Genomic DNA, 55,829 nt, shown 5'->3' on the forward strand with positions numbered 1-55,829 from the left:
GCGGCTTCGGTGGCGGTGCCGGCGCCTGCCGCGAAGCCGGCCGACGCGGCGGTGAGACCGGCGAGCACGGTGCGGCGGCGGGTGCCGGTGGTCGCCGTGGGCGGGGCAGGGTGCATGAACGCTCCGGTGCGGGGAGGAGGGGCGGTGCCCGTCACAGATGCTCGGGCACATCCAGGTAGTGCAGTTGAAGCTGCGTGAGCTGCTCGGTCAGTTCCTCGACGAGGTCCGCGTACGCCGGGTCGTCGTAGCGGTTGTGCAGTTCGTCCGGGTCACGGGTGAGGTCGAACAGCTCCCACTCGGGTGTCCTGCGCTCCTCCTTCGCGCCGACCTGGCCCGAGCCGTGGCCGGGGTAGTGGATCAGCTTGTGGGTGTGGGTGCGGATGCCGTAGCTGGCCTGGACGTTGTGGCAGACGTCGAGGTGCTCGAAGTAGCGGTAGTAGACGGCCTGCCGCCAGTCGTCCGGGTGCTCGCCGCGCAGCAGCGGGAGCAGGCTGCGGCCCTGCATGCGCGGATGGGCCTCCGCGCCCGCGAGGTCGAGGATCGTCTGCGCGTAGTCGACGTTCACGACCAGCTCGTCGCAGGTCGATCCCTCGGGCACCACACCCGGCCAGCGCACCACGAGCGGGATCCGCAGCGACGGGTCGTACATGAACCGCTTGTCGAACCAGCCGTGTTCACCGAGGTAGAAGCCGTGGTCGGAGGTGTAGACGACGGCGGTGTCGGCGGCGTCGCCGGTCACGTCGAGGTGGTGCAGGACGCGGCCCACGTTCTCGTCTAGCGCGGCGATGACCCGCAGGTACTCCTTGATGTAGCGCTGGTAGCGCCACTCCCGCTCCTCGCGCTCCGAAAGACCTTCGGGGACCGGCGCCTTGAGGTCACTGTCCTGAAGATCGCTCATGCGCATCTCGGCCTCGACGGCGGCCCTGGAGCGGTGGCTGTAGTCGTCGTGGAGTGTCGCGGGCGCCGGGATGTCCTGGTGCTCGTACAGGTGGCGGTGGCGCTGTGCCGGTTCGAACGGGCGGTGCGGCGCCTTGTGCTGGATGAGCAGGGCGAACGGCTTGTCGGGGTCGCGCCCGTCGAGCCAGTTCAGCGCCAGGTCCGTGATGATGTCGGTGACGTAGCCGGTGTACTGGTTCTCGCCGTCGCGGGTGACGAACGTCGGGTCGTGGTAGACGCCGTGCTCCGGCAGGATCTCCCAGTGGTCGAAGCCGACCGGGTCGCTCTGCGGGCCGTGGCCGAGGTGCCACTTGCCGATGATGGCCGTCTGGTAGCCGGCGGCCTGGAGCAGCGCCGGGAAGGACGGCTGCGCGGAGTCGAACTTCTGGCCGTCCTGCTCCAGCGTCGTCATGCCGTTGATGTGGCTGTACGTGCCGGTGAGCAGGCTCGCGCGGGCCGGGGAGCAGATCGAGTTGGTGCAGAAGGCGTTGTCGAACCGCATGCCCTCGGCGGCGAGCCGGTCCACGGCCGGGGTGGTGTTGATGACGCTGCCGTACGCGCCGATGGCCGGGACCGCGTGGTCGTCGGTCATGAAGAGGACGAGGTTGGGGCGGCGGCTTCCGGGAGGCGTGGTCCCGGCCCTTGCCCGCCGCGTCACTTGAGGCCCGCCGTGGCGATGCCCTGCGTGAAGAAGCGCTGGAGCAGCACGAAGACGAGCAGCACCGGCAGAACGACCAGGAAGGCGCCCGCCATCAGCACGCCGTTGGAGCCGTCCGCCTGCGTCGGGTCGGTGGCGAACGTGGCGAGGGCAACCGGCAGCGTGTACTTGGACGGGTCGTTGGTGACGACGAGCGGCCACAGGAAGTTGTTCCACGACCCCAGGAACGTAAAGATCGTCAGGGTCGCCAGGGCGGGCTTGACCAGCGGAAGCACGATGCGCCAGAAGATGTACCACTCGCGGGCGCCGTCCATCCGGGCCGCTTCGAGGAGTTCGTCGGGCACGGCCTGGATGAACTGGCGCATCAGGAAGACACCGAAGGCGCCGGCCGCGAACGGCAGGATCAGCGCGGCATAGCTGTCGACCAGATCCATCCCGCTCATCATGACGAACTTCGGCAGCAGCATGAGGTTGTCCGGCACCATCAGCGCGCCGAGCACCATCGCGAACACCGGCCGCTTGCCCATGAAGTTCAGCTTGGCGAGCGCGTAGCCGAGCATCGAGCAGAACAGCAGGTTGCAGGCGGTGACGAAGACGGCGACAAAAGCCGAGTTGAAGAACGCCTGGCCGACGTCCATCAGGTCCGCCAGCTTGCCGAAGTTGGCGAGCGTCCACTCGGTGGGGATCCACACGGGCGGGCTCGCGCCCAGCTCGCGCGGGGTCTTGAAGGAGGACAGCGCCATCCACAGGAACGGCGCGACCATCACGAGCAGGCCGACGCTCAGGAGCACGTACACGGAGGTGCGCGACAGGCGCGACCTGCCGCCGCGGCTCCGGACGTCGGTCGTGGTGGCGCTCATGAGGTCTTGTCCTTCAGCAGGCGGAGCTGGAGCGAGGTGACCGCGAGGACGATCACGAACAGGACGTACGCCATGGCGCTGGCGTAGCCCATGTGGAAGAAGTCGAAGCCCTCGCGGTACATGTCGAGGGACAGCGTCATGGTGGCCTCGTTGGGGCCGCCCTGTGTCATCACGAACGGCTCCTCGAAGACGTTGAGGAAGCCGATGGTGGTCATCACGGCGACGTACAGCATCGTCGGCCGCAGCAGCGGCACCGTGATCTTGCGGAGCTCCTGGAAGGGGCCCGCGCCGTCGATGCGGGCGGCCTCCCGCACCTCGGTCGGGATGGCCTGGAGGCCCGCGAGGAACAGCACCATGGCCGTGCCCATGTTGCGCCAGACCGCCATCACGATCAGGGACGGCATCGCGAGCGTCTCGGACGCGAGGAAGTCCGGGGTGGAGAAGCCGAGTTGGTGGCCGATGCCGGCGATCAGGCCCTCGCTGGGGTCGAGGACGAAGCGCCAGATGACGGCGACCGCGACGATGGCCGTGACCACCGGGGCGTAGAAGCCGACGCGGAAGAAGGTGCGGAAGCGGTCGATGCCCGAGTTGAGGAGGACGGCCGTGACGAGGCCCGAGCCGATGGTGAGCGGCACGCCGAGGACCACGAAGTACAGGGTGTTGAGCAGGGCGCGGACGAACTTGTCGTCCTGGAACAGCTGCGTGTAGTTGTCCAGGCCGACGAACTGTGCGGACAGCGGGTCGGTGACGTTGCGCAGGCCGAAGTCGGTGAAGCTCATCACGAGCGTGGCGACGATCGGGAACGCCATGAAGGTGAGGAACACGGCCAGGAACGGCGTGGAGAACAGCCAGCCGGCGAGATTGTGGCGCGCGAGCCGGTCCTTGCGCAGACCCTTGCCGCCCGGGCGGGGCGGGACGTCGTCGGTACGTCCCGCCCCTTCCGGGTCCTTGCGCACGCGGCCTTCGGCGCCGGTGGCCGCGGTGGTGGAGCTCATGACGTCAGCCCACCAGTCCCTCGGTGGACTTCTGGAGCTGCTTCGCGATGGCGCTCGCGTCGGCGCCGCGGGCGATCTTCTCCAGGGAGGTCTCGATCTGCACGGCGAACTCGTTCCACTTCTCCACCGGCGGGACGGCCTTGGCCGAGCCGAGCGCCTTCTCGAAGACGGGCAGCGAGGCGTCGCCGTTCTTCATCGCGGGCTGGTCCCAGGCGGCCTTCGCGGCGGGCAGCGTCTTGTCCACCTCGTACCAGTGGGCCTGCACCTTGGGCGTGGCCAGGTACTTGGTGAACTCCTCTGCGGCCGCCTTGTGCGCGCTGTCCTTGAAGGTGACCAGGGAGGAGCCGCCGACCCAGGAGGTGGACGACGTGTCGCCGGGCACGGGCGCGACGGCCCACTTGCCCTTCAGCTCCGGGTGCTGGTCGTTGATGTTCTGCACCATCCAGGGGCCGGACTGGAACATCGGCCGCTTGCCGTTGGAGAAGTCCTTGGCCGCGTCCTCGCCGGGCGTGAAGTTCTTCTTGGCGAGCCCCTTGTCGAAGTAACTCCCCCACGCCTTGAAGGCCTTGACGGCCTCCGGCGAGTCGAGCGCGGGCTTGCCGTCCTTCCCTATGAGCTCACCGCCCGTCGAGTACAGGTACTGGAGCCAGCCCTGCCAGGCGCCGGTGCTGCCGGGCTGCAACTGGGTGCCGTACTCCGCACCGTGCTTCTTGTACGCGGTGGCGAGCGCCTGTTGGTCGGCCCAGGTGGTCGGGGCCTTGGTGACACCGGCCTTCTTGGCGAGGTCGGTGCGGTAGTAGAGCGCGCGCACGTCGGAGTACCAGGGGACGCCGTAGGCCGTGCCGTCCTTGACGTTGCTGTCCCAGGTCGCGGGGAAGAAGTCGGAGCGCTTGAAGGCCTTGGTGTCGACGGGTTCGAGGGCGTCGAGGGCGATGAACTCACCCATCATCGTCGAGCCCATCTGCGCCATGTCCGGGAGCTTCTTGCCCGCCAGGGAGGACACCAGCTTCTGGTGCACGACGTCCCAGCCGACCGGCGTGATCTTCACCTTGATGTTGGGGTGTTCCTTGGTGAACTCCTCGGCCACGGGCTTGAGTCGCGCGCCCTCCTCCCCCATGGCCCACACGGTCAGCGTCTGCTTGGCGTCGGCCGCGACCTCCTCGCCACCTCCGCTTCCGCACCCGGTCAGGGCGATGGCCGACACGAGGGTCAGGGCCAGACCGGTGGACAGGGTGGTGCGTGACATGGCTCCTCCTAGACGCGCAATACGCGCTTGTGCTCGGGCTGGGGCGAGCAAGCGGCAACAGCCGTTGTATGCGCTGCCTGTATGCGCTTACACAACGATGCAGGCACGACCCTGACGCACGGTTTGGGTCAGCTCAAGAGCCACAGAGGTAACGCTTGGGTAAACCTGCTGAACTGAAGGTGCGGGACGGGGAGTCGGAGGGGTGGGTCGCGGATCACCGAAAACCGGGTGCCCGGCACGCACCGCCGACGCCACACTGCCCTCATGGATCACGTGAAGGCCGCAGAGCAACTGGTACGCAGCCGCTTCCCCGACGCCCGCGCCGCTTTCCTCGCGGGCAGCGTGCTGACCGAACGCCGCACGCCGCGCTCCGACTTGGACATCGTGGTCCTGCTGTCAGGACCGCCCGCGCCCTACCGGGAGAGCCTCCACTACGAGGGGTGGCCCGCGGAACTGTTCGTACAGACCGAGGCGGACTGGTACCGCTTCGTCGAGCGCGAGACCGCGGCGCGCCGCTCCCCGCTCCTCGCCATGTGCGCCGAAGGTCTGCTCTTGTCCGACGCGGACGGGATCGGCGCGGAGCTGCGGGCGGAGGCCGGGCGGCGGTGGGCCGCAGGTCCCCCTCCCGCCTCCGAGGCCGAGCTGGAGGAACTGCGGTACGCCGTCACCGACACCCTCGACGACCTGGACGGCTGCACCGAGCCCCTGGAACACACCTATCTGGTCGGACACTTGCTGCGCCGCGCCACGGAACTGGCGCTGCTCGCGGGCGGCCACTGGCTCGGCACCGGCAAGTGGCTGTCGCGGCGGCTCGCGGACGCGGACGCGGAGTTGCACCACCGTCTGGCGAGCAGCGCGACGGCGGCCTTGTCCGGCCCCGATGACGACGATGCCGTGCGGCGCTTCACCGATGTGGCGCGCGAGATCCTGGAGTCGGCGGGTGGGGCGTTCTGGGCCGGGTTCCGCCGCGGCTGAGGCCCGGGGCCTGAGGTCCGGGGCTTGAGGTGACCCCGCCCCGGACCTGCGGAGCCCCAGCCTTGCTCCACCCCGCTCCCCCACCTATGGTGAATGCGCTTTCATCCGTCGGAGGGCCGGTCACGCCCCCGCAGCAGACTCGGGGGCCGCCCAGATGACCACCACCCCCACGGTGTACGACGTCGCCGAACGCTCCGGTGTCTCGATCGCCACCGTGTCGCGGGTCTACCGCAACCCCGACTCCGTGCGCGCGCAGACCCGCGAGAAGGTGCTCGCCGCAGCCCGCGAGCTCGGCTACGTCCCGAGTGGCAACGCCCGAGGCCTGGCGAGCCGTTCGACCGGCGTGCTCGGCCTGTGCTTTCCCGACTACTCGGATCCGGACGCCGAGTCGGAGGCGGAGGCCGGGGTCGGCGACGAGCCGGACGACAACGCCGCGATGCTCTACTCCGACCAGATCATCCGCGGCATGGAGCGGGCCGCGCGCCGGCACGGCTACGCGCTGCTGATCGCGGCGTCGCTGAAGAGCGGCCCCGAAACCCTGGTCGCGAAGGTGGCGGGGCGTGTCGACGGTTTCGCGGTGCTCGCCCGCACCGTTCCGACGGAGGAGCTGGAGGTCATATCGCGCCGGCAGCCCGTCGTGATGCTGGCAGGCCCGCGCGAACCCGGCGAGCAGGACCGCCCGGTGCGGCTCGACCACATCCAGGTCGCCAACGCCGACGGCCAGCGCGAGTTGACCCGCCACCTCATCGAGGACCACGGCCTGCGCCGCCTGGCCTACGTGGGCTCGGCGGAGGACTCCCCGGACGTGGAGGCCCGTTTCCGCGGCTACACCGAGGCCTGCCGCGCCGCCGGCATCGACGTGGCCGACGCACCCGATGTACGTGTCGGCATGATGACGCAGGCGGAGGGCGCACGCGCCGCGGACACCCTGCTCGACCGCTCCGGCGAGCACCCCGAGGCCCTGCTCTTCGCCAACGACCAGATGGCGGTCGGCGCCCTGCACACGCTGGAGCGGCGCGGTCTGCGCGTGCCGCAGGACGTGACGGTCACCGGCTTCGACGGCATCCCGCTCAGCCGCATGGTGCGCCCCGCGCTCACCACGGTCCGTCAGCCGATGCGCCGCATGGGCGAGGAGGCGGTGGAGCTGCTGGTGCGGCGCCTCGGCGGGCAGGGGGACAAGGAACCCGAGTCGCTGACGCTGCCGGTCTCGGTGGTGCGCAGGGCGAGTTGCGGCTGCTGAGGCCCGGCCCCTTTCGCTGGACGGCTGGATAGGCTGAGCCCCCGTCCACGCCTCCTGGGGGAGCAAATGGCCAGTAGATTCACCGAGTTGGTCGTCGACTGCCACGATCCGGAGCGGCTCGCCGCCTTCTGGTGCGAGGTCCTCGACTTCAAGGTGCTCGAACGGAGCGAGGACAAGGTCGAGATCGGTTCCTGGGAGCCGACCGTCGAGGAGGTCCGGGCCCGCCAGATGCCGCCCACCCTGGTGTTCATCCGCGTACCCGAGGGCAAGAGCGTGAAGAACCGGCTCCACCTGGACGTCAGCCCGATCGACCGCGGCACCGACGACGAGGCGACCAGGCTGCTCGCCCTCGGCGCCACCAGGGTCGACGTGGGCCAGGGCCCCGGCCGCACCTGGGTGGTCATGGCCGACCCCGAGGGCAACGAGTTCGACGTTCTGCGCACGCTGGCACCGTCCGACTAGCCACAGCGCCCACTACACACCGCGCACCCCGCCCTCACCGCCATCCCCATATCGGTCATACTCGATGAAACATGCACAACGTCTCAGATCGAGGAGTCCGTCATCACCATCACAGGACCCGCGCCCCGAGCAGCCGTTGACCGAGCCTCCGGCCCCTCCCGGGTGTGGCACGGCGTGTTGGCCGTCGTCGTCGCGGCGGCGCTCGTCGCGCAGTTGGTGCTCGTGTTCAGCGGTGGATCCTCCGCCGGGGCCGGGGACACGACTGGGGACGAGGCCGGCACGTGGACCCGGCTGGTGCGCATGCTCAGCTACTTCACCATCCAGAGCAACATCCTCGTCCTGGCCAGCGCCGTCATCCTGGTGCTGCGCCCGGGCCGGGACGGGGCCGGGTGGCGCGTGCTGCGGCTCGACGCGCTGCTCGGCATCACGATCACCGGCCTGGTGTTCGCGATCGTCCTCGCGCCGCAGATCCACGTCGAGGGTGTCTCCCTGTGGATCACGGTGGGACTGCACTACGTCGCGCCGCCGATGACGCTCGTCGGCTGGCTGCTGTTCGGGCCGCGCGGGCGGATCGACGGCGTGACCGTGGGGTTGGCCTTCGTGTGGCCCGCGCTGTGGATCGCGTACACGCTCGTGCACGGCGCGGTCACGGACTGGTACCCGTATCCGTTCCTCGACGTGCACGCCCGCGGCTACGGCCTCGCGCTGCGGAACATCGTCGGGGTGCTCGTGGTCGCGGGCCTGCTGGCCGGCTTGTTCGCGTGGATCGACCGGCGTCTCGGCCGCCGGGTCAAGCGGCCGCTGCCACTTCCCGATCACTTCTGACGCGGCAGCGCACCACTGTGCGCTCCGAGTCGGCGCCGTTGGCGTTCAGGGCCAAGACCTTGACGACGTGTTCGCCGTGGGCCATCGGGGTGCGGGGCGTCCAGGACCAGGCCCCGTCCTCCGCGACCTGCGCCCTGCCCAGGAAGCGGGCGTTCTCCCAGAGTTGGACCTGCGCGGCGCCGGCCGCGACCCCCGCGAAGCGCACCGGTTCGTGGCCCGCCTCGGGCGTCGTGACGCGCGGGGCGTCCACCCAGGTGCCGGGCGCGGCCGTGGCCCTGAGGTGGTCGTCGAGGGCGGGGCGGCTCGTGTCGGGGTCCTCGTAGCCGTTGCGCGCGAAGCCGATGCGGGGCGCGATGCCGTCGATCAGGAGGTTGACCAGGGCCATGACGACCGGGACGTTGCGCCGTGCCACGCGGTCGTGGGCGGGGGCGTGCGGGGAGTCGGTCAGGATGAAGTTGAAGTTGTCGTAGTCGGCGAACAGGGTCAGGTGCGGCTCGATCTCCGTCCTGTACTGGGGGTCGCCGACCGCGGAGACCAGGTAGATGTTGGCGTCGCGGTGCGCGCTCTCCCGCACCAGCGACGGCAGCGCCTCGTCGAGGGCGCGCACCTCGGCGTTGGTCACGTCCCGGCTCAGCATGTAGGCGGCGGTACGCGGGTGGAGTCTCTCGACGTAGGAGCCGATCCTGAACTGCGGCACGACCGACACGATGTTGCGGTAGCCGTACTTGAGGCCGAAGTGCAGGGCCGCGCTGCCGCCCTTCGACGTGCCAAGCAGGACGCAGTCCTCGCGGGTCAGGTCGAGTGCGTCGACGAAGCGGTCGATGGTCGCGGCGACGGCGTCCTCGATGCCGAAGTCCCCCTCCTTGCACAGGTAGTAACTGTTGTGGCCGTCGAAGCTGTCGCGGATCCACAGGACGTTGGCGCGCAGAGTGTCCAGGACGCCGGTGGACCAGCCGTACTCGTCGGGCGCGTCGAAGTTGGCGAAGACGACGACCAGGCGACGGTTGCCGCCCCGGGCGTGGAAGAAGCGGTAGTCGACGGGGACCGGTCCGGCCGTGTCGGTGCCGGTGAACATGCGGCGGCCGTGGGCCGTGGAGGTGCGGGACATGCGGGAGTCGTTCCTCTGCTCGTTGGTGGGGTCAGGCCGCGCGACGGAAGCGGCTGCGGGAGGGCAGGGCGGGGAGTTTCGGCACGCCGAGCATCCGGTCGACGACACGGGCCGAGGCCGAGCCGTCCTCCAGGTCGCAGTACCGCTCCGTGAAGTGGCGGTACTTGAGGGCGTACGTGCGGCTCAGGGAGTCGATGTCCCTTACGGCGTCGATGAGTTGGCGTGAGGTGTGCAGGAGCGGGCCCGGCGCGGACGCCTCGAAGTCGAAGTAGAAGCCGCGCAGCGTGTCGCGGTAGTGGTCGAGGTCGTACGTGAAGAAGAGCATCGGCCGGCCAGTGTTGGCGAAGTCGAACATCAGGGACGAGTAGTCGGTGACCAGGACGTCCGTGACGAGCATGAGGTCGGCCATGTCGTTGTACGTGGAGACGTCGAAGACGAATCCGTCGCCCGCGCCCGGCACCGGGTCCACGACATTGGGGTGGCGGCGCACCAACAGGACGTGGTCGTCGCCGAGTCGGGCCCGCGCGTCGTCGAGGTCGATGCGGAAGTCGAGCGTGTACTTGCCCGCCGCGTGGTACTGGTCGTCGCGCCAGGTCGGCGCGTACAGGACGACCTTCTTGCCCTCGGGCAGGCCGATCCGCTCGCGGACGAGCGCGGCGCGTCGGGCCTGCTCCTGTTCCGTGTGGTGGTGCACGTCGTTGCGGGGGTACCCGGTCTCCAGCATTTCGCCCTCGAAGCCGAAGGCGCGGCGCAGGATCGGGGTGCTGAAGGAGTTCGGCGAGACGAGCATGTCCCACTGGCCGACCTCGGTGGCCAGGCGGTCCAGGTAGCCCTGGTCGGAGAAGTGCACCGACTCGATGTCGTGGCCGATCTTCTTCAGCGGGGTGCCGTGCCAGGTCTGGACGACGGTCTGTCCTTCGCGGCGCCGGAACCAGGCCGGAAAGTGGTTGTTGTAGACGAGGTACCGGGAGCGGGCCAGGGCCTCGTACCACTCGGGCGACCACATGCGGACGGCGCGGGCATGCTCCGGAACCTCGACCTGGTCGTCGCGGACGACCCAGAGCAGCTCCAACTCCGTTCCCCGGCATACCAGTTCGTCGAAGACGGCGCGCGGGCTGTCGGCGATCTGCGTACCGCGAAAGCTGTCGAAGAGGACCGCGGGGCGCACCGGGCGCTTGCGGCAGTGCGGGTAGTGGCGGGTGCGCAACTGGCGCTGTGCGTACGGTCCGCGCGCGGCGGCCGGGATGCCGGAGTGCGAGCGCAGCGTGAACCGGTCGTGCTGCTGGGCCTGCACCTCGAAGCGGCGCCCGGCCAGGGTCCGTTCGCTGGGCAGTCCGGCGACGAGGTCGCGGCGGGCCTTGAGCACGAGGTCGCGGGCGCGGCCCGGCACGCGGAACGCGAAGTCCCAGCGGCCCGCCGCGAGCGGCACCGCTCCATTCAGCCCTTCGACGCGCGAAGGGTCGAGCGCGAACCGGAAGCGACCGGCCAGACACTCCACGGGGAAGTCCCGCTCCTCGCCCTTGGCACGGGAGCGCACGACGAGGCGCAGGTCAGCCCGCTCCTCGGCCGACAGGTGCTCCTGGCCGGGGAAGGCGCCCTCGACGGTCAGGCGGCCGTCGTCGACCCAGGCGCAGCGGTCGGCGACCGGGAGTTCGTCGCGGACGAAGAACACCAGGTAGCCGGGGGCGTTGCGCAGGACGACGACCTCGCGGTCCGCCGCCACCCGGTCGGGCAGCGGGTGGGCGCCGTCGGCGGTGTCGGGGGCGACGACCGGGTACAGCGGGCGCTTGCGGCCGGGTATGTGCAGCGAGGTCTTCCAGCCGTTGCTGCCCATGCGCCACGCCTCGGGGGTGTCCGCGCCGCCCGCAGGAGCGAGTGCGTGCAGCGGGATCCGGGTGCGGAACGTGCACCAGCCCTCGCCGCCGTCCTTGAAGTCGACCGGCGCGTCGTGCTCGGCGGCCCCCGTGAGCGCGCGGACCCGCAGCGTGGCGGCCGGCGGTGTCTCGGGCGCGAGGAGCACACCGCGCAGCTCCAGGTGCTCGCCGCTGACGCGGTGGCCGGTGATGCGGGCGCGGACGATCTCCACGCGGAGCTTGAGCGCGCCGTTGACGAAGAGTGGGACGACGCGGACGTTCTTGTCGACGTAGAAGTCCCGCGGGTGGGAGGCGCTGCCCGCGTCACCGGCGATGAGCGACTTGTACCGGAACAGACCACGGCTGAACGCGCCGACCGCGACGTCCCAAGTGCCCTCCACCCACCGGCCCTTGTGCTTGAGGCGCTCGGGGTCGATGGTGGCCTCGAATCCTGACCAGTCGTAGGAGTAGCGCTGCTGGCCCGAGTGCTCGGTGGCCTCCGGCGCGTAGGTGGTGCGCGCGGGCAGCGCGAGGAACCGGCCCTGCTTCTTCTGCCGCAGCGCGACCGCCTTGAGCGAGTGGCGGCGCCGGCTGACATCGAGGTTGCGGATGTAGGCGCGGCCGGCGATCCGCAGCTTGCCGCCCTCCCATTCCGCGCTGACCAGCGAGCCCCGCAGGGTGAACTCGGGGCCCAGGCGGTAGGCGCTCTTGGGCACGCCGGTGCCGCGGTCGCCCAGGTGCGGGTAGGCGAGGTGGCGGCGGAGCCGGCGGCGGACGGGCAGCGAGCCGCGGTTGCCTCGCTCGAATTCGAGAACGGCCAGCAGCTCGTCCAGCTTGCCCGCGCACACCAGGCTCCACTTCACGCGGTCGACGGCGCCCAGCTCCGCGACGATGCCCTCGGCCGCTTCGTCGACGAACGCGGCCGCGTGCCGCATGAAGTAGGCGCGGGTCTCGTCGTCGGCGTCCGCCAGCACGTTGAGGTGGATCATGAGGTCGGACTCGAGGCAGGACCGGTCGTAGCGCCGCTTGTGCTCGACGTACTCCTCGGTCTCCCGCGCCCGCTCGGCGAGATAGCGGCTCACCGAGCCGACGGCGGTGATGCGGTCGCGGACGTTGCCCAGGGCGTGGTTGGTCTGCGTGATCGACGGGACGGCGCCCCGGTCCCTGCGCCGCCAGTGGTAGACGGGCGTACCGACGACGTCGACGTGCTCGGCGCTGTAGTGGGCGACGAGGTTGACCCACACGTCCTCGTACAGGATGCCCTCGGGGTACGTGATGCCGGTGCGGTCCCAGAAGGAGCGGCGGAACACCTTGTTCCACACGGTGCGGTCGAAGATCAGGCCGTGCTGCCGGGTGATGTGGGTGCGGCGCCGGTCCCGGGCCAGGTGCTTGTGGTGCAGGGTGGAGGGCCAGGACGTGCGGGAGTTCATCATGCGGACGTTGCCGGAGACGAAGTCGGAGCCGCTCTTCGTGAGCGTGCCGATCAGCAGTTCGTACGCGTAGTCCGGGATGACGTCGTCGCCGTCCACGAAGGCGAGGAACTCGGCGTCCGGGTGGATGGCCCGCAGACCGGTGTTCCGAGCGTGGCCGGGGCCGTGCGCCTCCTGCCGGACGAGGCGGAAGCGCGGGTCGGCGGCGCAGTGCCGGGCGGCGAGCTCGCCGGAGCCGTCGGTCGAGCCGTCGTCGACGAGGACGACCTCGAAGTCAGTGAAGGTCTGGAGCGAGATCGAGCGCAGACACTCCTCGAGATAGGCGTCCACGTTCTGGAACGGTACGACGACGCTGAGTCGCGGCGCGGCCACGGGCATGATCCCTCCGGGTTCGACGGATGCCGGTCGCGGGCAGGAGCCGAAACTCCACGACCAGCCATTTCCATCAAAGCGGGGCAATCCGTGACCGCTGTGGGAGACGTCGGGGCGGAACCCGGGAGTCCTCCGGGAATCGGGATCCCGGGATCGGGGCCGGGGATCCGGATTCGCGGATCAGCGCCTCAGCGTGCCGGAATCTCGGCCCACACACAGTGCCCGCCCGCGAGCCTCCGGCTGCCCCACGCCCCGCCGGCGAGCCGGTCCACCAGCAGCAGACCGCGGCCCCGCTCGACCGAGTTGGCCCCGACAGGGGTACGCCGCAGGACCGCGGCGGGCAGGCCGGGGCCACGGTCGAGGACCTCGACGCACAGGGTGCGGCTCACGGTGAGGCGCAACTGGTAGGGGCCGCGGGCGTGTTGGCAGGCGTTGGCGACGAGTTCGCTGGCGACGACGACCGCCGCGTCGACGGCGCGCGGGTCGACGGCGTAGGCGCCGAGCGCCTGCCGCACGCGCTCGCGGGCCTGCGCGGCCGCGAGTTCGACGGACTGGTTCCAGGTCAGCAACGGGCGGGAGCGTTCCGCGTATTCGGGCAGCGGCTGCCGACCGTCCGCTGCGCTCTGCTCGCTCGAACCATTCGCGCGGTAGACGTACATGACGGTTCCTCCGGATCGGGACGTGGGGGTGGCACCCTTCCCATGACATTCGGCGCAGCCGTGAAAGCAGCTTGGAATACGGCGTGCGACCGCCGGGCGTTCAGTGGGAGTTCTCGGGGACCCGCCCCCGGCGCCGCGCGGAACCGGGCACAACGGTGCGGGTCAGGCCTCGCGCTCGGGGTCGAACACGTAGCCGTAGCCGCGTTTCGTGTGGATCGCGGGCGGGCCCAGCGGGTCGAGCTTGCGGCGCAGATACCGGATGTAGGTGTCGACGGCGTCCCTGCCCTGGTGGTGCGGGCCCCACACCGCACCGAGGATCTGCTGCCGCGACAGCACCTGCCGGGGATGGGCCATGAGGAATTCGAGCAGCCCGTACTCGGTCGGGGTCATCTCCACGGGGGTTCCGGCACGGGTGACGGTGCGGGTTTCGGCGACCAGCACGATGTCTCCGACCCGTACGCCACCCGTGGGGCCTGGCTCCTCCGGCAGCGGCTCCGCCTCCGGCGCGGCGGCCTCGCGCTCCCAGACGCAGCGCCGGATCAGCGCCCTGATGCGCATCTGGATCTCGGTGGCGTCCGCGGGCAGGACGATGTACTCGTCCGCGCCCGCCGCGAACGCGGCCACGCGCCGGTTGGACTCGGTGTGCCGGGTGAGGAGCACGACGGGCACGGTGTCACCGCCGCCGCGCAGCTCCCGCACCGCGTCGATCGCGCTGCCGTCCGGCAGGTCGGTCACGCTGATCACCAGGTCGGGGGCGGCGTCCGCGGCCCGCTCGACGAGCTCGACGGCGGTCGTGGCCGTCACGGCGTCCAGGCTCAGGATTTCCTTGCACAGCGCGGCCGCCCGTTCGGCCGGGACGCTCTCCCCGCACCCCAGGAGGGCCTTCTGGAACTTTCCGTTATAGGCGGAATGCACGGATTGAGTCTATGCAGAACGCCGCGGACAAGCGGCCGGACCGGCGCGCGTCCGACCCCCGGACCACCCCCGCGCACCCCCTGTCATCACCGCCCCGCCGCGTGAAAGGATGCGCGGGCACAACTCCGACACAGCACCGCCGCAGGAGGCCCGCATGCGTAGGAGGACGGGCGGGCTGTTCACGACCGGTGACGGAACCGTGGTGATGCTCGCCGAACAGCGCCCCGGCGCCGACGGCCAGTGGCGGATCTCCGCCCGCACCCAGGCCGGCCGGCAGATCGCCGAGGTCCGGTTCCGGCTGTGCGAGGGCTGCGCGGTGGGGCGGATCCAGGCGATCTGGGTCGACGAGTCGTGGCGCCGCGAGGGGATAGGCCACGAGTTGCTGCGCGGCGCGATCGCCGTCGGTGACGGCTACCGCTGGACCACCACGCTGCAGTCGTCCATGGGCCGCCGCTTCTTCGTCGCCACCGGCGCCACGGAGGGTGTGGAGCTGCTGCACGGCCGGCCGCTGTGCTCGCACATGATGGGGCGGTGGGGCCGCGCCTGGGCGAGACGGGCGGCGGCCTGAACCGGTCGCCGTTCCTCGTGTCTCTGCTGCATGGACCGGTGCCCCTTGGGTACGCGGGGGCGCCACCCGTCATCCACCAGAGGCTTGATCATGGATTCGAACGCAACCCCGCAGAACGGCTCCTCCCCCGCGCAGCAGGCGCTCAGCGCCCTCAGCCTGAACACAGAGGACCAGGGCGCGCTCAACGCGCTCGCCGCGTGCGAGGTCCTCGTGCCCGTGCCCGACGAGGTGGGACCGGAACAGGACTCGGCCTCCCCCGCGCTGTCCCTGCCGGTCATCGAGCAGCCCGGCGGCGAGCAGTTGGTCCCGCTGTTCACGTCCGAGCTGCGCATGTCGGAACTGCTTCCGTTCATCTCGCGCTGCACGCCGGTGCCGCTGGGCGCACTCGCCGCGCGCTGGCCGACGGAGCTGTCGATGACGATCGACGCTGGTTCACCGGACGCCCTGACGCTCAACGGCGAGGGCGTACGGGAGTTGCTCGGCCACCGGACCTGAACCGGCCCCACCGGACCTGAGCCGGTCCCTCCCGTCCCACACCCCCACCGAGGTCAACTGACGACCACAGAGGAGGCTCCGTGCCCTTCCGTGACCGTACGCACGCCGGTGAAGAGCTCGCTCTACGGATGCTGGAGTGGGCCGACTCCAGCGATCTCGTCGACCCGGTCGTGCTCGCGCTGCCACGCGGCGGCGTCCCCGTGGCGGCGCCCGTCGCGCACGCACTGCACGCGCCCCTCGACGTCCTGGTCGCCCGCAAGATCGGCGTGCCGGGCCGCCGCGAGACCGCGATCGGCGCCGTCGTCGGCGAGGAACCGCCCCTGTTCGACCGGGTAGCCCTCGAACTCCTGGGCCTGAGCGAGGAAGGGCTCGGTTCCGATGTCGCGGCGGCGCGGGACGAACTGCGGCGCCGCGCCCACGCGTACCGCACCGACCACCCCGCGCCGCCGGTCGAGAACCGGACGGTGATCGTGGTCGACGACGGGCTCGCCACCGGCCTCACCGCCACCGCGGCCCTCATGTCGCTGCGCCGCCGGGGCGCGGACCGCCTCGTTCTCGCGGCGCCCGTCGGCAGCCCGCAGACCGTGGCCGACATGCGGGGGCACACGGGCGACGTGATCTGCCTCGAACAGCCGGCGGACTTCCGCGCCGTGAGCGAGGGCTACGAACGGTTCCCGCAGGTCTCGGACGCGGAGGTGATGGACGTACTGAACGCGTTCCACGCCCAGGAGGACCACCACGAGACGAGCGGCCGCGGCTGAACCGTATGCCGCGCCCCGTCACCACCCGGTGAGCACCAGATGGTTCACGAGCAGGGCGAGCGCCACCTGCGCGGCGAGCCACGGTCTCGCCCGGGGGAGGAACGCGCAGGCGGGGACGAGCCACATCGCGAAGGGCAGCCAGATGCGTTCGGTCTCCGCCTTGCTCATCCCGGACAGGTCGGCGACGAGCAGGGCGAGGAGCGCGGCCCCGGCAAGGAGCGCGAGCCGGGCCTGCCCGCCTCCCCTGTCGTCCGGCCGGACCAGCTGCCCGACCGTCCGCCGCAGCCCCGCCACCGCCGCTACACCGACGACCAGGACCGTGCACGCGAGATTGGCCCACACCCAGTAGCCGTACGGCCGGATGCCGCCGGCGCCCTGGTAGTAACGGGTCATCAGCAGGTGGTACGCCTCCCACCAGTTGAACCCGGCGAGCGTGAACACCACCGGCACGACCGCGAGCCCGGCGCAGAACAGCGCCGCCAGCGCCACCGGCCGCTCCCGCACTCTCCCCCGCCCGAGGAAGAGGACCACGAGCCCGATCACCGCGAACAGCGTGAGCCCGTACGAGAGGTAGCAGGTCAGGCCGAACAGCAGACCGGCCCCGGCCGCCCACCGGACCGAACGCCCGCTCACCGCGAGCGCGAGCAGCGCCACCGCCCACGCGGCGACGGCGGCGAAGTACGCGTCAGCCGAGGCGCCCATCCACACCGCGCCCGGCACGACGACCATGAACGGGGCGGCGCGGCGCGCCAGTTCCTCCCCGGCGAGCGCGCGCACGGCGACGAGCACGGCCACGCACGCCGTCGCTCCGACGACGATGCACCACAGGCCCGCCCATCCCCCGCCGCCGAGCCCGATGCGGTCGAGGAGGACGAAGGTAAGCGGGGCGGCGGGCGGGTGTCCGGCCGTGTGGGCGGGCCAGTGGTCCGGTGAGTCGATGAGGATGTGCCGGGTGTAGTCGCGCAGGGTGGCAGGGATGTCGTGGAAGCGGTCGATGACCTGCAGATACTCGTACTTGGTGGTCAGTCGCTTCGCGATGCCGCGGTGCCAGCCGTCGATCAGGGCGAGGGAGAGGATCCAGGCGGTGGCCGTGGCCCAGGCGGAGGCGAGCAGCGCGCGCCAGCGCAGCCGGGTCGCGAGGGCGGGCCCGTACGCGACGACGGCGGCGGCCACCGCGAGGGCGGCGGGTGTGCCGGGTCCGAGGTGCGGGAGCCACTTGCCGTACAGCGGGGGCGCGCCGACGTGCAGGGTGCCGTAGGTGTCCTCGATGTGGCGGCCGACGAGCGCGGCGGTCAGCACGAGGAGCAGCGCGGCCGCGGCGGCGTACAGGTCGCGGCGCGTGCCGCGCGGTTCGGTGCGGGGGTCCGTGCGAGGGTCGGTGCGGGGGTTCACACCGGAACGCTAGGCCGAGAGGCGTCCCGCACTGCGCCGACCGGCCCTGATGTCAGCGTTTCGTCATGAGTCGCGCACCCCGATGGTCGGTCCGTCCGGCCTACGGTCGAGACATGCCCGACTCCCCCGCATCGCCGTCCTTCTGGCGCAGTCCGCTGCGCGGCCCCTGGTTCACCTCCGTGCTGGGCCTCGTGCTGCTCGTCGGCATCACCGTGCTGTTCGTGACGGGCCTCGTCTCGTACGCGGCGTACAACCCGGGCCTGGCCCCGGTCAACGACAAGACCCCGGACAAGGGGATCCTCGGCTTCTACCTCTTCGCCTGGCCGACGGACCCGCGCTGGCTGTACCGGCTCACGCAGGGTGTGCATGTCACGCTCGGCGTCACGCTGATCCCCGTACTGCTGGCGAAGCTGTGGTCGGTGGTGCCGAAGCTGTTCGCGCTGCCGCCGGCCCGTTCGCTGACGCACGCGCTCGAACGTGTCTCGCTGTTGCTGCTGGTCGGCGGCGGGCTGTTCGAGTTCGTCACGGGGGTGCTGAACGTGCAGCTCGACTATCTCTTCCCCGGCTCGTTCTATCCGCTGCACTTCTACGGGGCGTGGGTGTTCTTCGCCGCGTTCGTGGCGCACGCGGTGCTGAAGGTTCCGGCGGCGGTGCGCAATGTGCGTCGTGCGCGCGAGGAGGGCGAGTTGGTGGCGCCGCGACCGGATCCGCCGACGGTGTCCCGGCGGGGCGCGCTGTGGTTCGTCGGCGGGGGCTCGCTGCTGTTGTTCGGTACGACGGCGGGGCAGAGCTTCGACGGTCCGCTGCGCCGCACCGCGCTGCTCGCCCCGCACGGCGGCGCGGATCCGGCCCAAGGTCCGAACGGCTTCCAGATCAACAAGACCGCCGCCTACGCGGGGATCGACCGGTCGGAGACGGCCGAGGAGGCGTGGCGGCTCGTCGTGGTCGGGCGTTCGGGCCGTACGGTCCGCCTCAGCCGCGCGGAGCTGGCCCAACTTCCCTTGCACAGCTCGGCGTTGCCCATCGCCTGCGTCGAGGGCTGGTCGACGTCCGACCAGTGGTGGCGCGGCGTACGGCTGCGGGATCTGGCGGCACTGGTGGGCCACGACTGCGATCCGCCGGACGTTCTCGTCGAGTCGCTGCAACGGCGCGGCGCGTTCCGGCACGCCGCGCTGCGCGCCAACCAGGTCGCCGATCCACGGTCGTTGCTCGCCCTGTACGTCAACGGGGAGGCGCTCTCCGCCGATCACGGCTACCCGGCGCGCGTGATCGTGCCCGCCGCGCCGGGCGTTCTCAATACCAAGTGGGTGGCTCGGCTCACCTTCGGAAAGGTGTGACCGCGATGTCGCTCTTGCGTCGCATCCATTTGAACAGCCCGCGCATCCCTTTGGGGAGTCCTCTTCAACTGCTTTTGCTGGCCTGCTCGTTCGCGCTCGCCGGGTATGCGGGGGTGCGGCTGCTCGCGGACGACTGGTTCGGGGTGGCGCTGTGGTTCGTGGGCGCCGCCCTCGTGCACGATCTCGTGCTGGTGCCGTTGTACGCGGGCGTGGACCGGCTGCTGGTGCGTGGGGCCGCGACGGCCGGGCGCCGGGAGCGGGTGGGGTACGTCCGGGTTCCGGCCGCGCTCTCGGCGCTGCTGCTGCTCGTCTGGTTCCCGCTGATCAGCGGGGCGCAGGAGGAGCGCTACCGGTCGGCGACCGGCCGCTCCGCAGATGTGTACCTCGGCCACTGGCTGCTGCTCACGGCGGCGCTGTTCGCGGGTTCGGCGCTGGTGCTCGCCGTGCGGGTGCGCAGCGCGGCGAAGCAGCGGCCGCCCACGGACCACTGATCGACGGGGCGCAGCCCCGCCCCGGCCGCGTATCGGAGCAGGGCGGGGGTGCCGAGTCGCGCCCACGGGAAGGGGTGGCCCCCGGCCTGCCCCGGTGAGTCGGTGACCTGCACACTCGCCCGCTCGTCGACGTCGACGGGCGCGGCTTCGGCTATCAACAGTCCACCGGGGACGAGGAGTTGGACGACGCGGGCGAGCAGGGCGGCCGGTTCGCCGCCGATGCCGATGTTGCCGTCCATCAGCAGCACGGTGTTCCAGCGGCCCTCGCCGGGCAGCGGTTCGAACACCGAGCGGCACAGCGCCTGGCCGCCGAGGCCACGACTGTGGGCGACGGCGGCGTCGCTGACGTCCACGCCGAGCGCGGTACGCCCCTGTCCGGCCAGCTCGGCGACGAGCCGTCCCGGGCCGCAGCCGACGTCGAGCACGGCGCCCTCGCAGCGTTGGAGCACCTGCCGGTCGACGGCGTCGGCCCGCGCACACCACCGTTCCACTTCGAGGGGCAGCAGCCAGCCGTCGGCCCGGCGCAGGAACAGCGGTCCGCGGCCGGTGCGCAGGGCGGCGGAGTACGGGTCGGCGCCGGCCCAGGGGGCGGCGGGTGGGGCGCTCACCGGTCGGCCCCGGCCGTACAGTGCGCCAGGCGCGCCGCGAACCGGCCGTGCGGCGCCTCGGCGGCCACGGCCGCGGCGTCCTCGGCGGTGTCGACGTCGCGCAGGGGCGGCAGGTCGCGCACCCGCAAGCCCGCCTCGCCGAGTCGGGCGCGCTGCGCGGCGCCGGTGTGCGCCGTGGACATGGGCACGCCGCGCAGCAGTGCAGGTTCGGGATCGGCCAGGCCGAGGGCCCAGAAGCCGCCGTCGAGCGCCGGGCCGAACCAGGCGTCGCAGTCGGCGAAGTCGACGGTGAGGAGTTCGGGCCGGACCTGCGGGGTGTCCATGCCGATGAGGAGCGCGGGCCCCGTGCATCCGGCGAAGGCGGCCGCGAGGCGTTCGTCGAGGCCGCCCGCGCACTGCGGCACGACCTCGAAGCCGGGCGGCAGCCAGGGACCGGGCGCGCCGTCGAGGACGAGGACGCGGCGGGCGGCCGGGGCCTGGGCGACGGCCTCCAGCGTGTCGGCGAGAGCGGCCTCGGCGAGCTCCGCCGCCTCCTGCGGCGTGAACGGCGGGGTGAGCCGGGTCTTGACCCGGCCGGGCCGCGGCTCCTTGGCGATGACCAGGAGGTCAGGGGGTGTGCTCACCGTGTGTTTCCTTCCCGTACGGGCGTCTCGTTCAGCACCCGGCTCATGTCGCGCACCGCGTGCCAGGTGCCGCGCCAGGTGCCGGTCACCTTGGATGCGCCGGTGCGCGGCAGGTACGGCACGTCGTGCTCGGTGATCCGCCAGCCGGCGTCGGCCGCGCGCACCACCATCTGCAGGGGATAGCCGCTGCGCCGGTCGGTGAGGTCGAGTCCGAGCAGCGCCTCGCGGCGCCCGGCGCGCAGCGGCCCGAGGTCGTGCAGGCGCAGGCCGGTCCTGCGGCGCAGCATGCGGGCGAGCGCGAGGTTGCCGGCGCGGGCGTGCGCGGGCCAGGCGCCGCGCGCCGTCGGGCGGCGGCGGCCGAGCACCAGGTCGGCCTCGCCGTCCGCCACTTCGCGGACGAAGGGGACGAGCTGCCCCGGGTCGAGGGAGGCGTCACAGTCGCAGAAGCACACGACGTCGGCGTCGGACGCGGTCAGGCCCGCGTGGCAGGCGGCGCCGAATCCGCGCCGCTCCTCGCGCACGACCTCGGCGCCCAGCGAGCGGGCGATCCCGGCGGAGCCGTCGGTGGAGCCGTTGTCGACGACGAGGGCGCGCCAGTGCGGCGGGATCCGGTCGAGGACCCAGGGCAGCGCCTCGGCCTCGTTCAGGCAGGGAAGGACCACGTCGACGGTGGTGGGTGGGCTTGTCACGGGTCTCACCCTACGAGCCGGATTCCGACATATCAGGCGCGAGATCCTTACGAAACACGGACGTCGGCCGCCCGGCGCAGGCCGGGACGCCCGGCGGGCCCGGCACGGTGCGAGGCTGGTGGCATGCAGCAGTCATACGAGCCCACGGGGCCGGCCCTCGACAGCGGCGCGGCCCGCGTCCTCGTCGTCGACGACGATCCGACCGTCGCCGAGGTGGTGGCGGGCTACCTGGACCGCGCCGGCTATCGCGTGGACCGGGCGGACGACGGCCCCGCGGCCCTCGCGCGGGCCGCCGCGCACCGGCCCGACCTGGTGGTGCTCGATCTGATGCTGCCCGGCATGGACGGCCTGGAGGTGTGCCGCCGAATGCGTGAACGCGGCCCCGTCCCGGTCATCATGCTCACCGCGCGCGGCGACGAGGACGACCGGATCCTCGGCCTGGAGGTCGGCGCGGACGACTACGTGACGAAGCCGTTCAGCCCTCGCGAGCTGGTGCTGCGCGTGGAGTCGGTGCTGCGCCGCGCCCGCCCGGCCACGGCGCGGCAGAGTCCGCTGCGCGCGGCGGGGCTCACGGTCGACCCGGCGGCGCGCAGGGTCACGCGGGACGGCGCCGAACTCGCCCTGACCCTGCGCGAGTTCGACCTCCTGGCCTTCTTCCTGCGCAATCCGGGGCGGGCGTACAGCCGGGAGGACCTGATGCGCGAGGTGTGGGGCTGGGAGTTCGGCGACCTGTCGACGGTCACGGTCCACATCCGTCGGCTGCGCGGCAAGGTCGAAGACGATCCGGCGCGCCCGCGCCTGATCCAGACGGTGTGGGGCGTGGGCTACCGCTTCGAGCCCGCCCCGCACCCCGAGCCCGCCGAGCAGGGGGCCTGACCGTGCACGACAAACTCCTCATCGCCCTGTACGCCTTCGCGGGTGCCGCCGCCACGGGCCTCGCCGGGGCGGCCGCCCTGCGGCTGCTGCGGCGCCGCTCGCTCACCGCCTCGCTCGCTGTGGTCGCCACCGTCGGCGTGGTGGCGATGCTGGCGGGCACGCTCGCCGTGGCGTGGGCCATGTTCCTGTCGGCGCACGACCTGAGCGTGGTGACGACGGTGGTGGCGATGGCGGCTGTCGTCTCGCTGGCGACGGCGCTCGTTCTCGGCCGGTGGGTGGTGGCACGCAGCCGTGAACTGGCCGACGCGGCCCGCTCGTTCGGCGACGGCGGCGACTTCGCCGCGCCCGACGCACCGGCCACCGCCGAACTGGAGGAGCTCAGCCGGGAGCTGGCGGCGACCAGCGCCAAGCTCGCCGCCTCCCGGGAGCGCGAGCGCGCCCTGGAGACCTCGCGGCGCGAGCTGGTCGCCTGGATCTCGCACGATCTGCGCACCCCGCTCGCGGGCCTGCGCGCCATGGCGGAGGCACTGGAGGACGGTGTCGCCGCCGACCCGGACCGCTATCTGCGCCAGATGCGCACGGACGTCGAGCGGCTCAACGACATGGTGGGCGACCTCTTCGAGCTGTCCCGCATCCACGCGGGCGCGCTGCCGCTGGCCCCGGCAAGGATGTCCCTGTACGACCTGGTCAGCGACGCGCTGGCGGGCGCGGACCCGCTGGCGCGCGAGCACGGGGTGCGGCTCGTCGGCGAGGAGGTGGAGCCGGTGCCGGTGGAGGTCGACGGCAAGGAGATGAGCCGGGTCCTGGGCAATCTCCTCGTCAACGCGATCCGCCGCACTCCGGCGGACGGCACGGTCGCCGTGGCCGCGCACCGCTCGCCGGAGGGCGTGGTGGTGTCGGTCTCGGACGCCTGTGGCGGCATTCCCGACGAGGACCTCCCGCGCGTCTTCGACACCGGCTGGCGCGGTACCCACGCCCGTACTCCCCCGGCGGGCGCGGGCCTCGGTCTCGCGATCGTGCGCGGCATCGTGGAGGCGCACGCGGGCCGGGCCACGGTCACCAACATCCCCGGCGGTTGCCGCTTCGAGGTCACGCTGCCGAGCGCTGCCGCGAGCACCACCGCACCGTAAGGGCCGCCGCACGGCACCGCTTGGCCCCCTCGACGGCGCGGGCCGCGGCGACGATGTTCGGGCGCGAGCACCTGCTGACCGGCTAGCGCGCCATCGAGGCGCGCGCGAAGTCCCGTACGCCGTCGTCGAACTCCACCGTCGGCTTCCACCCCAGCTCCGCACGCAGCCGCGCCGAGTCCGCGGTGATGTGCCGGACGTCGCCGAGCCGGTACTCCCCCGTCACGACGGGATCGGGCCCGCCGTACGCCGCCGCGAGCGCCGATGCCATCTCGCCGACGGTGTGCGGCGTGCCGCTGCCCGCGTTGTAGGCGCGCAGCACACCCGGCTCGGCGTCGGCCTCCAGCGCCACCGCGTTGGCCTCGGCCACGTCCCGTACGTGCACGAAGTCGCGCCGCTGACGGCCGTCCTCGAAGACACGCGGCGCCTCGCCGCGGGCGAGCGCGGAGCGGAAGAAGGAGGCGACACCGGCGTACGGGGTGTCGCGGGGCATCCGCGGCCCGTACACGTTGTGGTACCGCAGCGAGAGTGCCGCCCCACCGCTCGCGCGCGCCCAGGCGGCGGCCAGGTGTTCCTGCGCGAGCTTGGTCGCGGCGTACACGTTGCGCGGGTCGACCGGGGCATCCTCACCGACAAGCCCCGCCTCCAACTCGGCTCCACACTCAGGGCACTTGGGCTCGAACCGCCCCGCGTCCAGATCGGCGACGTCGCGCGGCCCGGGCCGTACGACGCCGTGCCGCGGGCAGGCGTAGCGCCCCTCCCCGTAGACGACCATCGACCCGGCAAGCACGAGCCGCGACACACCGGCCTCGGCCATCGCGGCGAGCAGCACCGCCGTCCCGAGGTCGTTGCGCGAGACGTACTCGGCGGCGTCGGCGACCCCATTGCCGAGCCCGACCCTGGCCGCCTGGTGACACACGGCGTCGACGCCGGCCAGGGCACGGGCGACCGCGTCGGGGTCGCGCACATCGGCGCCGGGGTCCTCCCGCACATCGAACACGACGGGCTCGTGCCCGCGCGCGGTCAGCGCCTCGACGACATGGGACCCGATGAACCCGGCACCGCCGGTGACCAGAACTCGCATGCCGCCACGCTAGATCCCCCGACCCCGCACACCACGGCAACGGGCCGATGCGTCACCACTCCGTAAGACCCTCCCGCACGGCCGCTTGACACGTTTTGCATAATGCAAAGGTCGGTATTTTGCATTATGCAAACGTGAGGCAGGGAAAAGAGTGAGCGGCACAGGAGTCGGTCTGCGGGCGCTGCGCCCGATGCTCGGCGGCCGGGGTTCGACGATGGTTCTCGCGGTGCTCGTGGGAGCGGGAGCGGGGCTCGGCTCGATCGTCTTCCGCTGGTGCATCCAGACGTTCACACGCCTGTTCTCCGGGCACGGCGACTACGCGGCGGACCCCGGCAGCGCCAATCCGCACGTGCCCTGGCTCGGCCCGTTCTTCGTCCTCGTCACCCCCGTCATCGGCGGCCTCCTCTACGGCCCGCTGGTCAACCGCTTCGCCAAGGAGGCGCGCGGCCACGGCGTGCCGGAGGTGATGCTCGCGGTCGCCAAGCGCGGCGGCCGGATCAGCCCGAAGGTGGCCGTCGTCAAGACGCTCGCCTCTGCGCTCACCATCGGCTCGGGCGGTTCGGTGGGGCGCGAGGGGCCGATCGTACAGATCGGCTCGGCGCTCGGTTCGACGCTCGGCCGCGTCACCGGGCTCTCGGAGGATCGGCTGAAGCTGCTCGTCGCGTGCGGCGCGGCGGGCGGCATCGCGGCGACGTTCAACGCACCGCTGGCCGGTGTGTTCTTCGCGATGGAGCTCATCCTGCGGACCTTCACCGTCGAGGCGTTCGGCGCGACGGTGCTGGCCAGTGTCACCGCGAGCGTGATCGGCCGGGCCGCCTTCGGTGACGTGGCGTTCCTGAGCCTGCCCGACTTCCCGGTCCAACACCTCGGCCAGTACGCCCTGTTCGCCGTGCTCGGCGTCGTCGCGGGCGCGGTCGGCGTCGGTTTCTCGCGTGTCCTGTACGCGATCGAGGACGCCTGCGACTGGCTGTGGCGCGGCCCCGAGTGGCTGCGCCCCGCGGTCGGCGGGCTCGCGCTCGGCCTGGTCCTGCTCGCGCTTCCCGAGATGTACAGGGTCGGGTACCCGGTCCTGGAGAAGGCGACGGAGGGCGGGTACGCCATCGGGTTCCTGCTGCTCCTGCTCGTCGGCAAGATGATCGCCACGAGCCTGACCATCGGAATCGGCGGCTCGGGCGGGGTGTTCGCGCCGAGCCTGTTCATCGGGGCGATGCTGGGCGCCGCGTTCGGCGCGGTCGCGCACGGCCTGCTGCCCGGCACGGCGGGAGCCGTCGGCGCGTACGCGCTGGTGGGCATGGGCGCCGTCTTCGCGGGCTCGTCCCGCGCGCCGATCACCGCCGTGGTGATCCTCTTCGAGCTGACCGGCGAGTACTCGATCATCCTGCCGCTGATGCTGGCGATCGTCCTCGCCACCGCCACCAGCCGTCTGCTCACGCGCGACACGATCTACACGCTCAAGCTGCGCCGCCGCGGCATCGACCTGGACGGCCCCACTCCGGACGCGCCGCTCGGCGGGCAGCGGGTGGCCACCGTCCTGGAGCCGCTGCCGACTCCCCTGCCCGCGACGATCCAACTGGCCGACGCCTCCGAGTTGTTGAGCCGCTCGGGTCACGGCGCCCTGCCCGTGTGCGACGACCGCGGCACGCATCTCGGCGTCGTCACGGCACAGGCGGTGGCCGAGACGCTGACGGAGCAGCCGGACGGGGCGCCGTCCACCGTGGGTGAACTCGCCCTGCACACACCCCGCGTCACCACGGACCAGCCGCTCGCCGAGGCACTGCACACACTTCTCGCGGCGCCCGGCACGGGACTCCCGGTGATGCACACCGACAAGGACGAGCCGGTGGGCTGGCTCAGCCACCAAGGGGCACTGCGGGCGCTGCACCAGCCGACACCCGTAGAGCCCGCGTCCGCGCAGACCACGCCCGCGTAGGTTCAGTCGGCGGAGCCCGACGGCAGATCGACCCAGCCCAGCGGGTGCAGGGTCGGGTCAGGGTCGTCGGGTGCCGAGGGCTCGCCGCCTGCCTCGTTGAACGCGTCCAGCGCGCCGATCAGCGACGCGCGCTGCTCCGGGTCGAGGCGCTCCACGATCCCCGCGATGTCCTCGCGGCGCCGCGCGGTCACGTTCTCGACGGTGCGGCGCCCCTCGTCGGTCAACTGCAGGAGCGTCTCCCTGCGGTTGGCGGGGTTGGCGCGGCGGTCCGCGAGCCCCGCCGCGATCAGCCGGTCCACCATCCGCATCGCGGTGGACGGCGCCACGTGCAGTTGCTCGGCGAGCGTGACGAGTTTGGTGGCGCCGCGCGTCGAGAGCACCACCAGCATCCGGAACTGGGCCAGCGTCACCCGGTCCTCGACCTCCGCGAGGGAGCGGGCCGACACGGCGACGAGCAGCCGCGACGCGGTGAGCACCGCACGGGTCACCGCGTCCACGTCGTCCCGACCCTCGGCCCGGGGCCCGCTCTCAGCCATGCACCCTCCTCGCGGTGTCGATACCCGCCAGTATGAGGTCGATGCCGGCCAGGAACTGCGCCCGGTCGTCATGTTCGGGCAGGTCCGCCGCCACCTGCCGCAGGAACGGGTGGCGAGCGGCGTCGAGTTCCTTCCACCGTGCGGCGATCCCACCCAGGAACGCCGAGCGGTCAGTCACGCCCGGCAGTACGAGGCTCGCGTTCGCGGCGTTCTGGGCTGCGGCACCGAGTACGTAATTCAGCAGCGCGGAGGCGGAGTTGAACTGCTCGGCGCGCGCGACGCCCAGCTCCTGAAGCCGGCCACCGAGGCCCTCGAAGATCTGCAGCAGCGCGGCACCCCACGGCTCGCGGGAGAGCTGGGTTCCCACCCACGGGTGCACGTCGATCGCATCGAAGACGCCGAGAGCCAGGACCCGGATCCCTTCCCGCGGATCCTCGTCACGGGCCACGCCCGCCATGACGCGCGTGACGACGCCGTCGGTGGCCGCGGCGAGCAGCTCGTCCTTGTTCGCGACGTGCCAGTAGATCGCTCCGGCGCCGGTCGCCAGACGCGCCGCGAGGGCGCGGAAGGTCAGCCCCTTCTCGCCCTCGGTGTCGAGGATCTCGATCGCCGCCTCGACGATCCGCTCCTTGGAGAGCGCGTCGGTGCGCTGTGCCCTGGTCGCCATGGATCCCATTTTGACACGACTGGAACAGTGTTCCAAACTGGCACTGGAACAACGTTCCACGCTCACTACCTCCCACACTCCCGAAACGGAGCAAGATCATGAACACGACTACGACCACGCACACGACCACCCCGATCACGATCGTCGGCGCGGGCCTCGGCGGCCTCGTCCTCGCCCGCGTCCTGCACGTCCACGGCATCCCCGCGACGGTCTACGAAGCCGACCCCTCGCCGGACTCCCGCACCCAGGGCGGCCAGCTCGACATACACGAGGCCGACGGGCAGGCGGCCCTCGCGGCGGCCGGGCTCACCGAGGAGTTCCGCGCGATCATCCACGAGGGCGCCGAGGCGCTGCGTGTGCTCGACCGGCACGGCAAGGTGCTGATGGACGAGCCCGACGACGGCAGCGCGAAGCGCCCCGAGGTGCTCCGCGGCGACCTGCGCCGGATCCTGCTCGACTCGCTGCCCGAGGGCACGGTCCAGTGGGGGCACAAGATCACCGGTGTCAGCGCGCTCGGCGGCGGCTGCCACGAGCTGTCCTTCGCCGACGGTTCGACCGTCACCACCGGCCTCCTCGTCGGGGCCGACGGGGCCTGGTCGAAGGTCCGTCCCCTCGTCTCGGACGCCACGCCCGCCTACACCGGCACGACGTTCGTCGAGACCTACCTGTACGACGTGGACGAGCGCCACGCGGCGGCCGCCGGGGCGGTCGGCGCCGGCGCCCTGCTCGCCCCCTCTCCCGGCAAGGGCATCAACGCCCACCGCGAGGCCGGCGGAATCATCCACACCTACGTCCAGCTGACCCGCCCCGCCTCCTGGTTCGCCGATATCGACTTCACGGACGCGGCCGCGGCCAAGGCCCGTATCGCGGCCGAGTTCGAGGGCTGGGCCCCGGAGCTCACGGCGCTGATCACGGACGGTGAGTCGGCCCCGGTCGCCCGCATGATCCACACGCTCCCCGACGGACACCGTTGGGACCGCGTGCCGGGCGTGACACTGCTGGGCGACGCCGCGCACCTGATGCCGCCGTCCGGCGACGGCGCCAACCTGGCCATGTTCGACGGCGCCGAACTCGGCAGGGCGATCGCCGCGCGCCCCGACGACATCGAGGCGGCCCTCGCGGCCTACGAAGCGGCGATGTTCGCCCGCACCTTGGGCTTCTACGACGACGCGCGCGAGATCTTGGACCTCTGCCTCGGCGACGGTGCACCGACCTCGCTCGTCGACTTCTTCACCGCTGCCGGTAAGACCGCACCCGGTGAGTCCGTCTCCGGTAAGACGGAAACGCAGTACGACGCCGCGCGAGCCTGACCCGACGAAGCCCCGAAAGGCACTGGCGTGCCTACCCGCACCATGGTGCCGCGCCGACCACGGCGGGACAATGTGCCGGATCCGCCCCTCGCCGGGACGGACCCGCACACTCGTCGAAGGTGGCACGCGTGAATATCGACGGCATCGACAGCAGCGACGGCTACTACGACCTGGGATCTTTCCACCGCGAGGTCACCACCGGCTCACCCGAGGCCCAACTGTGGTTCGACCGGGGCCTGTTGTGGACGTACGGCTTCCACCACGAGGAGGCGGTCGGCTGCTTCGAGCGGGCCATCGAGGCCGACCCGCAGTGCGCCATGGCCCACTGGGGCCTCGCCTACGCGCTGGGGCCGAACTACAACAAGCCGTGGGAGGCGTTCGACGAGCGCGAGCTGACGTCGAGCGTCGAACGCACCCACCACGCCGTTCAGCGGGCCACGCTCGCCGCCGCCCGCGCGACACCGGTCGAGCAGGCGTTGATCGACGCCCTCCGGCACCGCTGTCCGTCGGCCGGCCCCGCGCCCGACCAGTCGGTGTGGAACGAGGAGTACGCGCAGGCCATGGGCAAGGTCTACGCGAACCACCGGGACGACCCGGATGTGGCGACGCTGTACGCCGACGCCCTGATGAACCTCACGCCCTGGCAGCTGTGGGATCTGCCCACCGGCCGCCCCGCCGAGGGCGCCCGCACCGTCGAGGCACGGGAGGCGCTCGAACGCGCGCTCGCGCGGCCGGACGGCCGTGACCACCCCGGCCTGCTGCACCTCTACATCCACCTCATGGAGATGTCGCCGACGCCCGAACAGGCGCTGCCGGTCGCCGACCGGCTGCGGGGCCTGGTGCCCGACTCGGGCCATCTGCACCACATGCCCACGCACATCGACGTGCTGTGCGGCGACTACCGGCGCACCATCGAGGCCAACACCCGCGCCATCGAGGCGGACAGGCTGGCGCTCGCCCGCGACGGCGCGATGAACTTCTACACGCTCTACCGCTGCCACAACATCCACTTCCGTCTCTACGCCGCGATGTTCGCGGGCCGGGCCGAGGTGGCGTTCGACTCCGTTGACCGGCTCGAGGCGGCGGTCCCCGAGGAGCTGCTGCGCGTCGAGTCCCCGCCGATGGCCGACTGGCTGGAGGGCTTCCTGGGCATGCGGGTGCACGCCCTGGTCCGCTTCGGCCGCTGGCAGGACCTCGTCGACCTGCCGCTGCCCCGCGACCCGGAGCTGTACTGCGTGACGACGGCGATGACCCACTACGGCAGGGGCATCGCCCTCGCCGCGACCGGCCGCACACAGGAGGCCGCGGCGGAACGCGCGCGCTTCACCGCTGCCGTGGAGCGCGTGCCGCCCTCCCGCACCCTCTTCAACAACACGTGCCTCGACATCCTCGCCATCGCCTCGGCGATGCTCGACGGCGAACTCGCCTACCGGACAGGCGACTTCGACCAGGCCTTCACCAACCTCCGCCGCGCCATCCACCTCGACGACACCCTCCCCTACGACGAGCCGTGGGGCTGGATGCAGCCGACCCGGCACGCGTACGGGGCGCTGCTCCTGGAGCAGGGCAGGGTGGCCGAGGCCGCCGACGTCTACGCCGCCGACCTGGGCCTCGACGACACGCTCCCCCGCCCCCTGCGCCACCCCAACAACGTATGGGCGCTGCACGGTTACCACGAGTGCCTGCTCCGCCTCGGCCGTGAAGCGGAGGCCCGGATCATCGCCCCGCAGCTGACGACGGCGCTGGCGGTGGCGGACGTCCCGATCCGTTCGTCGTGCTACTGCCGCCTGGACTCGGCGTCACCCGAGGAGGAGAACGACTGCTGCTGACGACTGCCGTCAGGGCCCCGCGAAGCCACCTGGGTCAGCTCCCCCGATCGCCGCTCACTGCTCACCCACTCACTCCTGCTCCTCCAGCAGGCAGAACCCGCCGCCACGGCAATCCCCGCACACCTCTCCCTCGCGCAGACCGCTCCCATGGCAGGCCCCGCACAACCCGTCGTGCCACGTCGTCCCGTCCAGCGCGTGGTGCGGGTGCGGATAGTGCGTGTCAGGGAGCACGCACTCCACCTGTGTCTCCGGATGCCGTCGGACACACAGGTCCCGGCCGGGCTGCCGACGCCGAGCTTCCTCTGTCATGACTGCTGCTTCCCCTTCCGCTACGACTCCAGGGAAACATCCAGCACTGACAATCGGGCCGATCGCGCTCAGCCGAGCCGCTCCGCGGTGACCACCACCGCCGTGTAGGGCAGCGTGAACTCTCCGCCCATCGCGTCGATCGCGGCACCCGTATGCGCCAGCAGGGCCTCCAACTGCTCCGGCCGGTACGTGCCCGCCTCCCCGCTGGTGCGCATCTGTTCCAGCCACGCGTCGCGCGTGTACGTGGCCTCCCAGTCGAAGTGCCACTCCTCGGGCTCGCCGAACAGGGCGGTGTCGCGCAGCCCGTCGGCGACCTTCGCGAAGACCGCGCCGTACGCGTCGAGGGTGGGGCGGGCCCAGGGGTTGCGCGGCGAGTCGGGCAGGGCCTCGCGGTGGGCGGCGGCAAAGGCGTCCGCGAGTTCGGATCCTGGGCGGAAGACGTTCCAGAAGAGGGCGAGGCGTCCGCCGGGGCGCAGGACGCCGGCCGCCTTCGTGGCTCCGGCGACCGGGTCGACCCAGTGCCAGGTCTGTCCCGCGACGACCGCGTCGAAGGTCCGGCCCGCCGCGTCCCAGGTCTCGAACTTGCCGACTTCCACATCGAGTTCGTGACCGCGGGCGTACTCCGCCATGCGCGCGTCGACATCGATGCCGAGGACGGTGCAGCCCGCCGCCCGGAACTGGCGGGACGCGATGCCGGTGCCGCAGCCGACGTCGAGGACATCAGGGCCCGGCGCGGCGGCGGTGATCCGGGCGATCAGGGCATCCGGGTAGCGGGGCCGGGTGCGGTCGTAGCGGTCGGGGTCGGCGCCGAAGGACTCGGCCATGGCGCGGGCCTTGTGCGGTTGGTTCGCAGCGGGCTCAGCGGGCTTCACGTAACGAGTGGGCATGCGCCCACCATAATGGGCACTCGCCCACTCTTCTACCCTGAGCGGAACCTTGAGCCCAACCCCGAGCCCAGCCGAACGAAGGAGAACCGCAGGTGCCGACCGGTGTGGCCATACGCGATGCGCGGGAGCAACTCTTCGACGCGGCCGAGCGCGTCCTCATGCGGGACGGGGCCGCCGCGCTCACCAGCCGGGCGGTCACCACGGAGGCGGGCTGCGCCAAGGGCGTGCTGCACCGCCACTTCGCCGACTTCGACGCCTTCCTGGCCGACCTCGTCATCGACCGCGCGGGCCGCATGGAGGAACGGGCCGCCGCGCTCGTCGCGTCCGCCGGCACCCGTACCGTCGTCGACCTCCTCACCGAGGCGCTGAGGGACCTGTTCACGCCGGTCGTCGTCGCCATGGTCGGCCTGCTCACCTTCCGCGACGGCCTGCGCGCGCGACTGCGGGCGGCCGGGCGGCCCGGCGTCACGGTCCTGTCGGACGCCACCGCCATGCTCCGCTCGTACCTCGAAGCGGAGCGGCAGGCGGGCCGGTTGGCGCGCGACACCGACATCGACTCCCTGGGTCTGACCCTCATCGGCTCGGGCCACCTGCTGTACGCGAACCGGGAGGACGGCCCTCCCGGGGAAGCGGACGTCCGCCGGATCGTCACGTCCGCCGTCGCCGGGGCACTGCCCCGCTAGACCGCCTTCGCGTACCTGAGCACCTGAGCACCTCCTGAGAATGTCTCCGAAATTGTTGACACTTACGTTGACAGTTGATGCCGTAGGCCGGGGGCGGGACTCGCTCGCCCCAAGAGCCTCACGGGAGCCACGAGTTGAAGCACAGGGCCATCAAGCGCAGAAGCGTCGTGATCGGGATCGGGGCGACCGCGGGCGCCACGGTCGCAGGCGGCCTCACCCTGTCCGCGCAGGCGTCGACCGGAACCGCGTCCGACGCGCCTTCCGGCGCCCTCACGTTCGACACGGACGCGTACACGGAGCTGACCACGACCGTCACCACCGACGACGGCGACAAGGAGGTGAAGTACCGCTTCTGGAAGGCGATCACCTATGTCGCCAAGCCGGTCGACGAGACGTATCAGAGTCTCAACGTCAGCGTGCCGGTGGAGATCGACGGCAAGGCGATCGACGCCTCGGACGCGCCCATCCTGTTCGCCAACTCCGTCGGCGGCTACATGCCGTCCTCCGTCGCGGACGCGGACGGCGTAGGGGGCGGCGGCATGCCCGGTGGCGGCGGTGGCGGTGGCACACCGGGCGGCGGCGGCCGCGCCATGAACGCCAACCAACTGCTCGCCCTTGCCGCCGGATACGTCGTCGTGGAACCGGGCGCACGCGGCCGCACCCTCAAGGACGACGCCGGCACCTACTACGGCACCGCGCCCGCCGCGATCGTCGACCTGAAGGCCGCCGTGCGCTACGTCCGCGCCAACAAGGGCCGCATACCCGGCAACACCGACCGCATCGTGTCCGCGGGCACCAGCGCGGGCGGCGCCCTGTCCTCGCTGCTCGGCGCCTCCGGCGACAGCAGGATCTATGCGAAGTACCTGTCCGACCTGGGCGCGGCCGACGCCTCCGACGCGATCTTCGCGACCGGCGCCTGGTGCCCCATCGCCGACCTGGAACACGCTGACGGCGCGTACGAGTGGAACTGGGGCGCCAACAAGCAGAGCAACGGCGAGCAGGTCGACCAGGCGACGTCCAAGCAGTTGCGGGCCCAGTTCGCCGAGTACCAGGCCTCGTTGAGGCTGCGCAGGATCGACGGGCACGGGCTGCTGACCGCCCGGAACTACGACGACTATCTACTGACGCACTATCTGCAGCCGTCCGCCACGCGCTACTTGAAGGGCCTGTCGGACAGCGACCGGGCCGCGTACCTCGCCGACCACACCTTCATCACGTGGCAGGGCGGGAAGGCCACGTTCACGTGGGAGGACTTCCTCACGCATGTGGGCGCGCGCAAGAAGGACACGCCCGCCTTCGATCCGTTCGATCTGTCGTCCCCCGAGAACAACGAGTTCGGCGCGGGTACCACCGAGGCGCGGCACTTCACCGCGTACGGCGCGCGGCACGACACGTCCGGGCTGGACAGCAAGCGGGTGGCGTCGGACATCCCCGAGAAGCTCGACCTGATGAACCCGATGTACCACCTGGCACGCGGCAACCCCGGCCGCTCCAAGCACTGGTGGATCCGCCTCGGCACCAAGGACAGTGACACGTCGCTGACCGTCTCCGCCAATATCGCGGCGAGTGCGGCCGGGCTCGGTGACGAGGTCGACCACCTCTACTACTGGGACCAGGGGCACGGGGCCAACACCGACCCGGCGGACTTCATCGCGTGGATCACCCGGGTGACGGGCCACAAGAAGAAGTAGGCGCGACGCACGCAAGCCACTGTGGCCCGGCCCCCGCGAAGGGGCCGGGCCACAGTGCCGTACGCAAACGGATCAACCGGCCATCGCGGGCGCGCCCTTCCGGTCCCCGCTCCCCCGGTTCAGCCCCACCCGGATGGTGAGCGCGGCCAGCGCCATCATCACCGCGCCGAACACGGCCGCCACGGCGAACATCGAGAAGCCCAGGTCCGCATGGCCGGCCGCGAGCAGCTGGCCGCCCATCCACGGGCCGAAGACGGCACCGAAGCGGCCCATGCCGGAGACCCAGCTGAGCGCGGTGGGCCGGTCCTCCTCGACGTGGTGGGAGCCGACCGTCGCGTACACCATCGTCTGGCCGCTGAACAGGAGCAGCCCGGCGAGGAAGACGACGCCGTACAGCACGCCCACCGACATGTGTACGCCCATCAGGTAGACGAAGACCGCGGTCAGCGCGAACCAGATGATGACGATGCGGCGCGGGCCGACCCGGTCGGCGAGGCGGCCCGCGACCAGCATGCCGACGATGCCGCCGACGTTGAGGAACGTCGAGAAGAGCAGCGAGTCACCGGTCTCGTAGCCGAGGTCGCCCATGATCTTCGGCAGCCACTGGCCGACCCCGTAGACGAGCAGCAGGCCGGCGAACGACGTCAGCCAGAAGCAGAGCGTCGTCAGCCACTGGCGGCCGCGGAACAGGGCCTTGATGCTCTCCAGCTTGTCGGCTGCGTGCCCCTTGGGCTCGGGCAGTTCGAGGCCGTACGTGCCCGCGAGGGCCTGCGCGTCGCCGGTACGGCCGCGGGTGAGCAGGTTGGTCGGCGACTCGGGCAGCAGCTTGAGGGCCAGCGGCAGGAAGATCAGCGCGGGTATCGCGCCGACGAGGAAGGCCGAGCGCCAGCCGAAGTCGTCGATCAGCCACAGTGCGAGCAGCGGGGCGACGGCGCCGCCGGTCTGGTGGGCGGTCATGATGACACCGGTCGCGAGCGCCTTGCGGGCGCCGGTGGTGAACTCCATCCCGTACGAGATCGCGATCGGCAGCAGCGCGCCGAGGCCGAAGCCGCACACCAGGCGGAAGAAGCCGAACACCCCGGCGCTCTGGGCGAATCCGCAGCCTACGGTGGCGATGGTGAAGACGACGACCGAGCTGAAGACAGTCTTGCGGCGGCCCACCCAGTTACTGACGGTGCCGGAGAGGATCGTGCCGACCAGCATGCCGAAGGTGGTGTAGCTGCCGATGTCACCGGCGGTGGCGTCGGTCAGGCCGAGCGCCTTCGAACCGAGCATGTGCGGCAGCGCGGAACCGTAGATGAACGTGTCGATCCCGTCGATGAACACCAGCGCCCAGCACAGGGCGATGACGATGGTGCGGCTGCGGCGGGACGGGTCCGCGGCGACGGCGGAGGCCGCGTTTTTGGGCAGGGCGGAGCGGTAACGCGAGGACATCGTTGTTCCTCTCGTCCGGGCGGTCCGGTGGCGGCCCGGTCATGGTGGTGGGGTGGGATGCGCGGGGTCAGGGCTTGATCGGCGGGGTTCCGTGGGTGTGGAAGGACTCGATGGTCTTCAGGCCCCAGGCCTGGCCCTTCTTGCGCTCTTCCTCGGTCCAGGTGATGAGCGGCCAGTCGGGGGCGAGAACGAGGCGGGTGAGCGGGTTGCACAGCTCGATGCGGTTGCCGCCGGGCTCGTAGACGTAGAGGAAGAACGTCTGCTGGATGGCGTGCTTGTGCGGGCCCGTCTCGATGAACACGCCGGTATCGATGGCGAGATCGGCGGCGCGCAGGATGTCCTCGCGGTTGTCGGTCGCGAAGGCGATGTGGTGCAGGCGGCCGTTGGCGCCGGTCCAGTCCTCGGTGTAGACGACGTCGTACGACTTGTTGGTGAAGGTCAGCCACTTGCCCGCGATGCGGCCCGTGTCGAGCTGGATCTGCTCGGTGGGGCGGGCGCCGAGGACGTCCGACTGGAAGTCGGCGTTGAGGGCGACGTCAGAGGCGAGGAAGTTGACGTGGTCGAGGCGGCGGACGCCGACGCCCCGGTTGGGCTTGGCCTGCGGCTGGTTCTTGAGGGCCGGCTTCAGCTCGTCGGGGGCCCGGTAGTGCTCGCTGTCCCAGTAGAGGGCGAGTTCGTGGCCGTCCGGGTCGGTGGTGACGAAGAGCTTGCCGATGCCGGGCTCGTCCTCCGCCCAGTGTCCGGTGCCGCCGGACTCCTCGACCGCCTTGACGCGCCGCTGAAGCGCTTCCTCGCTGGAGGTGCGCAGCGCGATCCGGCCGAGTCCCGGCTGGTCGCGGGCGGTGAGGACGAGGCTGTGGTGCTCATAGTCGTCGAAGGTGCGCAGGTAGACGGTATCACCGTCCTGCCCGCAGACGGTCAGGCCCAGGAAGTCCGTGAAGAAGCCGACGCTGGCGTCCAGGTCCGGGGTGAACAGCTGGGCGTGGCCGATGTGCGCGATGTCGCCGAGGGGCGGAGTCATCGGGGACCTCCTGAGTTCTGTGCGGGGAGCGGTGCGGTGTCGACGGAGCGCGGGAAGACCGTGCCGTCGAAGAGTTTTCGGGCCGTGCGGACGACGGCGGTGCGCTGCGGGGCCGGCAGCCCGTCAAGCCCCGTGGTAAGGTCGGCTTCGATGTCGGTGAAGCCGGTGGGGTGCTCGATGCGCAACCGGTCTCCGGTGGACGGCAGTTGGGCGATGCCGTCCGCCACACTGCCATCCATCCGCAGCCCCGCCGCCACGCTCGCAGCGCCGAGCACGCCGATGGAGGTGTGGCAGCGCACGGGGATGAAGGTGCGGGTGGTGACGGCGCCGCCGTGCCGGGGCAGGGCGAGCAAGGTCAGCTTGGGGACGGTGGCGTCGGTGACATCACCGAGGCCCATCAACTCACCGGCTTCCAGACGGATTTCACGGAGCCTTAGAGTCAGTTCCTCGTCCGCCTCCAGCTCCTTCGGGTCCTCGTAGCCGGTGACCTTCAGGGAGTCCGCGGGGATGAGCACCGTCGGCATGCCGTTGTCGACGCAGGTCACCTCCGTGCCCGCGACCGTGTCACGGAGATTCCCGCTGGGCAGCAACGCGCCCTCCCCCGGCGGGAATTCGGTGACCACGGCGGCCGCGGCCCCCGGTACCCCGGAGATCTCCGCGTCACCCGTGTAGTCGACCCGGCCGCCCGGCGTGGGGAACGTGGCCGTGGCCCGGTCGCCGGAGTTGACCATGCGGATGCGGACCGAGGTCTCCCCGTCGACGGCGGACACCAGGCCGCGCTCGACCGCGAACGGGCCGATGCCGGCGAGGATGTTGCCGCAGTTCTGACGGTCCGACACGACCGGTTCGTCGACGTTGACTTGAAGGAACAGGTAGTCGACGTCGCAGTCCGGATCCTCGGACGGGGACACCACCGCGACCTTGCTGGTGAGTGGGTGGGCGCCCCCGATGCCGTCGATCTGGCGCGGGTCGGGGCTGCCCATCACCCGCAGCAGCAGCTCGTCGCGGGCGGCCGGTTCGGCGGGCAGGTCCTCGGCCAGGAAGTAGGCACCCTTGGAGGTGCCGCCGCGCATCAACAGACAGCGCACCTCATCGAACCGGGCCCCTTCCGACCCGGCCGCCTCCGCCCCGGTCACGAGGTGTGCTCCTCGTACGTGCGGTACTCGACGCCGAGCCGCTTGAGGGTGTCGCGCAACCCGTAGCGGTCCAGGCCGAGTTGGCCCTCCAGGAAGGCGGCGCGGGTGGCGACCTCCTTCTCCTCGCGGGCCCGGGACTTCTCCGCGGCCTCGGCGGCCCGTTCGCGCGGCACGACCACGACACCGTCGTCGTCCGCGACGATGACATCACCGGGCCGGATGGTCTCGCCCCCGATGACGACGGGTACGTTGACGCTGCCGCCGGTCGCCTTCACCGTGCCCTGCGCGGACACGGCGGCCGACCAGGCGTGGAAGCCCATCTCGCGCAGTTCGGCGGTGTCACGGATCCCGGCGTTGGTGACGATGCCGCGCACCCCGCGCTTCTGCAGCGCGGTCGCGAACAGCTCGCCGAACATGCCGTCGGTGGACGGCGATGTGGTGGTGACGACGAGGATGTCGCCCTCGCCGCACTGCTCCACGGCCGCGTGGATCATGAGGTTGTCGCCGGGCCAGGACAGGACGGTCACCGCGGTGCCTGCGATGCGCGTGTCCTGCTGGTTGGGGCGCAGGTGGTGGCCGAGGAGGCCGGTGCGGCCCATCGCCTCGTGGACGGTGGCGACTCCGTATGCGGCGAGCGCCTCGACGTCCTTGTGCTCGGCCTTGGGCGGGTTGGTGACGATGACGCCGGGCATCAGGCGAGCTCCTTCGCGATCTGCGGGTACGGACGCATGTACGCCTCGGCCATGGTCTTGTGGGCGAGCCCCAGGTTGGGTCCCGCGTTGCGCTTGAGCTGCACACCTCGGCGTACGGCCAGGTCGGTGTAGTACTCCCACAGGTGCGCTTGCGCGCCCAGGCACTCCATGGCCTTGCGCTTGGTGTCCCAGACCTCGGTGATGTCGAGGAGGACCTCGGGCCTGAAGCCGCTCATCTCGGGCTGGTGCGGCTCGAAGTAGAAGACGGGCGGGGCGCCGATGATCTCGCCCTCGCCGGGGTAGCCGATGGCCTGCGCGAGGACGCGGGCCTGCAGGGCCATGCGGTTGGCGGCCGGGTGGTCGCCGTTGTACGGGTCCTCGACCGGGTGCGTGAGCACCACGTCGGGCTGGGTGTCGCGGTAGACGGCGACGAGCCGGTCGGTCAGCTCGGCGGTCTCCACGAGCGGGTAGTCTCCGGCGTCAAAGAAGTGCACGTCGGCGCCGAGCGTGGCGGCGGCCCGCTCCGCCTCGTCGCGGCGCAGCGCCTTGATCTCGTCGAGCTTCTTGCCCTCCCGCCAGGCCTTGGCGGACTCGCCGCGCTCGCCGAACGTCAGGCACGCGATGCTCACCTTCTCGCCGCGGGCGGCGGCGAGCGCGATGGCACCGCCGGCCCGCCACACGAAGTCCCCGGCGTGCGCGGTGATCACGAGGGTGGATCGTGGCGGGGTGGCGGGCGCGTGGCCGTTGGTCATTGCTGCATCTCCTTGGTGACAGGTGTGCGGCCCGCCCCGATGCAGCGTGCGTCAGTCGGCGCGCAAGACGTCGATCACACTGCGGAGGTGGGCGCGGACGGCCGTCTCGGCCGCCTGCGGGTCCCTGGCGCGGATCGCCTCGATCATCGCCAGATGCTCGCTCAGGGACTGCTGCGAACGCCCCGGTCGCAGCGCCAACTGGAAGCGGTGGCGCACCAGTTGGGCGTTGAGCCGCTCCAGGAGCCCTACGGCCGTGTGCTGGCCGGAGATCTCCCGGATGCGGGCGTGCAGCTCGTGGTTGAGGTCGGAGTAGGTGAGCGGGTCACCATCGGCGACCGCCTTGGACATGGCGTCACCGAGCCCGGTGAGCTCGTCGAGCTGCGCGTCGGTGGCCTCCTCTGCCGCCTTGGCCGCGCACAGCCCTTCGAGTGCCATCCGGCACTCGGTGATCTCCACGGCCTCCTCGACCGTGACGACCCGCACCCGCGAGCCGCGGTTGCGGATCCGCTCGACCAGGCCTTCCGCGGCCAGCTCGAGCAGCGCGGCACGGATGCTCGCCCGCGTCACGTCGTACTGCTCGGCGAGTTCGTTCTCCACCAGCCGCTGGGCCGGTGACATCTCGCCGCGCAGAATCGCCTTCCGCAGCTGATCGAGCGCGTACTGCTTGGCCTGCTCTCCGGAGCCCGGACGGGCTTCCTCCGGCATCTGCCCTCCCTGAGTGAGTGCGTGTCGACGCTAAATCTAGGCGAACGGAATTGTCAACGATTTGGTTAGCAACTTGTCCGCACACTTTGCCCCACCCCCACAGCCCCGCACGTCGGCGACACTGCCCAACCCCCGCCCCCACACCATGAGTTCACCCCTTGTACGCTTCCGCTTCGGACATCACCCCCTTCCCCCTCACACCAAGATCACAGAATGCGTCCGCCATGCTCACGACATGAAGGAGCTTTCACGTGGCCACTCCACGGACGTCCCTGCTGGCCCTCGCCACCACCGTCGCCGCGCTCGCCGCGACCACGACGGGCCCGGCCCAGGCCGCCTCCCAGGCGCTGCCCGCCGTTCCGCCGCGTGCCGAGACCGCCGCCCTGCACGACGACGCCGCGGGCGGTGACGCGGACGCCGACGACCCGGCGATCTGGCGCAACCCCGCGAACCCGGACCGCAGCCTCGTCGTCGCCACGGCCAAGCAGGGCGGCCTGCGCGTCTACGACCTCGACGCGCACGAGGTGCAGTCGCTGCCGGCCCCCGCGGGACCCGGCGCCGACGACGCGCCCGGCCGGTTCAACAACGTCGACCTGGTCCACGGCTCCGGCCTCGGCGACCTGGCAGTGACCTCGGACCGCGGAAACGACCGGCTGCGCTTCTACCGCATCGACCGCGACCGCGCCGGCGGCCCGCTCACCGACGTCACCGACCCGAAGGCGCCCCCCGTCTTCTCCGGCTCCCAGGACGAGATCAACGAGCAGCGCACGGCGTACGGCCTGGCCACCTGGACGGACAAGGCGAGCGGCCGCTCGTATGCCCTGGTCAGCCGGCGGGAGCGCACCCGCCTCGCCCTCCTGGAGCTCAAGGGCAACGCCGACGGCACGGTGGGCTACAGCAAGGTCCGCACCCTCGACCTGCCGTCCACCTTCCGCCTCCCGAACGGCGCCGACTGGTCACCGTGCGGCGAGCCCGGCGAACTCCCGCAGGTGGAGGGCATGGTGGTGGACCCGGCGACCGGCACGCTCTACGCCGGTCAGGAGGACGTCGGCATCTGGCGGCTGCGCGCCGACCTCGGCGGGACGCCGAAGCTGATCGACAAGGTGAAGGAGTATGGGGTCCCCGGCACCTACGACGAGGCGACCGAGGAGTGCACCGCGGGCGCCGACCCGGGCTTCGGCGGCAAGCGCCTCACCGCGGACGTCGAGGGCCTGACCCTGGTCAACGAGGCGGACGGCGACGGCCTGCTCCTCGCCTCCAGCCAGGGCGACAACACCTTCGCGGCGTACGACCGCGAGGTCTCCGACGCGAACGAGTACGAGGGCGGCTTCCGCGTCACGCCCGCCTCGGCCGAGCTCGACGGCTCGGAGGAGTGCGACGGCGCCGCCGCGCTGAACGAGCCGCTGGGCCGCCGCTACCCGAACGGCCTCCTGGTCGTGCAGGACGGCCACGACGCTCCGGGCGACCCGGACCGCCCCTCCACCAACTTCAAGTTCGTGGACCTGGGCGCGGTCACGGACGCGGTCGACGACTGACGGCCCCGGCGGGCCGCTCGTCGAACGGCCCGCCCCACGGAGCCTCCAGCGCCGCACGCAGCCCGCCGAGCACCTCCTCGCCGATGCGCTCCGCCAGCCGGGCCTCGAGCCCGTCCAGGGCGCGCCGCGCCCGGTCATGGGCGCGGCGCCCCTCCGCGGTGCGGCGGACCAGGCGCTGCCGGGCCGACGCGGGGTCAGGCGCCTGCTCCAGGAGGCCGTCGTCGATCAGGGTGCGTACGGCCTGATGGACGGTCTGCCGGGTCACACCCATGCGGCGGGCCAGCTCGGCGACGGTGGTGCCGTCCGCGTCGAGCATCGCGAAGAGCTGCATCTGGGTGGGCGTTATCGGCGCCACGCCCTGCGCCTCCAGGGCCGCGAGCAGCCCGTCCTCGAACCAGCGCCGGGCTTCACCGAGGAGCTGCGGCAGATCACGTCGGGGCTCGCTCGTCACTTCTTCGTCCTCCTTGGCGCCTCGGCGCGGACCTGGCACTTGCCCTTGCCCTTGCCCGCGGACCGCTTCACATGTCAGGCTACCTGACACAGAACGTCAGGCACCCTGACACAGGCAAGGATGATCAGCATGACCATGGAGTTCGCGACGCGCTACCGCAGCGCCTCCCGCATACCGGCCGACCCGTCGAAGCCGTACGTGATCGAGAAGGGCGAGGGCGACCGGGCCCACCTCTTCGGCGATCTCGTCACCGTCTACGCGGGCGGCGAGCAGACCGACAACACCTTCAACTTCTTCACCGTCGAGGGCCCGAAGGGCGACATCATCCCGGCGCATGTGCACGCGGACACCCACGAGGTGTTCTACGTGACGCAGGGCGCGGTCCGGCTCTTCGCCGAGGACTCCGAGGGCGAGCAGCTGGAGCGGCTGCTCACGCCGGGTGACTTCGGTTTCGTGCCGAAGAACTGCACGCACGCCTACCGCATGGAGCGCCACCACTCCCAGGTCGTCGGCGTCGCCGCGGGCCCCAGCGGAACCTTCGAGCGGTTCTTCGAGTCGCTGGGCACGCCGGTGGAGGAAATGGGCCTGCCGGCCCGGCCGTTCGTCCCCGAGCCGCACAAGTTCGGCACGGTTCCGCAGGAGTACGACGTGCGCTTCCTGCCCGACCACCAGTGGCGGACCTCGTGACACCGGGCGAACTGCGGCAGTTGATCGCCGCGCCGCACCCTGACGTCGCGCCGCTGCCCCGGGCGACCGGGTACGCGGGCGGCGTGCGCGCACTGCGCGGCGTCCCGTACGCGGACGTGGAGGGCGCCCGCCCGCTGGAACTCGACCTGTGGCTGCCCGCGTCGGCGGGCCCTGCGCCGCTGGTGCTGTTCGTGCACGGCGGGGCGTGGCGGCGCGGCCGGCGGGACGACATGGGTGTGCGGACGCGGGGGTGGGCTCCCGGACCGTTCGAGCAGCTCGCGGCGGCGGGCCTCGCCGTGGCCTGCGTGGACTACCGGCTCAGTGGCGAGGCGACGTTCCCCGCACCGCTGGAGGACCTGCGGTCGGCGCTGCGCTGGCTGGGTCTGCGCGCGGACGAGTTGGGCATCGACCCCGAACGCACCGTCGTCTGGGGCGAGTCGGCGGGCGGCCATCTGGCCTCGCTGCTCGCGCTCACGCACGACGAGCCGCGGCTCGCGGGGGCGGTCATCTGGTACGGCCCTGCGGATCTGACGACGGCGCGGCCCCCGTTCGATCCGGCGAGCCCCGCCACGCCCGAGGCGCTGCTCCTGGGCGACGCCCCGGCTTCGGTGCCGGAACTGGCGGACGCCGCAAGCCCGTTGAAGCGGGTGCACGCGGACGCACCGCCCTTCCTCGTCGTGCACGGGGAGGCCGACTCGATGGTGTCGTGCTCACACGGCCGTGACCTGTCGGACGCGCTGCGGGTCGCCGGGGCACCGGTCGAGCTGCGGACGGTGCCGGGGGCCGACCACGGTTGGCACGGCGCTGACGACGCCGAGGTCCGGCGGATCTTCACCGCTTCCCTGGACTTCGTACGGCAGCACACCTGACCACCCCTTTGCGCCGCGCAATCGACCTGGCAGATTGGGGTGCTCCTGCCCCCGCCCGGTGAAGAGGTGCGTGATGAGCCCGCAGTTCGGCGACTACCAATTCGAGATCTACCTCGACGGACTGCGGGGCGTCACGCCCACGCAGCCGATGGACTTCGCCACTCTCGAACAGCGGGCGCAGGCGGCCCTCTCCCCCTCCGTCTGGTCCTACGTCGCCGGGGGCGCGGGCGACGAGCACACGCAGCGCGCCAATGTGCGGGCCTTCGAGCGGTACGGACTCGTGCCGCGGATGATGGTGGGGGCCACGCAGCGCGACATGTCCGTGGACCTCTTCGGGATGCGGCTCGCCTCACCGCTGTTCATGGCGCCGGTCGGCGTGATCGGGCTGTGCGCGCAGGACGGGCACGGGGACCTGGCGACGGCGCGGGCCGCGGCGCGCACCGGCGTGCCCATGGTGGCGTCGACGCTGACGGTCGACCCGATGGAGGACGTGGCCGCCGAGTTCGGTGACACACCCGGCTTCTTCCAGCTGTACACACCCACCGACCGGGCGCTCGCCGAAAGCCTCGTCAAGCGGGCGGAGGCGGCGGGCTACAAGGGCATCGTGGTCACCCTCGACACCTGGATCACCGGCTGGCGCCCGCGCGACCTGTCGACCTCCAACTTCCCGCAGCTGCGCGGCCACTGCCTCGCCAACTACACCTCGGACCCGCGCTTCCAGGAGATCGCCGCGAGCACCGACCCCACGGACCTCGTACGGTCCTGGGTCGGTCTCTTCGGCAACCCGCTCACCTGGGACGACCTGCCGTGGCTGCGCTCGCTCACCGATCTGCCGCTGATCCTCAAGGGCATCTGCCACCCCGAGGACGTGCGCCGCGCCAGGGACGGCGGCGTGGACGGCATCTACTGCTCCAACCACGGCGGCCGCCAGGCCAACGGCGGCCTTCCCGCGCTCGCCGCGCTGCCGGGGGTCGTCGAGGCGGCGGACGGCATGCCGGTGCTCTTCGACTCGGGGGTCCGCTCCGGCGCGGATGTCATCAAGGCGCTCGCGCTCGGTGCCACGGCGGTGGGCGTCGGGCGGCCTTACGCGTACGGGCTCGCGGTCGGCGGCGACGACGGGCTCGTGCACGTCCTGCGCTCCCTGCTCGCCGAGGCCGACCTGATCATGGCGGTGGACGGCTATCCGACCCTGGCGGATCTCACGCCCGAGTCGCTGGTCACGCTGGACTGACCCCGCGGTCACGGGACACCGCGTCGATCAGCCGCGTGAGCGCGTCGGCGGCCTTCGCCAGTCCCTCGTGCGGGGTGACCGGCTCGTCGAGGTAGCGGTCGCGGCGCAGCTCCAGCATGAGGGCGGTGACGCGGGGCTCCTTGCCGTAGTGCGTCATAGGGACGTACGCGCCCGCGAACGGTGTGTTCACGGCCGTGTCGCCGTACGGGGCGAAGGCCCCGCGGGCCCGGGCGAGGAGGGTGGCCGGGGTGTGGAACGGGTCGGTGCCCAGGCAGACCGGTGGGCGCGGGTCGCTGCCGTGCAGTTCGTGGGGCAGGGCGCGGCTCGGGTAGGAGTGGACGTCGATGACGACCGCCCGGCCGGTCGCGGCCAGCCGGTCCGCCACTGCCTGCGTCATGGCCTGCGCGTACGGGTGGAAGTACGTGTCGAGCAAGGCCTGCTCGTCCGCCGGGGGTTCGGGGCGCAGCGGCTCGCGGTGTGTGGTGCGGGTGTAGACCGCGCCCATGCCGACCGACCGCATCTCCTCGCGTTCGTCGGGGAACCGCTCCGGGTCGACGACCAGGCGGGAGCGCTCGTTGACGAAGCGCCAGGGTGTGACGGACGCGGCCTTCGCGGCGCGTTCCGCGACGACGTCGGTGTGGGCGTCGGTGATGAGGTCCAGCTCGCGGGCCAGGGCCTCCCCTTGGAGCAGCAGGCCTTCGCGTACGCGCGCCGGGATCTCGCGGGAGGCGTGCGGCACGTGCAGGAGCACCGGCGAGTCCGGGTCGCCGGGGTGCAGGCGGAAGGGCGGCGTGTCCATGTGTCCCACTCTCCCATCCGTCCATCTCCCATCTGTCCATTTCCTGGGACGGGTGGTTTCGAGGTGTGGGCGAGGGGTAGGGAGCCCAGCCGCTACTACTGAATGGACAGTGAGTAGCTGAAGCGCGACAGGAGTACCTCACCTTGCCCGAAGCACCTTCAGAACTCGTGCGTCATCTGTGGATACCGCTCGCCGACGGCACGCGGCTCGCCGCCCGTGTCTGGCTCCCGGAGGGCCCCGCGCGCCCGGCGCCCGCGATCCTCGAGTACATCCCGTACCGCAAGAACGACGGGACGGCCGACCGCGACAACAGCCTGCACGCCCGCTTCGCCGCGTCCGGTTACGCCGCCGTCCGCGTCGATCTGCGCGGCAGCGGCGACTCCGACGGGCTGATGCTCGACGAGTACGCGCAGCAAGAGCTGGACGACGGTGTCGAGGTCATCGCGTGGCTCGCCGAGCAGGAGTGGTGCGACGGCACGGTCGGCATGATCGGCAAATCGTGGGGCGGCTTCAACGGTCTCCAGATCGCGGCCCTGCGCCCGCCGGCGCTGAAGGCGATCGTGACGGTCTGCTCGACGGACGACCGGTACGCCGACGACGTGCACTACACGGGCGGTTCGCTGATCGCCTCCGAGATGCTGCCGTGGGCGTCGACGATGCTCGCCTACAACGCGCGGCCCGCCGACCCCGCCGTGGTCGGCGACGACTGGCGCGAGCGGTGGCTGGAACGGATGGCGGACACCCCGGTGTACGTCGAGGAGTGGCTGCGGCACCAGACCCGCGACGCCTTCTGGAAGCACGGCTCGGTGTGCGAGGACTTCGGGGCGATCGAGGCACCGGTGCTGGCGGTGGGCGGCTGGTACGACCCGTATTGCGGCGCCGTGCTGCGCCTCCTCGAAGGCGTGAGCAACGCTCCCGTGCGGGCGCTCGTCGGGCCGTGGGCGCACACGTATCCGCACCAGGCGGCGCCCGGGCCCGCGATCGACTTCCACGGTGAAGTGGTGCGCTGGTTCGACCAGTTCCTGCGCGGCAAGGACACCGGGGCCCTGGAGGATCCGGCGCTGCGTGCGTGGCTGCCCGAGTGGGCGGCGCCCGGCGGCGACCGCGAGCAGCGGCCCGGCCGGTGGGTGGCCGAGCGGCAGTGGCCCTCGGAGCGCATCGAGCGGCAGGAGTTCGCGCTGGCCGGAGAGTCGGCGGGCGAGGCGGTCGAGCACGACCCGCTGCGCTTCAGGGACGCACACCTCGACAGCACGCGCGTGCTCGGCACGGCGGGCGGCAGCTGGCTCCAATTCGGTGACGAGGCGGGGCAGTTCGGCCCGCAGGGCGGCGACGACGGGCTCGCGCACTGCTTCACCACCGCGCCGCTCGACGAGCGCGCGGAGATCCTCGGCGCACCGTCCGTGACCCTGCGCGTGAGCGCCGACCGGCCCGCCGCGCAGCTCGCGGTGCGACTCAACGACGTGGCCCCGGAAGGCAGTTCGCGGCTCGTCACGCGCGGCCTGCTCAACCTCACACACCGCGAGGGCCACGAGGAGACGCTGCCGCTGGAGCCCGGGCAGGCCTACGACGTGACCGTGCCGCTGGTGGCGACCGCGCACGCCTTCGCGCCCGGCCACCGCATCCGGGTCGCGGTCTCGTCCTCGTACTGGCCGCTCGCCTGGCCGTCCCCCGAGCCGGTCACGGTCACCCTGCACCCCTCCCCCGCCGCGGCACTCCACCTGCCGGTCCGGCCGCCGACGGACGCGGACGACGAGCTGCGCCCCTACGGGGAGCCGCAGCCGGACCTGCCCGTCGAGCTGTCCACGTCCGGTGACGGCTCCGCGCGGCGCATCGAGCACGACCCGGTCTCCGGCCGCAGCACCGTCGAACTCGCCATCAACGACGGGGACTTCAAGGACCTCAGCGACGGGCTGTGGAAGCGCGGCGACTCCGTCGACCGCTTCTCGCTCACCGAGGGCGATCCGTCCTCCGCCGTCGTGGAGTGCGAGCGCACCGAGGAGGGCGGGCGCGGCGACTGGCACTGGAAGGTCGTCACGCACAGCCGGATGACCGCCGACGCCTCTACGTTCACCGTCGTCAACACCCTCACCGCCTACGAAGGGGACACCCGCGTCTTCGATCGCACCACGGACGCAGTGATTCCCCGGCAGGGAGTCTGAGCATGCGCAGACGCACGTTCCTGACCGGCTCGCTCGGTGTCGTCGCGGCCGCCGGAGTGGCCACGGCCACCGGGTCGGCCGCCGGCACGGGCCCCGTGATCACGGTCGGCTCCAAGCAGTTCACCGAGTCGTGGGTGATGGGCGAGCTGTACGCCCAGATCCTGCGCAAGCGCGGCTTCGACGTCGTCCTCAAGTCCAACGTGGGCAGCGCCGACCTCATCGACCGCGCGCTGCGCAATGGGCAGATCGACCTGTACCCCGAGTACACGGGCGTCATCCTGCAGACGTTCGCGATGCCCAAGCACATGCCGACGACGGCGCGCGACACTTACGAGGCGGCGAAGAAGTTCGAGGCGGGGCGCGGGATCTCGCTGCTGCCGCCGACGCCCTTCCAGAACCGCAACGCCGTCGCCGTACGCACCGCCGACGCCCGCAAGCACAAGCTCAAGACCGTCGGCGACCTCAAGCGCCTGGGCAAGATCTCGTACGCCGAGTATCCCGACAACATCACGGGACCGCTCGGCTTCGACGCCATCGTCAAGGCGTACGGGCTGCACGACATGAAGGTGCGGCCGCTCAACATCGGCCTGCAGTACCCGGCGCTGAAGAACGGGGACGTGGACGCGGCCGACGTGTTCACCACCGACCCGCAGCTGCGCCGCTACGACTTCACCATCCTCGACGACGACCAGGCCATCTTCGGGTTCCAGAACGTCTCCCCCGTCGTGCGCACGTCCCTCGTCGAGAAGTACGGCGAGCGGCTCACCGAACCGCTGAACGCCGTCGACGAGTTGCTCACAGAGGAAGCCATGCAGGCCCTGAACGAGGCCGCCGCGATGATGCGGCTGAGCCCGGCGAAGGTCGCCGACCGGTTCCTGAGAGCGAACAAGCTGATATGACCGTGACCGAGGAGCATTCCACGATGCAGACCGCTGCCGACATCGTCTTCGACGCGGCCACCAAGACGTACGACGGCACCGGCGATCCCGCCGTCGACGCGCTGTCCCTGACCGTCCCCGCGGGCGAGATCTGCGTCCTGCTCGGCGCCTCCGGGTGCGGCAAGACGACCGCGCTCACCCTCGTCAACCGGCTTACCGAGCTGACGAGCGGGGACATCCGGATCGGCGGCAGCAGCATCCGCGAGCAGGACGTCATCGAACTGCGGCGTGGCATCGGCTACGTCATCCAACAGGCCGGTCTCTTCCCGCACTTGACGATCGAGGAGAACGTCGCGACGGTGCCGCAGGTGCTCGGCTGGAAGAAGCCGAAGATCGCGGAGCGCTCGCGCGAGCTGCTCGAACTGGTCGGTCTCCCGCACAAGGAGTACGCCCACCGCTACCCCTCGCAGCTCTCCGGCGGCCAGCGCCAACGCGTCGGCATCGCAAGGGCGTTGGCGGCCGACCCGCCCATCATGCTGATGGACGAGCCGTTCGGCGCGCTCGACCCGGTGACGCGCGAGCACGTGCAGGACGAGTTCCTGCGCCTCCAGGAGCAGGTGCAGAAGACGACGCTGTTCGTCAGCCACGACATCGACGAGGCCGTCCGCATGGGCGACCGCATCGCGATCCTCGCCAAGGGCGGCAAGCTGCTCCAGTACGACACCCCGGAGCGGATCCTGCGCGAGCCCGCCGACGACTACGTGGCCCGCTTCGTCGGCACGGACCGGGGCCTGAAGGCGCTGACCCTGCGCACGCTCGGCGATCTGAAGCTGGAGCCGGCGGACGAGGCCGGTTCCGACGAGGTGCTGCGCACGAGCGACACACTGCGCACCGCCCTGTCCGTGCTGATGGCCGGCGGCGCCGAGCGGCTGTCCGTCACGGACGAGGCCGGCAAACCGGTGGGTTCCGTCACCGTCGCGCTCATACGGGAGGCGGCGTGAGCGGGTTGCTGTCCCTGGCGGCGGGGTCCCTTGCGGCCGGGACCGACCCCGTCATCCCCGACTTCGGCACGGCTAGTTCGTGTGTGCGCGACAACGGGGTGTTCTGCGTCGACTGGTTCACCGCGAACTTCTCCAGCGTGTTCGGCCCGGCCCTCGTCCAGCATGTGCGCCTCACGGTAATCGCGGTCGGGATCGGCTTCCTGATCGCGTTCCCGCTGGCGCTGCTCGCGCACTTCCGGCGATGGCTGGTCAGGCCGCTGGGCGGGCTGACGTCGTTCCTCTACACGATCCCGCCGATGGCGCTGTTCACGCTGCTCGTCCCGGTGACGGGCCTGTCCGTGCTCACCGCCGAGATCGCCCTAGTCGCGTACACGCTGATGGTGCTGTTCAAGTCGACGGTCACCGGACTCGGCGAGGTGCCTGAGGACGTACGCCGTGCGGGGGTCGGCATGGGCCTGACCCGGCGAGAGATCCTGTGGCGCATCGAGCTGCCGCTCGCACTGCCCGGCGTGATCAGCGGGCTTCGGGTGGCGACCGTGACCACGATCAGCGTGGTCGAGATCGCCGCGTTCATCATCGACCAAGGGCTCGGTTCGCCGATCATCCAGGGCCTCCAGTCGCCGTTCAACACGCAGTTCATCGGGGCCGGCCTGCTCGCCGTGGCGCTCGCACTCGCCGCCGACGGACTGCTCGTGCTGCTCGGCAGGGTGCTCACGCCGTGGGCCAGGACGCGGAGGACCGTCTGATGCACACCTTCCTCTCGAGCTTCTCGTTCATGGCCGACCATTTCGGCCTGCTGCTCAGCCGGACCGTAGACCATCTGCTGCTCTCCGCGGCAGGCGTCGCCGTGGCCCTGGTGATCGCGGTGCCGCTCGGTGTGTGGCTCGGCCACCGCGGCAAGGGCTCCTTCCTGACGGTCAGCATCTCCAACATCGGCCGTGCGCTGCCGTCCCTGGCCCTCATCGCGATCTTCCTGGGCCTGCTCGGCATCGGCTTCGTGAACGTCATGACGGCGCTGGTCATCATGGCGATCCCGCCGGTGCTCACGCACGCGTACCTGGGTGTGGAGCAGGTCGACGCGGACCTGGTGCGGGCCGCGCGCGGCATGGGTCTGACGCAGTGGCAGGTCCTGTGGCGCGTCGAACTCCCGCTCGCGCTCCCGGTGTTGTTCACCGGCATCCGGATCGCCGTCGTGTACGTCATCTCCAGCGCGACCCTGGCGGCCGTCGCGGGCGGCGGCGGGCTCGGCGACATCATCCTCAATCAGGTGTCGTACGGTCTGTCGGGCGTCATCGCCGCGGCGCTGTGGGTGGCGGTCCTGGCGCTGGTTGCCGACGGCCTGTTCGGGGCCGTCGGCAATCGGCTCGCGCCGCGGGGGACGCGCGTCTAGATCCCCGCGTCGCAGCACCCTTCGCGGCGCATGTGGCGGCCCACTTCCAGCCAGTCGTCGCCGGTGGCCCTCAGTGTTCTGGAGGCCACCGGTTCGAACGAGCCGACGAGGTCGGCCTGTTGGAAGGGGACGCCGCCGCGCAGCACCGACGTCGTACGGATCAGGTCGTCGAAGTCGGTGAACGGGTCGCCGTCGACGATCGTGAGGTCGGCGAGCTTGCCCTCCTCCAGGGTGCCCAGGTCCGCGTCCGCCCCGAAGACCCGGGCGGGCATGAGCGTCGCCGTGTGCAGGGCCTGCGCCGGGGACAGTCCGCCACGGTGCAGGGCGCGCAGCGCCAGGTGCAGGTGGAGGCCGACCGGGACGAGTGGCTGGTCGGTGCCGAGCGCGATGTGCCCGCCGGCACCCAGGATGCGCCGGTAGACCGCGAGTTCCCTGTCCAGGGTGGCGAGTTGGGCGGCCGTGGGCGGCATCTTGGCCAGCTTCTCCACGGCGGCGGTGTCCCACGGCGGCATCAGCCGGGTGACGCGCGGGTCGTCCGCGAGGGCCGGATCCGCGCCGATCAGCGGCTGCGCCGTGAACGGGGTGGCGATGAGATGGAAGTCGCCGGTCTTCGTGTAGATCTCCTGGACGTCCTCGCCGGAGTGGCCCGTCGCCGTCGTAGCGTGCCCGAACTCCAGGCGCTGGGTGGCCTGCAGATGGGTCGTCAGGTCCTGGCCGAGCTGGATGCCCGGTGTGCACAGGTGACTTCCGCTGCGCACCCTGAGGCGTTCGTGCGCGAAGTTGGCCGCTTCCTTCATCACCCAACCGGGCGCCCGCACATAGGTTTTGACGAAGTCCCAGTCGAGCGCGGCGGCCCGGTCGAGGGAGCGGCGCAGGCCCGCGCGGGTGCGGTGGGCGCGGCCCATACTGTAGGCGACACGCGGTCCGTCGAGCAGTTCCCCGGTGGCGAGGAGCCGCGGCCCCGCGAGCGCCCCCGCGTACACCGCCTCGCGGATGCGTGCCTGCTCGTAGGCGAAGCCGCCGAGGGAGACCGCCGTGGTGATGCCGTACGCGAGTTGCAGCGCGGTCTGGCGGCCGCCGTAGGTGGACTGCCAGGGGTGGGTGTGGGCGTCGAAGAGGCCCGGGATCACGGTCTTTCCGGAGGCGTCGATGCGCTTGGCGGATGCCCGGTTGCCCGCGCGGTGCGGGGTGACGGCGGTGATGCGGCCGCCCTCGATGGTGAGGTCGACATCGTCGCGGACCTCGGATCCCGTGCCGTCCCAGAACCGGCCGGCGTGCACGACGGTGTCGGCGGGTCGGGGGCGGCGGTGGTCGAGCGGGATCCTGACCGTACGGGCGGTGCCTTTCGCCACGTCGAGGAGCCGGAGCCGACCCGCACCCAGGTAGAGGAGCTGCCGGCTGTCGGCGGACCAACTCGGGTGGTCGGCAGCCTCGTCGGTCACCTGCCGGGGGTCACCGTCCGGGGTGCCGTCGCCTCGTACCGGCAGCAGCCACAGCGCGGACTCCACGACCACGGCCATGGTGCGGCCGTCGGGCGACCACACCGGCCCGGAGTCGTAGCGGTCGGCGATCGAGACATGCGGGGCGACTGCGTGGACGACGGCCTTGCCGGTCTTGGTGTCGACGACGCGGATGAGGTTGTAGCCCTCGCGGAAGCGCTGGTTGAGGCGGCTGCGGTCGCACAGCGCGACGTATCTGCCGTCGGGCGACCAACAGGGTCTGCCGGGCAGTCCGCCGCTGCCCATCGGTGCGGCGAGGACGCGTTCGGTGTCCGCGGTGAGGTCGCGGAGGACGAGGTTGCCGGACATGTCGATGCAGGCGAGCCGGTCCCCGTCGGGCGAGAGCGCGGGGAACACACGCCCGCCCTCGGCGAGCACCGTCTCCTTGCCACTGTCCAGGTCATGACGGCGTACGGAGAACAGGCCGGCCCGGTCGTCGGCGTAGACGAGCGCCTGGCCGTCGGGGGTCCAGGTCGGTGCGAGTACGTAGCGGGTCTGCGGGGCCTGTACGACCTTGCGCGGGGCACGTCCGCCCGAAGTGGCGCCGATCCAGAGCGAGTTGAGCGCGGCGAATGCCACCTGCTTGCCGTCCGGCGAGAGTGCGGGCAGGTGCGGGGAGCGGACCGGGCGGACTCCCCCGGCCTCGAAGTCGTACTGCTTGACGCGATAGCGCGGCCGGTCGACCGGGAGCTTCGCGGTGAACGTGATCCGTTCGCCCTCGCTCGGGGCGGCGGGCCGCACGAGTCGGAATCGGCCGTCGACGGTGAGCAGGAGGGTGTCCGGGCCGGTCCAGCGGGGCGGCACGGGGGCGAGGTCGCCGGGGACGTCGACCGGCTTCCCGTCGACGACGAGGGTGCAGGTGGCGGCGGGCGACGCGGTGGTCCGCAGATAGGCGAGGGAGCCCTTGGGCTTCGGGGCGACGGCGGGCGTCATGACCTGGGCGCCGGAGTCGTCGGTGTGTTCGGTGGTGACGGCTCCGGTGCCGTCGGCGGCGACCGAGGCGAGGGTGGACGCCTGGAGGGTTCCGGCGTCGGTGACCACTCCTCGGACGAAGAGCACGCGCGTGCCGTCGGCGGACCAGGTCGGGTCGAAGTCCTCCCAGGCGTCGGCCTGCCCCGGACCGTCCTGGCCGGGAGCGCCGGTGAGGCGGGTGAGGGTTCCGTCGCGTACGTCGATGGTCCAGATGCGGTACGGGGCGGCGTGCTCGGGGTCGCCGCCGCGCTCGGAGGCGAAGGCGATCCGGTGGCCGTCCGGGGACCAAGCCGGGCCGCGGTCGTCCCACGGCCCGTCGGTGAGCTGCTTCGGCGTGCCGCCGTCGGCGTCCAGCAGCCACAGGTGGAAGCCGCCGCCCTGGTAGCCGCAGACGACGAGCCGTTTCCCGTCGGGGGCGAACTGGGGTCGGGTGGGCTCGAGTTCGGGGGTGGTGAGCGGTCTCGCGGTGCCGCCCTTGCGCGGGATCGACCACAGGATGTTCTGGATCTCGGCGACGAAGCGGTCGCCGGACGGGGCGAGGGTGGCGGCTCCGTTGGTGGCGGCGGTGAAGGAGAGGGACGCGGGGGCGGTCGCGGCGGCTGCCGCTGTCGCCGGTTCTAGGAGCGCGCCGGCGCCCGCGGCGACGGCGCCGGCCGTGGCGGTGGTGGTCTGCAGGAACCGGCGGCGGGTGAAGGACGGACCGGCGGCGGGGGCGGTGGCCGGAGTAGTGATGGGGGTGGTGTCCATGAGACTCCCATTGCACGGAGGGCATGTGGACCCACGGGACCGAGGGGGCCCGTGGGCCTTGCGGGACCGAACTGTGCGCGAGTCGGAGAAGGGACGCACAGCAACATACGTGGCACCCGCAGTGAGTCAACATGGCCGACGCCGTGAACCGGCCGATGGACACACGGAAGCCGCCCGCCGGGGTGGGACTGGAGGCGGCACTGCGCGCGAGAACACCGGAGACGCAACCATGAGCCGGTGACCTGCGGAAACACCCCCAGCCACCCTGCCGGTCAGCTCCCGATCACCTCCAAGGAATACCCCACCCCGTACCTCCGTTGAAGGGCTCGAACAAGGAGGCAACAGTGGAGCAGCAGTACTACACGCACGGGACGGCCGCGGAGCGCTGGGACCGTGCCCAGATGTTCTTCGACGCCAAGGAGTACGCGAACGCCGCCCGGATCCTCGACGGTCTCGTCGCGGAGGTTCCCGAGCAGACCGGCCCCCGCCTCCTCCTGGCCCGTTCGTACTACCACTCGGCCCAACTGCGCCGCGCCGAGACCGAGTTGCGCACCATCGTGGAGCGCGACCCGGTGGAGCACTACGCCCGCCTGATGCTCGGCCGCACGCTGGAGCGGCAGGGCCGGCACGACGAGGCGGCGCCGCACCTGCGGATGGCGTCGGCGCTGGCGGGCGACTTCGACTAGCCGGTTCGCGCACGGAACAACATGCGGGTCCTGCCTTCCGGGCAGGACCCGCTGCCGTTGAGGCTCGTACAGCTCTGGCTCAGGGCCGGCGCAAGCTGGACGCCAGCACTCGCTCGAGTGCCGCCCTGCCCGCAGGCCCCCAGGCCGGCTTGCCTCCAGGAAGGCCCCGCTCGCCATTCTGACCCATGAGGATGAGGAAGAGGCCCTTCATGGCGGCCAGCCCTCGGGCACGCCGGATCGTCGCGTCGTCCGCACCCGCGTACGCCTCGAAGAACCGTGAGTCCGCACCCGCGGGAAGCAGCAGCCACGCGGCCGCGAGGTCCCACGCCGGGTCACCGGCGAACATGGCATCGAAGTCGACCACGCCCGAGAGTGTCCCGTCCGAGACGACGACGTTCGCGGGATGAAGGTCACCGTGCAGCCACACCGGCGGCCCCTGCCACTCGGGGGCCGCGACAGCATCGCCCCAGACGTCCCGCACGGCCCCGACCTCGGCGCCGAGACCGCCGGGTTCGATGGCTTGCAGGAAATCCTCGAAGCCGTCCGTGCACTTCTTGGGGTGAGCGCCCCGGTCCGCACTGGCCGGCGCCTCGGCGGGCGCCTCCACATGCAGCGCCCTGAGGAACCCCGCCAGCGCGTCGGCCGCGTCGCCGCCACGACTGATCGCGGCGGAGTCCAGCGGCTCGCCGCGAACCCACGTCATCACACTCCACGGCCTCGGAAACCGCGCGGACGGTTCACCGATCCGCACGGGAGTC

General features: G+C 71.6%; 53 protein-coding genes (2 of these 53 cut by a window edge). 25 read left to right on the forward strand and 28 right to left on the reverse strand.

Annotation, left to right across the window (positions count from 1 at the left end; all coding sequences use genetic code 11):
- The 5 genes in view from ACYSUO_RS01460 to ACYSUO_RS01480 are tightly spaced (at most 35 nt apart) and all read right to left on the reverse strand, a layout consistent with a single transcriptional unit that may run on beyond the window.
- A protein-coding gene (locus ACYSUO_RS01460; protein ID WP_461774118.1) for a beta-galactosidase crosses the window boundary here: on the reverse strand, positions 1–116 show its start. The gene continues 2,428 nt to the left of window position 1, outside the view; 116 of the gene's 2,544 nt are visible here — the first part of the coding sequence; it begins with the start codon at positions 114–116; its stop codon lies beyond the left edge, outside the window.
- A 35-nt stretch (positions 117–151) separates the two neighbouring features.
- Positions 152–1,594 carry a sulfatase family protein gene (locus ACYSUO_RS01465; protein WP_461774119.1) on the reverse strand — a complete coding sequence of 481 codons (1,443 nt, stop codon included), beginning with the start codon at positions 1,592–1,594 and terminating at the stop codon, positions 152–154.
- Entirely contained in the window at positions 1,591–2,454 is an 864-nt protein-coding gene (locus ACYSUO_RS01470; RefSeq protein WP_461774120.1) for a carbohydrate ABC transporter permease, read from the reverse strand. Before ACYSUO_RS01470 ends, ACYSUO_RS01465 begins: the two co-directional genes overlap by 4 nt.
- Positions 2,451–3,449 carry a carbohydrate ABC transporter permease gene (locus tag ACYSUO_RS01475; protein ID WP_461774121.1) on the reverse strand — a complete coding sequence of 333 codons (999 nt, stop codon included), beginning with the start codon at positions 3,447–3,449 and terminating at the stop codon, positions 2,451–2,453. The genes ACYSUO_RS01470 and ACYSUO_RS01475 overlap by 4 nt, the downstream gene beginning before the upstream one ends.
- A gap of 4 nt (positions 3,450–3,453) precedes the next feature.
- Positions 3,454–4,695, reverse strand: coding sequence for an extracellular solute-binding protein (locus ACYSUO_RS01480; RefSeq protein ID WP_461774122.1), 1,242 nt, complete (start codon positions 4,693–4,695; stop codon positions 3,454–3,456).
- Positions 4,696–4,959: 264 nt separating this feature from the next.
- On the opposite strand from ACYSUO_RS01480, the gene ACYSUO_RS01485 reads away from it, so the two are divergent.
- The 4 genes from ACYSUO_RS01485 (at position 4,960) to ACYSUO_RS01500 (ending at position 8,197) form a co-directional block, all read left to right on the forward strand.
- Complete coding sequence (locus ACYSUO_RS01485; protein ID WP_461774123.1) at positions 4,960–5,670, forward strand: nucleotidyltransferase domain-containing protein; 711 nt, start codon at positions 4,960–4,962, stop codon at positions 5,668–5,670.
- Between the two features lie 154 nt (positions 5,671–5,824).
- A complete protein-coding gene (locus tag ACYSUO_RS01490) occupies positions 5,825–6,910 on the forward strand; it encodes a LacI family DNA-binding transcriptional regulator (RefSeq protein ID WP_461774124.1) in 1,086 nt (361 codons plus the stop codon).
- 66 nt (positions 6,911–6,976) lie between these two features.
- Entirely contained in the window at positions 6,977–7,372 is a 396-nt protein-coding gene (locus tag ACYSUO_RS01495) for a VOC family protein (RefSeq protein ID WP_461774125.1), read from the forward strand.
- Between the two features lie 174 nt (positions 7,373–7,546).
- Positions 7,547–8,197 carry a Pr6Pr family membrane protein gene (locus tag ACYSUO_RS01500; RefSeq protein WP_461774126.1) on the forward strand — a complete coding sequence of 217 codons (651 nt, stop codon included), beginning with the start codon at positions 7,547–7,549 and terminating at the stop codon, positions 8,195–8,197.
- Here ACYSUO_RS01500 and ACYSUO_RS01505 read toward each other — a convergent pair.
- The 4 genes from ACYSUO_RS01505 to ACYSUO_RS01520 all read right to left on the reverse strand — a co-directional run bounded on the left by ACYSUO_RS01505 (position 8,163) and on the right by ACYSUO_RS01520 (position 14,534).
- Positions 8,163–9,305 carry a hypothetical protein gene (locus ACYSUO_RS01505; protein ID WP_461774127.1) on the reverse strand — a complete coding sequence of 381 codons (1,143 nt, stop codon included), beginning with the start codon at positions 9,303–9,305 and terminating at the stop codon, positions 8,163–8,165. The two genes, ACYSUO_RS01500 and ACYSUO_RS01505, sit on opposite strands and share 35 nt — an antisense overlap.
- A 31-nt stretch (positions 9,306–9,336) precedes the next feature.
- Positions 9,337–12,960 carry a bifunctional glycosyltransferase/CDP-glycerol:glycerophosphate glycerophosphotransferase gene (locus tag ACYSUO_RS01510; protein WP_461774128.1) on the reverse strand — a complete coding sequence of 1,208 codons (3,624 nt, stop codon included), beginning with the start codon at positions 12,958–12,960 and terminating at the stop codon, positions 9,337–9,339.
- Between the two features lie 188 nt (positions 12,961–13,148).
- The gene (locus ACYSUO_RS01515) at positions 13,149–13,619 is read right to left on the reverse strand and encodes an ATP-binding protein (protein ID WP_461774129.1); all 471 of its coding nucleotides are present in this window, start codon (positions 13,617–13,619) and stop codon (positions 13,149–13,151) included.
- 162 nt (positions 13,620–13,781) lie between these two features.
- Positions 13,782–14,534, reverse strand: coding sequence for a response regulator transcription factor (locus ACYSUO_RS01520; protein WP_461774130.1), 753 nt, complete (start codon positions 14,532–14,534; stop codon positions 13,782–13,784).
- A gap of 154 nt (positions 14,535–14,688) precedes the next feature.
- Between ACYSUO_RS01520 and ACYSUO_RS01525 the strand changes: the two genes are divergently transcribed.
- From ACYSUO_RS01525 to ACYSUO_RS01535, 3 genes are all read left to right on the forward strand, one after another.
- The gene (locus ACYSUO_RS01525; protein WP_461774131.1) at positions 14,689–15,102 is read left to right on the forward strand and encodes a hypothetical protein; all 414 of its coding nucleotides are present in this window, start codon (positions 14,689–14,691) and stop codon (positions 15,100–15,102) included.
- Between the two features lie 90 nt (positions 15,103–15,192).
- Positions 15,193–15,597 carry an SseB family protein gene (locus tag ACYSUO_RS01530; protein ID WP_461774132.1) on the forward strand — a complete coding sequence of 135 codons (405 nt, stop codon included), beginning with the start codon at positions 15,193–15,195 and terminating at the stop codon, positions 15,595–15,597.
- A gap of 80 nt (positions 15,598–15,677) precedes the next feature.
- Positions 15,678–16,358, forward strand: a complete 681-nt coding sequence (locus ACYSUO_RS01535; protein ID WP_461774133.1) for a phosphoribosyltransferase — start codon at positions 15,678–15,680, stop codon at positions 16,356–16,358.
- 18 nt (positions 16,359–16,376) lie between these two features.
- On the opposite strand, the gene ACYSUO_RS01540 is transcribed toward ACYSUO_RS01535, so the two are convergent.
- Entirely contained in the window at positions 16,377–17,750 is a 1,374-nt protein-coding gene (locus tag ACYSUO_RS01540; protein ID WP_461774134.1) for a glycosyltransferase family 39 protein, read from the reverse strand.
- A 113-nt stretch (positions 17,751–17,863) separates the two neighbouring features.
- Here ACYSUO_RS01540 and ACYSUO_RS01545 point away from each other — a divergent pair, with 113 nt between their 5' ends.
- A complete protein-coding gene (locus ACYSUO_RS01545; RefSeq protein WP_461774135.1) occupies positions 17,864–19,087 on the forward strand; it encodes a molybdopterin-dependent oxidoreductase in 1,224 nt (407 codons plus the stop codon).
- A 346-nt stretch (positions 19,088–19,433) separates the two neighbouring features.
- On the opposite strand, the gene ACYSUO_RS01550 is transcribed toward ACYSUO_RS01545, so the two are convergent.
- Genes ACYSUO_RS01550 through ACYSUO_RS01560 form a run of 3 tightly spaced genes read right to left on the reverse strand, consistent with a single transcriptional unit; the run spans position 19,434 to position 21,498 of the window.
- Positions 19,434–20,186 (reverse strand): class I SAM-dependent methyltransferase, encoded by a 753-nt coding sequence (locus ACYSUO_RS01550; protein ID WP_461774136.1) that lies wholly within the window; start codon positions 20,184–20,186, stop codon positions 19,434–19,436.
- Entirely contained in the window at positions 20,183–20,809 is a 627-nt protein-coding gene (locus ACYSUO_RS01555) for a TIGR04282 family arsenosugar biosynthesis glycosyltransferase (protein ID WP_461774137.1), read from the reverse strand. Before ACYSUO_RS01555 ends, ACYSUO_RS01550 begins: the two co-directional genes overlap by 4 nt.
- Entirely contained in the window at positions 20,806–21,498 is a 693-nt protein-coding gene (locus ACYSUO_RS01560) for a glycosyltransferase family 2 protein (RefSeq protein WP_461774138.1), read from the reverse strand. Before ACYSUO_RS01560 ends, ACYSUO_RS01555 begins: the two co-directional genes overlap by 4 nt.
- Positions 21,499–21,621: 123 nt before the next feature.
- Here ACYSUO_RS01560 and ACYSUO_RS01565 point away from each other — a divergent pair, with 123 nt between their 5' ends.
- Both ACYSUO_RS01565 and ACYSUO_RS01570 read left to right on the forward strand, forming a co-directional pair.
- Complete coding sequence (locus ACYSUO_RS01565) at positions 21,622–22,374, forward strand: response regulator transcription factor (protein WP_461774139.1); 753 nt, start codon at positions 21,622–21,624, stop codon at positions 22,372–22,374.
- Positions 22,375–22,376: 2 nt separating this feature from the next.
- Complete coding sequence (locus tag ACYSUO_RS01570) at positions 22,377–23,504, forward strand: sensor histidine kinase (RefSeq protein ID WP_461774140.1); 1,128 nt, start codon at positions 22,377–22,379, stop codon at positions 23,502–23,504.
- A gap of 82 nt (positions 23,505–23,586) precedes the next feature.
- Here the strand turns inward: ACYSUO_RS01570 and ACYSUO_RS01575 are convergent, their stop codons facing one another.
- Complete coding sequence (locus ACYSUO_RS01575; protein ID WP_461774141.1) at positions 23,587–24,585, reverse strand: NAD-dependent epimerase/dehydratase family protein; 999 nt, start codon at positions 24,583–24,585, stop codon at positions 23,587–23,589.
- 214 nt (positions 24,586–24,799) lie between these two features.
- Between ACYSUO_RS01575 and ACYSUO_RS01580 the strand changes: the two genes are divergently transcribed.
- The gene (locus ACYSUO_RS01580) at positions 24,800–26,515 is read left to right on the forward strand and encodes a chloride channel protein (RefSeq protein ID WP_461774366.1); all 1,716 of its coding nucleotides are present in this window, start codon (positions 24,800–24,802) and stop codon (positions 26,513–26,515) included.
- Between the two features lie 2 nt (positions 26,516–26,517).
- Here the strand turns inward: ACYSUO_RS01580 and ACYSUO_RS01585 are convergent, their stop codons facing one another.
- Positions 26,518–27,051 carry a MarR family winged helix-turn-helix transcriptional regulator gene (locus tag ACYSUO_RS01585; RefSeq protein ID WP_461774142.1) on the reverse strand — a complete coding sequence of 178 codons (534 nt, stop codon included), beginning with the start codon at positions 27,049–27,051 and terminating at the stop codon, positions 26,518–26,520.
- Positions 27,044–27,718, reverse strand: a complete 675-nt coding sequence (locus tag ACYSUO_RS01590) for a TetR/AcrR family transcriptional regulator (RefSeq protein ID WP_461774143.1) — start codon at positions 27,716–27,718, stop codon at positions 27,044–27,046. The genes ACYSUO_RS01585 and ACYSUO_RS01590 overlap by 8 nt, the downstream gene beginning before the upstream one ends.
- 98 nt (positions 27,719–27,816) lie before the next feature.
- Between ACYSUO_RS01590 and ACYSUO_RS01595 the strand changes: the two genes are divergently transcribed.
- Positions 27,817–29,028 carry an FAD-dependent oxidoreductase gene (locus ACYSUO_RS01595; protein WP_461774144.1) on the forward strand — a complete coding sequence of 404 codons (1,212 nt, stop codon included), beginning with the start codon at positions 27,817–27,819 and terminating at the stop codon, positions 29,026–29,028.
- 119 nt (positions 29,029–29,147) lie between these two features.
- Positions 29,148–30,857: a tetratricopeptide repeat protein gene (locus ACYSUO_RS01600; RefSeq protein WP_461774145.1), complete on the forward strand. Its 1,710-nt coding sequence runs from the start codon at positions 29,148–29,150 to the stop codon at positions 30,855–30,857.
- Positions 30,858–30,926: 69 nt separating this feature from the next.
- Here ACYSUO_RS01600 and ACYSUO_RS01605 read toward each other — a convergent pair whose 3' ends face one another.
- Both ACYSUO_RS01605 and ACYSUO_RS01610 read right to left on the reverse strand, forming a co-directional pair.
- Complete coding sequence (locus tag ACYSUO_RS01605) at positions 30,927–31,088, reverse strand: hypothetical protein (protein WP_461774146.1); 162 nt, start codon at positions 31,086–31,088, stop codon at positions 30,927–30,929.
- Positions 31,089–31,234: 146 nt separating this feature from the next.
- A complete protein-coding gene (locus tag ACYSUO_RS01610; protein ID WP_461774147.1) occupies positions 31,235–32,053 on the reverse strand; it encodes a class I SAM-dependent methyltransferase in 819 nt (272 codons plus the stop codon).
- A 92-nt stretch (positions 32,054–32,145) separates the two neighbouring features.
- Between ACYSUO_RS01610 and ACYSUO_RS01615 the strand changes: the two genes are divergently transcribed.
- Together ACYSUO_RS01615 and ACYSUO_RS01620 are read left to right on the forward strand one after the other, a co-directional pair.
- A complete protein-coding gene (locus tag ACYSUO_RS01615) occupies positions 32,146–32,736 on the forward strand; it encodes a TetR family transcriptional regulator (RefSeq protein ID WP_461774148.1) in 591 nt (196 codons plus the stop codon).
- Positions 32,737–32,870: 134 nt separating this feature from the next.
- The gene (locus ACYSUO_RS01620) at positions 32,871–34,427 is read left to right on the forward strand and encodes a subtype B tannase (protein ID WP_461774149.1); all 1,557 of its coding nucleotides are present in this window, start codon (positions 32,871–32,873) and stop codon (positions 34,425–34,427) included.
- Between the two features lie 72 nt (positions 34,428–34,499).
- Here ACYSUO_RS01620 and ACYSUO_RS01625 read toward each other — a convergent pair whose 3' ends face one another.
- The 6 genes from ACYSUO_RS01625 to ACYSUO_RS01650 all read right to left on the reverse strand — a co-directional run bounded on the left by ACYSUO_RS01625 (position 34,500) and on the right by ACYSUO_RS01650 (position 40,167).
- Positions 34,500–35,861, reverse strand: a complete 1,362-nt coding sequence (locus ACYSUO_RS01625) for an MFS transporter (protein WP_461774150.1) — start codon at positions 35,859–35,861, stop codon at positions 34,500–34,502.
- Between the two features lie 67 nt (positions 35,862–35,928).
- The gene (locus ACYSUO_RS01630) at positions 35,929–36,882 is read right to left on the reverse strand and encodes a catechol 2,3-dioxygenase (protein ID WP_461774151.1); all 954 of its coding nucleotides are present in this window, start codon (positions 36,880–36,882) and stop codon (positions 35,929–35,931) included.
- Positions 36,879–38,018, reverse strand: a complete 1,140-nt coding sequence (locus ACYSUO_RS01635; protein ID WP_461774152.1) for a 4-oxalomesaconate tautomerase — start codon at positions 38,016–38,018, stop codon at positions 36,879–36,881. The genes ACYSUO_RS01630 and ACYSUO_RS01635 overlap by 4 nt, the downstream gene beginning before the upstream one ends.
- The gene (locus ACYSUO_RS01640) at positions 38,015–38,710 is read right to left on the reverse strand and encodes a 4-carboxy-4-hydroxy-2-oxoadipate aldolase/oxaloacetate decarboxylase (RefSeq protein WP_461774153.1); all 696 of its coding nucleotides are present in this window, start codon (positions 38,708–38,710) and stop codon (positions 38,015–38,017) included. Before ACYSUO_RS01640 ends, ACYSUO_RS01635 begins: the two co-directional genes overlap by 4 nt.
- Positions 38,710–39,462, reverse strand: coding sequence for a PIG-L deacetylase family protein (locus tag ACYSUO_RS01645; protein ID WP_461774154.1), 753 nt, complete (start codon positions 39,460–39,462; stop codon positions 38,710–38,712). Before ACYSUO_RS01645 ends, ACYSUO_RS01640 begins: the two co-directional genes overlap by 1 nt.
- 51 nt (positions 39,463–39,513) lie before the next feature.
- Positions 39,514–40,167, reverse strand: a complete 654-nt coding sequence (locus tag ACYSUO_RS01650; protein WP_461774155.1) for a GntR family transcriptional regulator — start codon at positions 40,165–40,167, stop codon at positions 39,514–39,516.
- A 251-nt stretch (positions 40,168–40,418) separates the two neighbouring features.
- Between ACYSUO_RS01650 and ACYSUO_RS01655 the strand changes: the two genes are divergently transcribed.
- The gene (locus ACYSUO_RS01655; RefSeq protein WP_461774156.1) at positions 40,419–41,702 is read left to right on the forward strand and encodes a phytase; all 1,284 of its coding nucleotides are present in this window, start codon (positions 40,419–40,421) and stop codon (positions 41,700–41,702) included.
- On the opposite strand, the gene ACYSUO_RS01660 is transcribed toward ACYSUO_RS01655, so the two are convergent.
- Complete coding sequence (locus ACYSUO_RS01660) at positions 41,680–42,153, reverse strand: MarR family winged helix-turn-helix transcriptional regulator (protein ID WP_461774157.1); 474 nt, start codon at positions 42,151–42,153, stop codon at positions 41,680–41,682. The two genes, ACYSUO_RS01655 and ACYSUO_RS01660, sit on opposite strands and share 23 nt — an antisense overlap.
- Before the next feature lie 129 nt (positions 42,154–42,282).
- Here ACYSUO_RS01660 and ACYSUO_RS01665 point away from each other — a divergent pair, with 129 nt between their 5' ends.
- The 3 genes from ACYSUO_RS01665 to ACYSUO_RS01675 all read left to right on the forward strand — a co-directional run bounded on the left by ACYSUO_RS01665 (position 42,283) and on the right by ACYSUO_RS01675 (position 44,940).
- The gene (locus tag ACYSUO_RS01665) at positions 42,283–42,840 is read left to right on the forward strand and encodes a quercetin 2,3-dioxygenase (RefSeq protein WP_461774158.1); all 558 of its coding nucleotides are present in this window, start codon (positions 42,283–42,285) and stop codon (positions 42,838–42,840) included.
- Positions 42,837–43,709, forward strand: a complete 873-nt coding sequence (locus tag ACYSUO_RS01670) for an alpha/beta hydrolase fold domain-containing protein (RefSeq protein WP_461774159.1) — start codon at positions 42,837–42,839, stop codon at positions 43,707–43,709. Before ACYSUO_RS01665 ends, ACYSUO_RS01670 begins: the two co-directional genes overlap by 4 nt.
- Positions 43,710–43,782: 73 nt before the next feature.
- Complete coding sequence (locus ACYSUO_RS01675; protein ID WP_461774160.1) at positions 43,783–44,940, forward strand: alpha-hydroxy-acid oxidizing protein; 1,158 nt, start codon at positions 43,783–43,785, stop codon at positions 44,938–44,940.
- On the opposite strand, the gene ACYSUO_RS01680 is transcribed toward ACYSUO_RS01675, so the two are convergent.
- Positions 44,927–45,739 (reverse strand): N-formylglutamate amidohydrolase, encoded by an 813-nt coding sequence (locus tag ACYSUO_RS01680; RefSeq protein ID WP_461774161.1) that lies wholly within the window; start codon positions 45,737–45,739, stop codon positions 44,927–44,929. The two genes, ACYSUO_RS01675 and ACYSUO_RS01680, sit on opposite strands and share 14 nt — an antisense overlap.
- Positions 45,740–45,882: 143 nt before the next feature.
- On the opposite strand from ACYSUO_RS01680, the gene ACYSUO_RS01685 reads away from it, so the two are divergent.
- The 5 genes from ACYSUO_RS01685 to ACYSUO_RS01705 are packed head-to-tail and all read left to right on the forward strand — an operon-like array spanning position 45,883 to position 51,167.
- Positions 45,883–47,898, forward strand: coding sequence for a CocE/NonD family hydrolase (locus ACYSUO_RS01685; RefSeq protein WP_461774162.1), 2,016 nt, complete (start codon positions 45,883–45,885; stop codon positions 47,896–47,898).
- 2 nt (positions 47,899–47,900) lie between these two features.
- Entirely contained in the window at positions 47,901–48,797 is an 897-nt protein-coding gene (locus tag ACYSUO_RS01690) for an ABC transporter substrate-binding protein (protein WP_461774163.1), read from the forward strand.
- 23 nt (positions 48,798–48,820) lie between these two features.
- On the forward strand, positions 48,821–49,777 hold the full coding sequence (locus tag ACYSUO_RS01695) for an ABC transporter ATP-binding protein (RefSeq protein ID WP_461774164.1): 957 nt from the start codon (positions 48,821–48,823) through the stop codon (positions 49,775–49,777).
- Entirely contained in the window at positions 49,774–50,523 is a 750-nt protein-coding gene (locus ACYSUO_RS01700; RefSeq protein WP_461774165.1) for an ABC transporter permease, read from the forward strand. Before ACYSUO_RS01695 ends, ACYSUO_RS01700 begins: the two co-directional genes overlap by 4 nt.
- Positions 50,523–51,167 carry an ABC transporter permease gene (locus ACYSUO_RS01705; RefSeq protein WP_461774166.1) on the forward strand — a complete coding sequence of 215 codons (645 nt, stop codon included), beginning with the start codon at positions 50,523–50,525 and terminating at the stop codon, positions 51,165–51,167. Before ACYSUO_RS01700 ends, ACYSUO_RS01705 begins: the two co-directional genes overlap by 1 nt.
- Here the strand turns inward: ACYSUO_RS01705 and ACYSUO_RS01710 are convergent.
- On the reverse strand, positions 51,164–54,385 hold the full coding sequence (locus tag ACYSUO_RS01710) for an amidohydrolase family protein (RefSeq protein ID WP_461774167.1): 3,222 nt from the start codon (positions 54,383–54,385) through the stop codon (positions 51,164–51,166). The genes ACYSUO_RS01705 and ACYSUO_RS01710 overlap by 4 nt on opposite strands.
- A gap of 401 nt (positions 54,386–54,786) precedes the next feature.
- On the opposite strand from ACYSUO_RS01710, the gene ACYSUO_RS01715 reads away from it, so the two are divergent.
- Complete coding sequence (locus ACYSUO_RS01715) at positions 54,787–55,071, forward strand: tetratricopeptide repeat protein (RefSeq protein WP_461774367.1); 285 nt, start codon at positions 54,787–54,789, stop codon at positions 55,069–55,071.
- Positions 55,072–55,150: 79 nt separating this feature from the next.
- Here ACYSUO_RS01715 and ACYSUO_RS01720 read toward each other — a convergent pair whose 3' ends face one another.
- Positions 55,151–55,829, reverse strand: partial view of an aminoglycoside phosphotransferase family protein gene (locus tag ACYSUO_RS01720; protein WP_461774168.1) — the 3' portion only. Its footprint extends 239 nt past the window's final position; the window shows 679 of its 918 coding nt (coding positions 240–918); its start codon lies beyond the right edge, outside the window — the gene reads right to left on this strand; its stop codon occupies positions 55,151–55,153.

The sequence above is a fragment of the Streptomyces sp. UC4497 genome (assembly GCF_054871485.1).

What these genes read in the sequence shown, in the direction of transcription:
- ACYSUO_RS01645 (WP_461774154.1), bottom strand. Translation starts at nt 39,462, where the DNA reads ATGACCAACGGCCACGCGCCCGCCACCCCGCCACGATCCACCCTCGTG.
- ACYSUO_RS01575 (WP_461774141.1), bottom strand. Translation starts at nt 24,585, where the DNA reads ATGCGAGTTCTGGTCACCGGCGGTGCCGGGTTCATCGGGTCCCATGTC.
- ACYSUO_RS01665 (WP_461774158.1), top strand. Translation starts at nt 42,283, where the DNA reads ATGACCATGGAGTTCGCGACGCGCTACCGCAGCGCCTCCCGCATACCG.
- ACYSUO_RS01585 (WP_461774142.1), bottom strand. Translation starts at nt 27,051, where the DNA reads ATGGCTGAGAGCGGGCCCCGGGCCGAGGGTCGGGACGACGTGGACGCG.
- ACYSUO_RS01470 (WP_461774120.1), bottom strand. Translation starts at nt 2,454, where the DNA reads ATGAGCGCCACCACGACCGACGTCCGGAGCCGCGGCGGCAGGTCGCGC.
- ACYSUO_RS01530 (WP_461774132.1), top strand. Translation starts at nt 15,193, where the DNA reads ATGGATTCGAACGCAACCCCGCAGAACGGCTCCTCCCCCGCGCAGCAG.
- ACYSUO_RS01525 (WP_461774131.1), top strand. Translation starts at nt 14,689, where the DNA reads ATGCGTAGGAGGACGGGCGGGCTGTTCACGACCGGTGACGGAACCGTG.
- ACYSUO_RS01640 (WP_461774153.1), bottom strand. Translation starts at nt 38,710, where the DNA reads ATGCCCGGCGTCATCGTCACCAACCCGCCCAAGGCCGAGCACAAGGAC.
- ACYSUO_RS01610 (WP_461774147.1), bottom strand. Translation starts at nt 32,053, where the DNA reads ATGCCCACTCGTTACGTGAAGCCCGCTGAGCCCGCTGCGAACCAACCG.
- ACYSUO_RS01480 (WP_461774122.1), bottom strand. Translation starts at nt 4,695, where the DNA reads ATGTCACGCACCACCCTGTCCACCGGTCTGGCCCTGACCCTCGTGTCG.
- ACYSUO_RS01590 (WP_461774143.1), bottom strand. Translation starts at nt 27,718, where the DNA reads ATGGCGACCAGGGCACAGCGCACCGACGCGCTCTCCAAGGAGCGGATC.
- ACYSUO_RS01580 (WP_461774366.1), top strand. Translation starts at nt 24,800, where the DNA reads ATGGTTCTCGCGGTGCTCGTGGGAGCGGGAGCGGGGCTCGGCTCGATC.
- ACYSUO_RS01595 (WP_461774144.1), top strand. Translation starts at nt 27,817, where the DNA reads ATGAACACGACTACGACCACGCACACGACCACCCCGATCACGATCGTC.
- ACYSUO_RS01705 (WP_461774166.1), top strand. Translation starts at nt 50,523, where the DNA reads ATGCACACCTTCCTCTCGAGCTTCTCGTTCATGGCCGACCATTTCGGC.
- ACYSUO_RS01690 (WP_461774163.1), top strand. Translation starts at nt 47,901, where the DNA reads ATGCGCAGACGCACGTTCCTGACCGGCTCGCTCGGTGTCGTCGCGGCC.
- ACYSUO_RS01495 (WP_461774125.1), top strand. Translation starts at nt 6,977, where the DNA reads ATGGCCAGTAGATTCACCGAGTTGGTCGTCGACTGCCACGATCCGGAG.
- ACYSUO_RS01675 (WP_461774160.1), top strand. Translation starts at nt 43,783, where the DNA reads ATGAGCCCGCAGTTCGGCGACTACCAATTCGAGATCTACCTCGACGGA.
- ACYSUO_RS01680 (WP_461774161.1), bottom strand. Translation starts at nt 45,739, where the DNA reads ATGGACACGCCGCCCTTCCGCCTGCACCCCGGCGACCCGGACTCGCCG.
- ACYSUO_RS01715 (WP_461774367.1), top strand. Translation starts at nt 54,787, where the DNA reads ATGTTCTTCGACGCCAAGGAGTACGCGAACGCCGCCCGGATCCTCGAC.
- ACYSUO_RS01485 (WP_461774123.1), top strand. Translation starts at nt 4,960, where the DNA reads ATGGATCACGTGAAGGCCGCAGAGCAACTGGTACGCAGCCGCTTCCCC.
- ACYSUO_RS01695 (WP_461774164.1), top strand. Translation starts at nt 48,821, where the DNA reads ATGCAGACCGCTGCCGACATCGTCTTCGACGCGGCCACCAAGACGTAC.
- ACYSUO_RS01475 (WP_461774121.1), bottom strand. Translation starts at nt 3,449, where the DNA reads ATGAGCTCCACCACCGCGGCCACCGGCGCCGAAGGCCGCGTGCGCAAG.
- ACYSUO_RS01505 (WP_461774127.1), bottom strand. Translation starts at nt 9,305, where the DNA reads ATGTCCCGCACCTCCACGGCCCACGGCCGCCGCATGTTCACCGGCACC.
- ACYSUO_RS01625 (WP_461774150.1), bottom strand. Translation starts at nt 35,861, where the DNA reads ATGTCCTCGCGTTACCGCTCCGCCCTGCCCAAAAACGCGGCCTCCGCC.
- ACYSUO_RS01650 (WP_461774155.1), bottom strand. Translation starts at nt 40,167, where the DNA reads ATGCCGGAGGAAGCCCGTCCGGGCTCCGGAGAGCAGGCCAAGCAGTAC.
- ACYSUO_RS01515 (WP_461774129.1), bottom strand. Translation starts at nt 13,619, where the DNA reads ATGTACGTCTACCGCGCGAATGGTTCGAGCGAGCAGAGCGCAGCGGAC.
- ACYSUO_RS01630 (WP_461774151.1), bottom strand. Translation starts at nt 36,882, where the DNA reads ATGACTCCGCCCCTCGGCGACATCGCGCACATCGGCCACGCCCAGCTG.
- ACYSUO_RS01565 (WP_461774139.1), top strand. Translation starts at nt 21,622, where the DNA reads ATGCAGCAGTCATACGAGCCCACGGGGCCGGCCCTCGACAGCGGCGCG.
- ACYSUO_RS01490 (WP_461774124.1), top strand. Translation starts at nt 5,825, where the DNA reads ATGACCACCACCCCCACGGTGTACGACGTCGCCGAACGCTCCGGTGTC.
- ACYSUO_RS01710 (WP_461774167.1), bottom strand. Translation starts at nt 54,385, where the DNA reads ATGGACACCACCCCCATCACTACTCCGGCCACCGCCCCCGCCGCCGGT.
- ACYSUO_RS01545 (WP_461774135.1), top strand. Translation starts at nt 17,864, where the DNA reads ATGCCCGACTCCCCCGCATCGCCGTCCTTCTGGCGCAGTCCGCTGCGC.